The following is a 57,671-nucleotide window of genomic DNA, read 5'->3' as shown; positions in this document are numbered from 1 at the left end:
TAGATGGCCTTGCACACTTAGTGCTGCCGAGTATTGCTCTAGCATCTATCATGCTGCCTCTGTTCATTCGTCTAGTACGCTCTGAAATGCTAGAGGTTCTTAGCTCTGAATATATCAAGTTTGGTAAAGCAAAAGGCCTAGCGCTGAACAAGATTTACTACCAACACGCTTTGAAAAACACAATGCTGCCAGTACTAACGGTAGGCGGTGTTCAAATCGGTACTATGGTGGCTTACACCATTCTTACTGAAACTGTATTCCAGTGGCCGGGTACCGGCTTCCTATTCCTTGAAGCGATTAACCGAGTGGATACACCACTGATTACCGCATACGTTATCTTCGTTGGCCTGATCTTCGTAGTAACTAACACCATTGTTGACTTGCTATACGGCATCATTAACCCAACAGTGAACATCACAGGGAAAGGAGCATAATCATGGAACAAACAACAACAGCTCCATCTCGTTGGGAGCGATTCAAGCAGTCAGACATTGTGTACTACTTCTTACGTGACAAAGTGGCAATGGTGAGCTTCGCTATCTTTGCAGCTTTCCTTGTTATGGCATTAGCGGCACCTATTCTAGCGCCAACAGACCCGTATGACGTGACGTCTATCGACATCATGGATTCTGAGTTGCCACCATCTTGGATGGAAGACGGCGAAGAACGCTTCCTACTGGGTACTGATGAGCAGGGTCGTGACATCTTATCTACGATGCTTTACGGCTCGCGTCTGTCATTGACGATCGGTTTCCTAGCGGTAGGTCTTCAGCTGACTCTCGGTATCATCATTGGCTTGTCTGCAGGTTACTTCGGTGGTCGTATTGATAGCTTCCTGATGCGTTTTGCCGATGTTCAGCTTTCGTTCTCAACCATGATGGTTGCGATCATTGTCTCGGCCATCTTTAAGGCGAGTTTCGGTAGTGACTTCTACGCGCAATATGCGGTTGTTATGCTGGTGGTGATCATCGGTATTGCTGAATGGCCGCAGTATGCTCGTACGATTCGTGCATCGGTATTGGCAGAGAAGAAGAAAGAGTACGTAGAAGCGGCACGTGTGATGGGCTTTAGAGCGCCTCGCATCATGTTCCGCCATATTCTGCCTAACTGTTTATCACCGATTTTGGTTATCTCTACGGTACAGGTGGCAAATGCCATCATGTCAGAAGCGGCACTTTCTTTCCTAGGTTTAGGTCTTCCGGTAGACCAACCATCACTCGGTGCCCTGATCAGTACTGGTTTTAACTACATTTTCTCAGGAGCATGGTGGATCACAGCATTCCCAGGTGTGCTTTTGGTAACATTGGTTCTCGTTATTAACCTATTAGGCGACTGGTTACGTGACGTGTTTAACCCGAAAATTTATAAAGGGTGATAGCCCGGTTTGATTTTTAGTAAAAAAAGTCACTAAATTAAGAGCCGTAAGCAATTACGGTTCTTTTTTTGCTTAATGGATCTGGAACTTAGTATTATTGACAGTGTCAATAATAGTTAAAATGGAATTCATGTTTTATCGACATAGATTCGGTAATAATTAGCCCGTAAGGGTTTAAGTGGTGGTTATGAAATTGACAATGAATGCTGTATGTCGTGCTGTGATGAGAAATTATCGTATGGGGCTTATCGCTGCATCCCTTTTGGTCTCGAGCCAAGTGAGTGCAGAGTCGGTTCTATGTGATGCAACTCAGGCAAGCACTAACCAATTACCACAGCTAGAGCAATCATGTCCGATCGGCAAGGGTGTTTGGGGGAGTAAGGCGCCTAAACGTCATTCAGATAACGAGCTGTTTTGGGTTCAATGTGGTCTGCTGAATAAGCCTTTGTCACTGAACCGAGCAAAGCCTCTGTATGAGAAGATCTCGACCAACGTTTGGATGAAGCCGGAAGGCGGAGACTACCGTTGCTTAATCGGACCTTACTCTACCTTTTCTGATGCGAGAAAAGACCTAACTCAGGTACGTAAGGTTCCTGGTTACGGTGAAGCCTTTATTCGAATGGTTGATAAGTCGAAAACCTCATCACAGCCTATTGTGGCAAAATCAGCAGAGCCAAAAGCGGTTAAGCCCAAGGCTACTGCAAAAGTAGAAGCTAAGCCTGCCCCGAAACCTGTGGCTGCTAAGCAAGCGGCGGCGGTAACGAGTGCGGCAGCTATTCAGACGCTACCAAGCGGCAACGCGAGCTCAGACAATGATCTAGAGATCGAGATTCGCGTGAAAGCAGACGTTGCGGGTAGCCAGTATGCGATCCCTTACCTTCTAGACCATCAACAACAGTTCTACATGGAGCAAGGTAAGCCTTGGAGCCGCCTAGATTACGATAGCGCTGAATTGGTGTGTAATCAGGTCAACATGAAGCTGATGAGTGAAAAGCAATGGCAGAGCATCTTGAACTCAAAGGTTATGGAAAAACAGAACTGGCCAATGCATCTCCCTTATTGGGGCGCAGATAAGAAAGGTCTGTTTACCAACGGTAACGTCAACCAATTGAAAGGTTCTTCATTGCTTAATGTGATGTGCGTTAAGTAACGACGACCGTTACCAAACCAAATAAGCCTCAGCCATTGCTGGGGCTTTGTTGTTTATACACCCTTCTTTTTCAACATAGGTTTGACTTATAGACTCTCGTTCTTCAAGACGAATTTGATTAAAAATCGCTAAAAATTGTTCAAATAGCACGGTTGATGCGTAGAAAACCATAACTCAAGCAATAAGGTGATTGAGATTATGAGTTTAAAAAAACGATTAGAAGACGTGGCTCCACGCTTTGAAGCCGGAGGGAAGTACGAAAAGCTCTACCCAGTGTATGAGGCTTTCGCGACAATATTTTATACACCCGGCAACGTAAATCGCGGCATAACCCATGTTCGTGACAGCATTGACCTAAAGCGCATCATGATTCTGGTATGGCTGGCGACTTTCCCTGCAATGTTCTGGGGAATGTATAACGTCGGACACCAAAGCGTTCTCGCACTCACATCCAGTTATCAATTAAATGAACTTGCCTCGGTTATCGAGAGTAGCTGGCGTCTGTCGTGGGCATTTGGTGATGCGCAGTCATTGATGGCAAGTGGCTGGGCAAGTCAGATGTTGCTTGGTGCACTCTATTTCCTACCCGTTTATGCCACGGTGTTTGTGGTAGGTGGCTTCTGGGAGGTTTTATTTGCCGTTGTACGAAAACATGAGGTGAATGAAGGTTTCTTTGTTAGCTCGGTACTATTCGCACTCATTCTTCCGCCAACCATCCCGCTTTGGCAAGCCGCTTTAGGTATCACCTTTGGTATCGTTGTCGCCAAAGAGCTGTTCGGTGGTACAGGACGAAACTTCTTGAACCCAGCCCTTGCAGGCCGCGCGTTTCTCTATTTCGCCTATCCAGCCAACATGTCGGGTGGGCTTGTGTGGGTTGCCGCTGACGGCTATTCAGGCGCGACACCACTGAGTCAATGGTATGAAGGCGGCAGCACGTCACTGATCAATAACATGACTGGCGAGGCGATCACTTGGATGGATGCCTTTATCGGTAATATTCCAGGTTCGATGGGTGAGGTGTCGTCACTGCTTATCATGCTGACGGGGTTGATTCTGATAGCGATGAAGATAGCTTCTTGGCGCATTGTCGCCGGTGTGATTATTGGTCTCGTTGTGACATCTAGCTTGATGAATTGGATAGGGTCAGAAACCAACACGATGTTTTCGATGCCGTTCTACTGGCACTTTGTGTTGGGTGGTGTAGCGTTTGGTACCTTCTTCATGGCAACAGACCCTGTATCTGCCGCGTTTACCAATCAGAGTAAGTGGGCTTACGGGATCTTGATTGGTGTTATGACGGTCGGTATCCGAGTGCTCAATCCTGCTTATCCAGAGGGCATTATGCTGGCTATCTTGTTCGCCAACCTGTTCGCTCCGCTGTTCGACTTTGTAGTGAAAGAGCAGAACATTAAACGAAGACTTAAACGGACATCGCGCTAATCTAGGTGATTAAAAGTGAAAGTGACTCCCATAAGAAAGGCTTGCATTGATGCAAGCCTTTCAATTTTTATCGCGATTGATTTGAGGTTGATTTAACTCCACTTCAAATCAATCTCGAAAGGCTGTGTGCTACCACAATGCTCACCGCACATCTCGTCGTAGGCGCTGTTATGAACCAACATTGCTGATGCTACGCCTTGGTCGCTAAAGTGATCGCGTGCTTGGTTAATACTCAAAAACTTCATAGGGTGCTGGTGGTCATCTTTGATTAATTGTTTTTGCTCGCCAATAACTTGGTAAGCCAAGTAAATCCCGCCTTCAAATGATTCGATCAGTAGATTCATTACAAACTCCGTTGCTGATCTAGATAGGTGGATATTTGTGTTACGTCGAATCGAGAACCAAGGTTCAAAGCGGGCATAAAAAAAGCAGGCACAAGGCCTGCTTCTAAAGAGAGCTCAACTAAGACGTTGATTATCTCATCGTAACAAACTCTTCGCTGCCCGTTGGGTGAATCGCCACAACAGAGTCGAAGTCTGCTTTGGTTGCGCCCATCTTCATTGCAACGCCGAAGCCTTGAATCATCTCATCAACCGTGAAACCGATGCCGTGTAGGCCAACGACAGTCTCTTCTTCGCCAGCACATACTAGCTTCATCTTACAAGGTTGACGGTGCTTGGTTACTGCTGTGTACATCGCAGTGAAGCCAGATGTGTAAACCTTGATGTTGTCTTTGCCGTACTTCTCTTCAGCTTCTTGAGTCGTTAGACCAATCGTGCCGATAGGTGGGTGGCTGAATACAACAGTAGGAACTAGGTTGTAGTCCATTTTCGCGTTAGTTTGACCGTTGAATAGACGCTCAGAAAGCTGACGACCTGCTTTAACCGCTACAGGAGTTAGCTCGATACCGCCTTCCATGATGTCGCCAACACAGTAGATGCCAGGAACGTTAGTCGCTTGGAACTCGTCTACCTTGATGTAGCCACGATCGTTCGTCTCAACGCCAGTTGATGCTAGGTTGATAGCGTCAGTTGCTGGATGGCGACCGATAGCCCAGATTAGGTGGTCAACGTTTTGAGTGTTGCCGTTCTCTAGGTGTAGAGTCAGTGTGCCGTCTGCTTCTTTCACTACTTCTTTTGGAACAGAGTGTGTATGAAGTGTTGGGCCTTCCGCTTCCATTACTTCAACCAATGTCTCGATGATCATTGGGTCGAAGCTACGTAGTGGAGATTCTTTACGGCAGAACAGGTGTGTTTCTGTGCCAAGTGCGCTTAGTACGCCTGCGATCTCAACAGCAATGTAGCCCGCGCCGATAACAGCAACACGTTTAGGTTGCTCCATTAGGTCGAAGAAACCGTTTGAATCGATGCCGTATTCTGCACCTGGGATGTTTGGAATTGTTGGACGACCACCTACCGCGATCAGGATGTGATCTGCTGTGTAGTGTTCACCGTTCACTTCAACTGTCTTTTCATCAACGAACTTAGCAAAGCCTTTGATTACGTTTACTTTGTTGTTACCTAGTACGCGGTCGTAAGATTGGTGGATACGACCAATGTACGCTTGGCGGTTTTCAATCAGCTTGCTCCAGTTAAAGCTTTTTACTTCAACGTCGAAGCCGTAGTCCTCAGAGTATAGGTTGATTGCTTCAGCGACTTGAGCGCCGTGCCACATTACCTTTTTAGGAACACAACCAACGTTTACACAAGTACCACCAAGGTCTTGAGCTTCGATAAGTGCAACTTTTGCACCGTGCATAGCTGCGCGGTTAGCCGATGCGATGCCGCCTGAACCGCCACCGATACAGATGTAATCAAAATGAGTCGCCATTACTTTCTCCATTTATTGAAGGCTGTGGGTACAGTGAGCGCACTGAACACCTACGTCCTATAGATTCTTAAATTGTCTAATTATTATATTGAGGGCAGATTGGTTGAACTCAATCTCCCTGTTTAAAATTTATTCGTGTACGTCACAGTCTGCTGAGTATTCGTCAGAGCATGACGTTAAGTTCGAGATTACTCGGGTACGATCCACTCTACTTTGAAGTGACCGGTTGCCGGCGCAATTGCTTCCTTCAAGAATGGAAGAATTTCGTTCATTTGGCTTTCTAGCTTCCAAGGTGGGTTGATAACAATCATGCCTGATGCCGTCATACCACGCTCGTTGGTGTCTGGTGATACGCCAAGTTCGATTTGTAGAATTTTGTTGATGCCTAAGCCTTCAAGTCCTTCGATCATATCTTCGATATCACAGCGATTTACCACTGGGTACCAAATTGCGTAGATACCGGTTGCCCAGCGCTTATGGCTTTGAGCAATCGCAGTCACAACATCACGATACTCTTTTGCCAGCTCGTAAGGTGGGTCGATAAGAACCAAACCACGACGTTCTTTAGGTGGCAGGCTGCCTTTTAAGCGTTGGAAGCCATCTTCTTTGTAGATAGACACCTGACGATCGCGGTGGAACTCTTGCTCAAGCAGAGGGTGGTCTGCAGGGTGAAGTTCGGTTAATACCATGCGGTCTTGATCACGCAGGTGTGCACGCGCAACACGTGGTGAACCTGGATAGAAACGCAGTTTTTCGCCATTGTTGAGAATGGAAATAGACTCAAGGTAGCTTTGAATGTCTTCAGGAAGGTCTGTTTGCTCCCACACACGAGCAATACCTTGCTTGTATTCACCGGTTTTTTCAGACCATTCATGCGTTAAGTCGTAACGACCTACACCAGAGTGAGTGTCATGATAAACAAAAGGCTTATCCTTTTGTTTCAAAGAATTAAGAATAAGGCTCTGTACGATATGCTTTACTACGTCGGCATGGTTACCTGCGTGGAAGCTGTGGCGATAACTTAACAAATTAAACTCTCGTAACACTCTCGAATTAGAGTGTGGTTAGTGTAGGTGGGGTTAATCAGACTATTATAACCCTCAATGGACCATAAATTCTCGAACAATTCAGGGACAGTCGTTCGCAATATGTGGTTAGTTATTGGTTCTACTATTGAAATTTGCCTTTATGGGCACTATTTAATAACTATTCGCAGGTGATTTTTTAGGGCGAACTTTAGCCTGATGACTGTAAGACGACCTCATTACAAAAAAGACGAAAGTCTCTAAAGCCAAAGGAATGTTTATATGTCTAATCCGCTATTAACCTTCACGGACTTACCTCCGTTTTCACAGATCAAGCCAGAGCACGTAAAGCCTGCAGTTGAGCAAGTGATTGAAGCGTGTCGCAACAAGATAGAACAAGTACTTGAAGGTAATACTTCACCAAGCTGGGACAACCTAGTTGCTCCAATTGAAGAAGTGGATGATCGTTTAGGTCGCATTTGGTCACCTGTAAGCCATATGAACTCTGTCGTGAACAGTGACGAACTGCGTGAAGCGTATGAGAGCTGCTTACCTGTGCTATCTGAATACGGCACTTGGGTTGGCCAACACAAAGGCTTGTTCGAAGCGTATAAAGCGATCAAGGCGAGTGAAGCATTCTCTGCACTGAACCGAGCTCAACAAAAAACTATTACCGACGCACTGCGCGACTTTGAATTGTCGGGCATTGGCTTACCTGCAGATGAACAGCATCGTTACGGCGAGATCAGCAAGCGCCAGTCTGAGTTAGGCTCTCAATTCTCAAATAACGTGCTTGATGCAACCATGGGTTGGAGCAAGCAGATCACAGACGTAGCTGAGCTGGCAGGTATGCCTGAATCAGCACTGGCGGCAGCTCAAGCGGCGGCTGAGTCTAAAGAGCAAGAAGGCTACCTACTGACTTTAGATATCCCATCATACCTACCTGTGATGACCTACTGTGATAACCAAGAACTGCGTAAAGAGCTTTATGAAGCGTACGTAACGCGCGCTTCAGATCGCGGTCCAAACGCAGGTAAGTGGGACAACACTGAGATCATCACCGAGCAACTTAAGCTGCGCCACGAGATCGCGCGCATGCTTGGTTTCAGTACTTACAGCGAAAAATCACTGTCGACTAAGATGGCAGAAACGCCAGACCAAGTGCTTGGCTTCCTAAACGACCTAGCAGTAAAAGCCAAACCGCAAGGTGAGCGAGAAGTTGAAGAGCTACGCCAGTTTGCTGAGAAAGAATTTGGTGTCTCTGAGCTAAACCTGTGGGACATCGCTTACTACAGCGAAAAGCAGAAGCAGAAACTGTTCGAGATCTCTGATGAAGAGCTTCGTCCTTACTTCCCAGAATCTAATGTGGTTTCAGGTCTGTTTGAGGTACTGAACCGCGTGTTTGGTATGTCGGTAACAGAGCGTCAAGGCGTAGACACTTGGCATGAGTCAGTGCGTTTCTTTGATATCTTTGATGCGACTGGAACACTGCGTGGTAGCTTCTACCTAGATCTATACGCACGTGAACACAAACGTGGTGGCGCTTGGATGGATGACTGTCGTGGTCGTCGCATTACCGAATCTGGCGAGCTACAGACCCCGGTTGCTTACCTAACGTGTAACTTCAATAAGCCAGTTGGTGATAAGCCAGCACTGTTTACTCACGATGAAGTGGTGACCTTGTTCCACGAATTCGGTCACGGTATCCACCACATGCTGACGCAAGTAGAAGCGGGCGCAGTTGCGGGTATCAATGGCGTGCCTTGGGATGCGGTTGAATTACCAAGTCAGTTCCTAGAAAACTGGTGTTGGGAAGAAGAAGCGCTGTCGTTCATCTCTGGTCACTTCGAAACGGGTGAAGCGCTACCAAAAGAGATGCTAGAGAAGATGCTAGCGGCGAAGAACTTCCAATCTGCGATGTTTATCCTGCGTCAGCTAGAGCTTGGTTTGTTCGATTTCACGCTACACACAGAATACGACCCTGAAGTGGGTGCTCGCGTACTAGAAACGCTAGCGGATGTTAAGTCTAAGGTGTCGGTACTGCCAAGCCTAGATTGGAACCGTTTCTCACACAGCTTTGGTCATATCTTTGCTGGTGGTTACAGCGCGGGCTACTACAGCTACCTGTGGGCAGAAGTGCTATCGGCAGATGCGTTCTCAGCATTTGAAGAAGAGGGTATCTTCAACACTGAAACGGGTAATCGCTTCCTGAACAACATCCTTGAAATGGGTGGCAGTGAAGAGCCAATGGAGCTGTTCAAACGCTTCCGTGGTCGTGAGCCACAAATCGACGCAATGCTGCGCCACGCGGGAATCAACGCATAATCACGGTAACTATCTAGTTTATTGCGAAAAGAGCCTCTAGTTAGAGGCTCTTTTTTTTGTCTGTGCGTTATGCCAAGCAAGGCGAATCAATGTTATGGATTCACATTGCGGTTGATAGGGTTCTGCAATGAAATCAGTGTCTCTGTCGACTGAACTTCATCGATCGCTTGCAGCTTATCGATCAATACAAACTGCAGCTCTTCTATCGACTTACACATCAGCTTTACAAAGATATTGTAAGCACCAGTGGTGTAGTACGCCTCAACCACTTCGTCTAAGGCATTCAGCTTAGCGATCGCCGAGTGGTAATCTTTGGCAGCATTAAGGTTGATGCCAATAAAGCAACACACGTCGTAACCCAGTTTTTTGGTGTTTACCACAACTTCCGTTCGCTCGATAATGTCTGCCGATCTCATCTTTTCGATGCGAACGTGAATCGTCGCAGGGCTGACATCGAACTGCTTTGCCATTTCAGCGTAAGGAGTTCGTGCATCTTCCATCAAGGTTTTGAGAATGGCACGGTCTAGATCATCTAGACGAGCTGTGGTTGTGGACATGCATAATCCTTAGGTTGAATGAAAAACATACCGGCTTGAGTACACATCATAGCCAAGGGTGATAATATTAGCAGTAACTATAGGGTTAGGGTGAATTCAGTGCGATTTTCGTTATTTTTTATTGTGATGTGTTGGAGTGTTTTTGCTTCAGCTCAGGCAAAAGATGTGTTGGTTATTCACTCTTATCATCAAGGCTTTTTCTGGACAGATGATTTCCATAAAGGACTATCTGATGAGCTCGATCGCGATGGGTTATCTTACCGGGTTGTTTATCTCGATACCAAGCGAACTCAAAACGCTGAATACTTAGAGCGAATTTATCAGCTATACCGCACTAAGCTGTCGCATAAAGAGTTTGCCGCTGTAGTCGTCAGTGATAATAACGCCCTCAATCTGATGAAACGCTTAGCGCCCGAACTCAATGGCACGCCCGTTATTTTTGGTGGCATCAACAATTTTTCTCCGCAAATGATTGAAGGCTTGCACGCAACCGGTATCACTGAAGATATTGATATGGCGAGCAATATTGAGCTGATCAATCGACTTCAATCGACGGTTAAAAAAGTTTACGTGGTTACCGAACACTCGGTAACGGGTGAAGCTATTCGCGCTCAAGTGGATTTATTTCTACAAAAACGCCCTGAGTTTTCTGGGATGGTGGAGCAATATACGCCTGATTCTTATCAAGAACTGATGACGTTCGCGCAACGCGCTGATCTAACTAAAAGCTTGTTGTTCTGGGCCTACTACCGCGACATCAATGGTCGGGTCAGCAGCAAAGAAGACTGGCGTCAGCTCAACAAAAAAACTCAGATGCCATTGTATATTGTGCATGATTTAGGACTTGGGTTTGGTGCGATTGGTGGCGTGATCCACAGTGGAGAAACGCAAGGTCGAGACACGGGGCGCGTGCTGTTGAGCGTGCTGAACAATCCTAAGGCTCCATTGCCATTGGTGGTTGCTGGCGCGCCAGAAATCAAACTCGATTACCAACAGATCTCACGTTGGGATTTGGGTGCAGAGAATGAAGCCTCAGTAACCTTCCTCAATAAGCCGAAGTCATTCTTAATGCGCTATCGCGATGAAATTCGCACCATCGGTTTAATGTTCTTGAGCATGTCGTGTGTTATCGCGGTGTTGGTGTATTACCTTAACCGTCTGAAGAAGAGCGAACGTGCAAGTCGCCAAAGCCAACGACTGTTGGAGTCGATATTTGATCAGAGCCTGCAATTTATGGGCATCATTGATAAGGGTGGCGTGCTGCTGTCGAGTAACAGCAAGTTACATGAGCTGCTTTATAATCAAGGCTATAAACTGGGAACGCCGCTGCAACAACACCAACATTGGGAAAGTTCTGCGCGAGAAGTGCTAGCCGAATATTTCATCGCAAAAAGTGAGCACCCAGCCTTACGATTTGAAGCCGAGGTGTGGTGTCGAGATCGCGGTGCGATGGTGTTGGATATTTCATTGAAGCCGATGCCGGGCAGTGAAGACGAAGACATTCAGTTTCTCTTTGAGGCGCGCGACGTGACCTCACGTAAGCTTGCTGAGAATAAGCTGTTCCAACGTGAAGCAAACTTGAAGCTGTATTACGACAAACAGCCGGTGATGATGATTACGCTCGATGGCAATAATCGCATTCAACAAGTGAACCAGTTTGCCGAAGAGCTTTTGGGATACCCTCTCGATCAGTTGTTGGGCCATCGCCCTAGAGAATTCTATGTTGATGAGAACGCGATGATTCCTCGTCATATCTTGCTGCAACCTCAGCATAAGATTCGTGGTGTGTGGCGTCGTGATATCGAATATCGCCATGCCGACGGCAGCAAGAGCTGGATTCGTGAAAATATCCGCCCGTTGGTGGAGTCTGATCAGCTGTTGATTGTGGGTGAAGACATCACCGAAACGCACGAGCTTTCTGAAAAGCTAGAGTATCAGGCTCGCTATGACCTACTGACTGACACCTTTAACCGCAACCACTTTGAGCAAGAGCTGCAAAAGGCGCTGAAAGAGGTTGAGAGCCACATGCGAACTCACGCAATGTTGTTCCTAGATTTGGATCAGCTGAAAGTGCTGAACGATACCGCAGGACATGAAGCGGGTGATGCTGCGATCTTGTTTAGCGCCAAACTGCTAGAAGACGTACTGCCTTACAATGCGGTGTTAGCGCGAATGGGTGGTGATGAGTTTGCTGTGCTGATGAAAGACTGTACTGAACGAGATGCGGTGAATGTGTGTCGCAGTATTATCTCGATGATGAGTGAGAATCCATTCTTGTGGGATGATATTCGACTCAACCTGACGTGCTCTATCGGTATTCGATTGATCGACCATACAGCAGCTTCACCACAGATGGTGCACGCTCAGGCGGATGCAGCTTGTCATGCCGCTAAAGAAGAAGGTCGCAATCGCTATCATCTTTACCATCAAGATGATGAAGACCTGCGTCGTCGCCATCTTGAGATGGAGTGCGTTAACCTAGTGCATGAGGCCTTGGCTAACGATCGCTTAGAGTTGTTTGCGCAGCGAATTCTTGGCCTAGATGAAGACAGCGATAAAATGCACTTTGAAATCTTGGTCCGCATCAAGAACATCCAAGGGGAATACATCTCCCCGGGGATCTTCATGCCAGCCTCAGAGCGTTATAACATCGCGCATTTGATTGACCGCCAAGTCGTCAGTCAAACCTTGGGTTGGTTGGAGCAACGCCCTGAGGTTATTGAGGAACTGGGGATGTGTTCAATCAATCTTTCCGGTCACTCGATGGGTAACCGTGAGTTTGTCGAATTTTTGATAGATAGCCTGAGCGATTCATCGATACCGTGTCATAAGATTTGTTTAGAGATCACCGAAACAGCGGCCATGAGTAACATGAAGCAGGCGATCAAGTTCTTCACTCGAATCAAAGAGCTTGGCTGCATGATTGCATTGGATGATTTTGGCTCAGGGCTATCGTCATTTGGCTATCTGAAAAAGCTGCCTGTCGATATTGTGAAGATCGATGGCTTGTTTGTACGTGATATTGATGTGAATGAGATGGACCATGTGATGGTTCGCTCGATCAATGATCTTGCCAAGCAGATGGGCAAGCACACCGTGGCTGAGTTCGTTGAAAATACCCAGATTATCGACAAGCTTATCGAACTGGGTGTGAACTACGCGCAGGGCTACATCATAGGACGACCTAAGCCACTCGCAGAGCTTGTTGAAGAGTTAAGACAAGAGCGAGAGACAGAGCCATTGGTTTAGGTAAGCCGACTTTAGCTGGGAATACTTTTCACCGCTAATATGTATTGTTGAGGCAATCAGGTAAACTGGTTGCCTCTTTTGTTTTGAATACTACTGTCTGTTGGAGACGACCTTGCAACTACAACTGATTTGCGAAGATGCTACCCAAATCGATCATTTGAATGACTTAGCGACCCGCTGGAACTTATCTCATGATGAAAGCAGTGATTTTGCTTTGGTACTGACTAGTGAGCGACTTGAGCTACGTAAAGTCGATGAGCCTAAGCTTGGCGCTATCTTTGTTGATTTAGTGGGAGGCGCTGTTGGTCACCGACGTAAGTTTGGCGGTGGTAAAGGTCAGGCGATTGCCAAAGCAGCTGGTTTAAACAAAGGCGCAACGCCAACTATTCTTGATGGTACTGCAGGCTTAGGGCGCGATGCGTTTGTGTTGGCTTCCCTAGGTTGTAAGGTGCAAATGGTCGAGCGTCATCCAGTTGTGGCTGCACTGCTTGATGATGGCTTGCAGCGAGCGCAACAAGACCCAGACATCGGTGGTTGGGTAAGTGAGCGTATGAAGCTGATTCACGCATCCAGTCACGATGCGTTGGATAAGCTCAGCAACGATCCTGACTTCGAACAGCCAGACGTGGTGTACCTCGACCCAATGTACCCACACCCAGAGAACAAAAAGAAATCGGCTTTGGTTAAAAAAGAGATGCGCGTATTCCAATCTTTGGTGGGTGCCGATCTGGATGCTGATGGTCTATTTGAGCCGGCGATGAAATTGGCATCGAAGCGAGTTGTGGTTAAAAGACCGGATTACGCTGCTTGGTTAGACGAACAAAAACCGAGCATGGCGATTGAAACCAAAAAGAACCGTTTTGACGTCTATGTGAAAGCATCAATGACTTAATTGAAGCATCAATAACTTAGATACACGCTAAGAAAATTTCCCGTCATAAATACGATAAATTGCCATTTAACACTTGCGATAGTCGCGTTACAGATGTATATCTAACTAAGAATCATTATTATTATTAGCTGGAGTTGAAGCATGGCTAAACGCTTTTGTAAGTTAAACCGTCGAGATATCACCGAACACTTGGGCGAGATCCACAGCTTGGTGACTGAACCTAAGTTCGTGTGTCGTTCTTGCGCGCGTTCTTCGGCGGATCAAGCGAATCTATGCAAACCCACCGCAATTCCACCTCTTGGTTGTCAAAACAAACCCGTTGAAGAGAAAGTCGCATGCGGCCTGCTAGCGGAAACATTACCTGCACCAGAACTGTCGCTTGCGGAAATCAACGAGGCAATTGAACCGAGCGTACAAATGTTCGATCCAGCCGCCGCTGATATGGCCCCTGAGCTTGCCAAAAAAGAAGCCGCACAGAAAAAAGCCAAGCTGAAAAAACTGATGGCGAAGGCGAGCGGTGATGAGAAAGCTGAACTCAAACAAGCGAAGAAAGCGGCTAAGAAACAAGAGAAGTACAATAAGAAACTGGCGAAGATGATTAAGAAGCAGCAAAAGCTGTTTAAGAAAAGTCAGAAGCTGGAAAGTGAATTGGAACGAATCAACCTACAACTTGATGATGTTGCCTTCACTGAAACCAAGACTCAGGTAGTGAGCCACAATCAAATCCACTGAAGTTGATTTGAATGGTTTATTGCTACAGCGATGATTTAAAAAGAGCGACCTTAGGTCGCTCTTTTGCTTTTTGGGGTTATCCGAGCTGACTCATGTAGCTCGTTCAAATCAGCTAAGCGTTGCTTGCGGATCTTGCTACGCGCTTCTTCACCCACGTCTCATTGACGAATAAAGAGAATAAGATAACGGCGCCACCAATAGACAAGCGAACCAAATCGACATCTCTGTTCCAAATCAGGATATTCACCACCAGACCAGCAGGAACCAAGGCATTGTTCATCACTGCCAGCGCGCCAGCATTCACCATGCACGCGCCTTTATTCCACATAAAGTAACCCAGCCCCGACGCAATCAAGCCAAGGTAGATCAGGATTCCCCATTGAAGTGTGGTGGTGGGCAGTTTCTCTGGGTTGCCTAGTAGCATGAAAGCCACTGACGCGACACATAGCGCCCCTAAGTAGAAGTAACCAAATACGGTTCGCTGAGGCAACTCGGTCGATTCCTTCTCCATCACCACCTTGTAGCCCACCTGACCAATAGCAAAGCACAGGTTCGCGCCTTGCACGACGAGGAAGCCGACTAAAAAGTTTTCGTTAATACCTGCGAACTTAATGAATACCGCGCCCAATACCGCAATTGCCGCTGTCACTAGGTACCACGGAGAGAATTGCCCTTTGAGAAAGTCATAAATAAGCGTGACGTAAATTGGGGTAAAGACAGTAAAAAAAAGGACTTCAGGAACGGATAGCAGTAAGAAAGACTGATAGTAGAAGCAGTACATCAGGCCAAGCTGGATACCACCAATTGCCATCAATTTAGCGATCAGCTTACGCGATACGCCGCGAAACTTTAGGAAAGGAAGAAATACGACGCCAGCAAGGGCAACACGCATTAAAACAGAGAACCAAGAATCAACCTGACCCGCAAGGTAAACGCCGATCAGGCTAAAGGAGAAGGCCCATAGGAGGGTAACACCAGCTAAATAGCTCATAGTAAAACTTCGTTAATAAGATATGAGCTGTATGTTACCTAACCTTAAATCATTAGTCTTCTGAATCTCTTAGAGGCACGACCAGCATATCAACCGGAGAGGCGTTGATCAGTTGGCGTGTTGAAGAGAGCAGCTTGCTCCAAAAGTCTTGATGGTGACCGCAAACCACGAGATCAACATTGAACTCGTTGATGGTGTCACACAGCTCATGACTCAAATCACCACTGCCTACTAGGGTATGGGTGATCGGGTATTGGGCGTGCTCCGCAAAATTTTGCAGCTGAATACGAGACGCTTCCATCGCGTTGTGCTGGGTTTCGGCCATGTTGATATCAATCAGGCCGGTATACAGCTCTGCGTAGTTAATATCGATATGGATAAAAGAGACTTTGGCTTCCAATGGCTTAGCCAATGCTACCGCTTTATCCACAATTAATTTGCTGTCTTCTGATAAATCGACCGCGACCAAAATATGTTTGTAACTCATATCGCTACCTCCTTTATTCATTGTCTGATTTAAGATTAGCACTATGCGATGGTTTTTTTTGCTGAAGTGATCTCATATCCACTGTCTTGCGTAATGACAGCTCGAAATATTGGTTAACTAATGGCCTGCGAGATATTCATTAAATAGTGATATAGTAGAGAAAATTGAGGATGTAATTAGGAGTCTTAAATGCTGTCAAAAACTATGGTTGAGCAACTGAATGATCAAATTAACCTAGAATTTTTCTCATCCAATCTATACTTACAAATGAGTGCTTGGTGTGAAGACAAAGGATTTGAAGGTGCAGCAGAGTTTCTGCGTGTTCATGCAGTAGAAGAAATGGAACATATGCAGCGTCTTTTCACTTACGTAAGCGAAACAGGTGCAATGCCAATTCTGGGTTCGATTGAAGCACCGAAACACGAATTCGAAAGCCTTGGTGCAGTGTTCCGTGAAACTTATGAACATGAGCAGATGATTACTGAAAAGATCAACAAACTGGCTCACGTTGCTTTCAGCACACAAGACTACTCAACCTTTAACTTCCTGCAATGGTACGTTGCAGAGCAACACGAAGAAGAGAAGTTGTTTAAAGGTGTATTGGATAAGCTAGAGCTTGTTGGTGAAGACGGTAAAGCACTGTTTTTTATTGATAAAGACCTAGCGCAATTGGCAAAAGATGGTTCATCTTCAATTATGGAAGCTCCTGCCGTTTAGGTAGTACGAAAAAGACACTGATTATCTTTTTCTTTTGAGTTTTCTTATGAAGATGTAGGGAGGAAAGGATGATCAGCGGCGACACTATTCTATTTGCACTAATGGTTGTGACTTGCGTGAACTGGGCGCGTTATTTTACTGCGCTAAGAACGCTCATTTATATTATGCGAGAAGCGCATCCTCTACTTTATCAACAAGTAGACGGAGGCGGTTTTTTCACAACCCATGGCAATATGACCAAACAGGTTCGCCTGTTCAGTTACATCAAAAGCAAAGAGTATCACCATCATCATGACGAAGTTTTTACTTCGAAGTGCGATCGCGTAAGACAGTTATTCATACTCTCTTCCGCTCTGCTAGGTGTAACCTTGCTGTCTTCTTTCATCGTCTGAGTTTTTAGTACGTGTGAAGTAGAGCTTAGGTTCTGGTGTGAAGCTTCGGTTGTTGGTTCGCTAAGTTAAGTAGTGGTTTTGCTGCTGTCTGCTAATTGTACAATTGAACATCAATTGCAAAGTTTAAAATTGCCGCTAAAATAGCGAGCAATTAGTAAGGATGTGCTGTTTATGCACATCCTTTTTTATTGATGGCATTTCGAGAACAGGGTGTACTCGGGCTGCAAAAGTGAAGAAAAGCAGAACCACATGAGTGAAAAATTTGATGTAATCGTAATTGGTGCGGGCGCCGCAGGCTTAATGTGTGCTGCGGAAGCGGGTAAACGCGGCCGACGAGTGCTGGTGGTTGATCATGCAAAGAAACCAGGCAGAAAAATTTTAATCTCAGGTGGCGGTCGTTGTAACTTCACTAACTATGATGTTTCAGCCAACAACTTCCTGTGTAACAACCCTCACTTCGTGAAGTCAGCTTTATCTCAATACACCAACTGGGATTTTATCTCGATGGTGAGCAAGTACGGTATTGAGTTCGAAGAGCGTGATCACGGCCAGTTGTTCTGTGTGAATGACCACACAGCAAAAGATATCGTGAGCATGCTGCTTGACGAGTGTAAGCAGGCGAAAGTCGAACAACGCTACCGTTGTGATGTACACTCCATCGAAAAAACAGACGCTGGCTTCAAGATGCACCTCAATACCGACGAAGTTGAGTGTGACTCACTGGTTGTGGCGACAGGTGGTTTGTCGATGCCTAAGCTGGGCGCAACGCCATTTGGCTACAAGATTGCCGAGCAATTTGGTTTGTCTGTGATGCCAACTACCGCAGGCTTAGTACCATTTACTCTGCATAAAGAAGATAAAGAAGATTTCGCTGAGCTTTCAGGAATCGCGATTCCTGCTGAGATCACCGCGCAAGACGGAACCTTGTTCAAAGAAGCGTTGCTGTTTACTCACCGCGGCTTATCTGGTCCTTCGGTATTGCAAATTTCTTCGTTCTGGAAAGCGGGTCAATCGGTTTCGATTAATCTAGTACCAGAAGTGGACGTTGCTGAACTACTTGAAAACTCTCGAGAGAAACACCCAAATCAGAGCCTGAAAAACACCTTAGCGAAAGCATTACCAAAGCGTTTTGTAGAAGTACTGATTGACCGCAAAGAGCTTGAAGACAAGCCGCTCAAGCAGTTCAATGAAAAACAGCTGAATGACATTGTAGAGCATCTAGAGAACTGGAAAATTGCGCCAAACGGCACGGAAGGTTACCGAACAGCGGAAGTGACTCTAGGCGGTGTGGACACCAATCATTTATCTTCAAAAACCATGGAATGTAAGACGGTTTCTGGCCTCTACTTCATCGGTGAAGTAATGGACGTAACAGGTTGGTTAGGAGGATATAACTTCCAATGGTGCTGGAGCTCTGGCTTTGCAGCAGGCCAGTGGGTTTAAGAGTGACAGACAACAGGTTTGTCTCTTAATAGTGACAGCCACTAATTATCCCTCGAGAGTAGCTATTTTGCATTCTTACATTTAGTTTCTTTGGTGACTAAATTTCAACTTTCAAACCAAAACTCAATTTGTAATCGTCTTTATTGGGCTCTGAGTTGTTAGAGCCTAGTTTGGATAACATATATGCTTCACGGTTAATTTAACTTTCAAATCTAAACCCGCAATAATTTCCTATCTAACGCTAAACTGTTAACGCACCTCACATCTCATGGAACACTGAACAACCATAAGCATCAGTAAAGTCCAACTCCTTAGTCACTTCGCACTCTAAATTGGAAGGGCACAGAACGGTTGTAAAACTTTCTGCTTGATATGATTTTTAATGAGAAGCCACACACATTGTAGCAACCCATGACGCTGAACTGACTCTATCGCTTTGTGTGAATCTTATATTGTGAGTCTTCTTATTGATGTTTCGTAATCGATAACTTTGTGCAAAGAAAATACTTAAGGTGGTGTCAGTCTTATGGATGTGAGTTATCGACAACTTAAAGCGTTTATTACTCTTGCTGAAACTAAAAGTTTTACAGCCGCGGCTGAACAAATACACATTACGCAATCTGCATTGAGCCAAATGATGCAAAAACTTGCGGTACAAACTGCCTCAGAACTTATTGAGAAAAGAGGCCGAAAAATACTGCTAACTGAAACTGGTCGTACGTTCTATCAAGAAGCTTTGTTCATTGTTAACCGTTTGGATAAGTGGGAGTTGGAAAATAAAGCTCGTCAGCAAGGCTACCATCGAACGCTGGTTATCTCGTCTTTGTATTCAATGTGTTCTTCATTGGTTCCGAAAACCATCAGTGAGCTGAAAAGAACGCACCCATCTTTTTCGTTTCGGTTAATTGAGGAGCGAGTTAATGATATCCATAATTCAGTTCTAGAAGGACGTGCGGATATAGGTATTGGTACTCCCCCTAATAACTCGGAACTAAATTTTGAACTGCTGTTTCGTGATCACTTATGCTTTACCTGTAATAAGGCTCATCACTTGAGTGCAGAGAGTGAGGTTAACTGGAAGCAGGCTCATCAGTATGCTTCTATTGGTATCAGTCCAGGAAATAGTTTAAGAACACTTGCTGACCAGGCATTTATGCGAGCAGGTCTTACCTATGATCCTGAAATTAGTGCGTCACACACTTCAACATTGCTTGGTATGATCGATAGCGGTTTAGGTTCTGCTATTTTATCCTCAACCATCGCTTCATTACATGCTCATGAGAACTTGAGATTTATCCCAATAGTAAAACCAATTCAATATCGTTCAATTGGGCTAATTACAAGAAAAGAAACTCACCGACAGATCATCGATGAGTTTAATCTAATGCTCAGAAAGCAAGTCAGTCTCAAACTGTAGTTTACGCGGTCTACATAGGTCCAACAGGTAGACCTAGCATAGTGTAGGTCAAGAATACAGCTCCCCAGATTGTAAATAGAAAGAATGCATATGGGACCATCATAGCTAGAAATGTACCGAATTTTACGTTGGGGTTATATTTGGCTATCAACGCTAATACCATCGGCACGTAAGGGTTTGTTGGAGATATAATATTGGTTGTTGAGTCTGCGATTCGGTAAGCCATCTGAGTATATTCAGGTGATATATCCAGTAGCATGAATAGTGGAATAAAGACTGGGGCCATGATTGCCCATTGAGCCGAACCACTGAAAACAATCAGGTTCATGAACCCTGCAAGTATCATAAACATGGCTAACATTAATAGCTTTGGCACTTCAACCTGAGCGAGCATTTCAGCGCCATTCACAGCGAAAAATATAGCCAAGTTAGACCAATTAAACCAAGCAATAAATTGGGCAATAACAAAAACTAAGACGATGTAACCCCCAATACCATGCAATGACTTCGCCATCAGATCGGGCACATCACTCGCTTTCTTTATCTCTCCGGCTTTTACACCGTAAACCACGGCATTCATAATGAAAAACGCCATAATTATTGGGATTATGCCAGTAAGGAAGGGAGATGGAACTAAGCCGCCATCGGCGTTTTTCAATGGCGAATCACTTGGAAGTAGTAGCGCCACCATTCCTAGGATAAAAACAATTGATGCGTACCCAGACCATTTTAAAGCTCGTTTTTGAATGTCGGTGACACTATATTTCTCAGGGTTTTCAGTGCTCAGTGGAGACTCTTCGGCAGAGCGTTTTGTTTGCTTATCAAATCGCGGTTCTATGTATTTGTCTGTTATAAGTGTTCCAAGTATGACCAAGAGAGGTACCGAAAGAAGCATGAAGTACCAGTTAGCCGCGGGGCTAACTTCTACAGGTTCAACAATGCGGGCAGCTTCTGTTGAAATACCGGAGAGTAAAACATCCGTTCCTGCGATAAATACGTTGGCAGTAAAGCCTGCGGCCACAGCAACAAAGCCAGCAGCAATTCCTACGACAGGGTTTCGATTGGTCGCAGAGAAAATGATGCCAGCTAAAGGAGGCACTAAGATAAACGCCGCATCAGATGCTAAGTTACCGATGATCCCGGTTAGAAATATAGAGGCAGTTACGAAATTTTTGGGTGCGTTTAAAAGCGATTGTTTAATTGCTGAGTCTGCTAATCCTACTTCTTGAACAAGCCCTACCGCGAGCATCATGCAAAGTACCAAACCAAGAGGTTTAAACGCGATAAAATTTGATACAGCTGAATTTAGAATGTACACAAACCCTTCGCCACTGAGCAGGTTCTTTACTTTGATTTCATCTCCGCTCAAAGGGTGCGCTATATTCCCACCAAAAGTCGACACTATCCAAGACAAGAATATGACCGCTAAGCATAAGGTAATAAACATATAGAATGGATGGGGTATTCGGTCACCAAACTTCTCAATACGATCAATTATGCTGACTTTCTGAGGGAGTTGTTTTTGATCTAGTAAACCTGACATTTCACACTCCTGTGATTATTGAGGGTCACCGTGACCCCTGTGCTAATTTTTATGAGCTAGTTTTGTTGAAGTAGAGAGATGAAGTATGCGGCTCCGGTCGGTAACACTCGATCATTGAAATCGTAGTTCTTGTGGTGCAAGCCTATCGTTTCTCCATTGATGGTTAATCCGTTGCCGATGAACCCATAACATCCCGGTACTTGGTCTAGAAAAAAAGAAAAGTCTTCGCTGGCTAATAAAGCCTCACATGTTGCGTTAACCTGATCATTACCAACGACTGAAGAGGCGGCTTTCACTGCTGTCTCGACTTCGGGGAAGCTGTTGACGGTGGGTGGGTGAGATATTGGACCTAGGGAGAATTGTGCGGTCATGTCGAAAGCCATGGCAGTGTGAGAAACCAAAGTATCAAGTTGAGAGACCAAGCGGTCTCGCACATTTTGGGAGAGAGTTCTGAAGGTGCCACTCATTTGAGCGGTATCAGCGATAGCGTTAGTTGTCTCACCGCAATGTAACTGTGTGACTGAAACGACAAGCGGTTCAAACGGGCTATAAGTTCGACTAACTAAGCCTTGTATACCTTGATAGATATGGGTCGCAACTAATAAAGGATCTTGAGTGTTTTGTGGTAGGCCCGCATGCCCACTTTTGCCATTAATCTGAATAAAGAGACGATCGGAACTTGCCATGATCGGTCCTTCTTTGAATGCGAAATGCCCTTCTGGTATTCCTGGCATGTTATGAAGTGCGTAACATGCATCTAATGGATAGCACTCAAGTAAGCCATCCTGAAGCATTTTTTGCGCGCCACCAACGCCTTCTTCAGCGGGTTGAAAAATGAGTACGGCTTTACCATTAAATTGACGGTTTTTTGCGAGGTATTTTGCTGCATATAGCAGCATTGTGGTATGTCCATCATGCCCACATGCGTGCATTTTTCCGGCCTGACAAGAACGGTGAGAAAAGTTGTTTTCTTCGTGGATCGGCAATGCGTCCAGATCGGCTCTTAAACCTAAAGTTTTTCCGTCACCGAGTTCCCCTTGGATAACCGCAACAACGCCTGTTCCTCCAAAGCGAGAGTCTATTTGTTCAACGCCATATTCCTTGAGCTTGGCGATTACCATACTTTGTGTGTTGTGCTCTTCAAAACCCAGTTCTGGGTGTTGATGAATATTTCGTCTAATTTCTACCATTTCTGGTAGCCACTCTTCTAGTTCTTGTAATAGGGACACGTCATTTCCTTAGGTAACATTTTCATAACATATAATCATGACGGTGTCGTATTACCTAGTTGGATGCGTAATAGTCTTATTAGTAAAACTTATAGCAATCTATATCGAACTTTTTGATGTGGTGTTTTTGAATATCGGAGGTGTTGGGGTTATTCGCTGAAAATGACTTCAGTGAAATATTAGGGAACTAACATGACTCTAGAGGTAGATGCTTAATAATTAAAATAAAAATGGCGAGTCATAGGACTCGCCATTTTTGTATTCAAAGCTTGTTATCGTTGATAATTCGGGAAGTCGCGTAGTGCGATAATCCTAATCTTTCTGGGCATTAACTTTCAGGGCTGAGGTTGTTTTTCTTCTTTCCCCATTTGATCTGCTGGATAACAAGGCCGGCAATGATCAGTACCAAGCCAAACAGGGTCGCTGGGTGAATCTCTTCGCCGATAATAGTGGAAAGTAGCATCAACGAGATAAACGGCGAGGCAAAAATTAGGTTGCTGATACGTGCCGTGTTGTTGGTCAGTTTTAATGCCGAGAGCCACAAGACAAAGGTAATGCCCATCTCGAACAGGCCAACATAAGTTACGGCCATCCAACCTTTCGCTGTGATTTGCCTAAAGCTCTCGCCTTCAAAAAGGGTTAAACCGATCGCGAAAGGTAATGCCACTAAGAAACCAAGCAGTACGCCAACCACTGGGTCAGCCTTGTTTTTGGTGTTGAGAATCCAATATCCTGCCCAAAGCAGAGTAGAAAGCAGCGCCAGTGCCACACCGAGTGGGCTATCGAACTGCATGCCTAACACATCGCCTTTGGTGGCAATAACTACCACACCCGCATAGCTGAAGGTACACGCAATCCAATCTTGCTTACGAATCTTTTGCCCCAGAAAAACCGCCGCCATTAAGGTTAGCGTGATAGCCCAGCTGTAGTTGATGGCTTGAGCTTGAGAAGCGGGCAGCAGGTCGTAGGCTTTGAATAGAATCAGGTAATAAGCCAATGGGTTAACCAAGCCGAGCAGCAGGTAATACCAAGGGTTTGAAAGGAACGTTGTACTCAGCTGAGAGAGCTTACCTTGAAAGGCGCAGACTGCGATCAGCGCAATCGACGACACAATACTGGCAATGGTCAGCATTTGAATCGGTGAAAACTCAGCAAGGGTCAGCTTAAAAGCAGTAGCGACCGTTGACCACAGCAGTACTGCGGAAAGGCCAAAGCCCAAGGCACGACGTTCGTTCATGGCAACTCATTCTAATTTGATGGGACAGAATACGGAGCGCCTAGTCTATCTGTCGAATTTTAATACGGCAAACTGGACATTTATCCAGTATCAAAATACCATTTAATGAGTTATTTCAAATTAGGCTAAATCATTATCATGCAATGGATTATCGAACATCAGGCAACGCTTATTGCTGCAATTTCTGGCGCGCTCGTCAGCGGCGGTGTCGTGGGTTGGTGGATTAAACAGAAGCTCTCTTTTCAGCAGCGATTGCTCGAGCAGCAGCTAGAGTCCGATCGTTTGTTGCATGAATCTCAGCAAGCTCAGCTCAAAGCATCACTCGCAGAGGCGCAACAAGAGCTCGATGAGTTAGATGATGACCGAGACAAAGCGGCATTCGAGCTCAAGCAGGCGCACGGTAAGGTGATGGCTGCAATGGAAAAACTGCGCTACTTTGAGGCGGTAAAGCAAGAGCGCCAGCAGTACGCTGATGAGATCAATGTGCTTAAAGATCATAAGTCTGAATTAGAAGCCGAGCTGCGCGAGCAAGAAGCAAGGCATGACCAAGAAAACCTCGCCAATAGCGAAAAGCTGCAGTTGCTAGAGCAAGCTGAATCACGACTTAAGCAGCAGTTTGAATTGTTAGCGAACCAACTGTTTGAAACCAAAACCGCCAAGGTTGATCAGCAGAACAAGCAGAGCCTAGAAGGTTTGTTGTCACCTTTGAGAGAACAGCTAGAAGGTTTTAAAAAGCAGGTTAACGACAGCTTCAGCCAAGAAGCCAAAGAGCGTCATACTTTGGTGCATGAGCTTAAAAACCTGCAGCGTCTTAATGAGAGTATGACGCGTGAAGCGGTGAACCTGACTCAAGCGCTAAAGGGTGACAACAAACAACAAGGTAACTGGGGCGAGGTGGTGCTGGCTCGCGTGCTTGCTGAATCAGGACTGCGCGAAGGCCACGAATACCAAACGCAAGTGAACCTGCAAAACGATGCGGGCAAGCGTTATCAACCGGATGTGATTGTGCATCTGCCACAAGACAAGCAAGTGGTGGTCGATTCAAAAATGGCGCTGGTGGCATTTGAACGCTATTTCAATGCCGAAACCGATCAGCAACGCGATGCTGCATTGCGCGATCACTTGGTGTCACTGCGAGCGCACATCAAAGGCTTGAGCCAGAAAGATTATCATCAGCTCAAAGGCATACAGAGTCTGGATTACGTGTTGATGTTTATCCCGGTTGAACCAGCATTCCAAGTGGCGATTCAGGCGGATCCTAGCTTGGTGAAAGACGCGATGGAGCAAAATATCATCTTGGTCAGCCCAACCACTTTGCTGGTGGCACTGCGTACCATTGATAACCTGTGGCGTAACGACAGACAGAACCAGAACGCACAGGTTATCGCAGAACGTGCGAGCAAGCTTTACGACAAGCTGCGCCTGTTTGTTGATGATATGGAAGGCCTTGGCAGCTCACTTGATAGAGCAAACCAAAGTTATCAAGGGGCGATGAATAAGCTAGTCACAGGGCGAGGCAACGTGATTCGTCAGGCCGAAAGCTTCAAGCAATTGGGTGTTGAAGTGAAGAAACCGATCTCGATTGGTTTGGCCGAAATGGCGCAAAATGAGGCTTTTTCAGAAAATGCCTCCTTAGTAGAAAGACAACCCGCTGAGGATAAAGTAAACTAATCGGCCGCAGCGCCTCTAAACACGGAGCGTGCTGTCGATGAGAACTTACCATGGTAGATAACAGCATTATGGACACAAGCGTGCAGACAAATTCAGCAGTAGAGTCAGAAACCACACACTTTGGTTTCGAAACAGTCGCGAAAGACGAAAAAGTCGCGAAAGTAGCAGAGGTATTTCACTCTGTAGCCGCTAAATACGACATCATGAATGACTTAATGTCGGGTGGTGTTCACCGCTTGTGGAAGCGATTCACGATTGATTGCAGTGGCGTTCGCCCTGGTCAGCGTATCCTAGATCTTGGTGGTGGTACTGGCGACCTTACTGCGAAATTCTCGCGTATCGTTGGTGAAAAAGGCCACGTGGTTCTTGCTGATATCAACAACTCAATGCTGAATGTTGGCCGTGATAAGCTGCGTGATAGCGGCATTGTTGGCAACGTACACTACGTACAAGCGAACGCTGAAGAGTTGCCATTCCCAGATAACTACTTCGATTGCATTACCATCAGCTTCTGTCTGCGTAACGTAACCGATAAAGACCAAGCGCTGCGTTCTATGTACCGCGTACTTAAGCCGGGTGGCCGTCTGTTGGTTCTTGAGTTTTCTAAGCCAGTGCTTGAGCCACTATCAAAGGTTTACGACGCATACTCTTTCCACCTGTTGCCAAAAATGGGTGAGTTGATTGCTAACGATGCAGACAGCTACCGTTACCTTGCAGAATCTATTCGTATGCACCCAAATCAAGAGACTTTGGAAGGCATGATGCAAGAAGCGGGCTTTGAAAATACAAAATACTTCAACCTAACGGGCGGCATTGTTGCGCTGCACCGCGGTTACAAGTTCTAGTCGAGCTTGGTAGCAGGCTCGCTGAGCGTGCTAAACAATAAGAATAAAGATAGAACGGATAGGTTAAGGCTTATCCGTTTTCAAAGGTAAGGACAGTCATGCCATTTGATCCATTGGTAACCGCGGTTATTGAAACCTCTTTAAATACTTTCGTGAACGATGATCCAGCACTGGTTCGTCGTTTATCTCGTTTAAAGGGGCAGATCATTCAAGTCAATTTGAAAGAGTTGAATAAAACACTCACTTTCGTTTTCAGCCAACAGATCGATGTGTTGTCGGAATACGAAGGGCAGCCTGATTGCTACCTATCTTTGAACCTATCGGTACTGCCTGAACTGCGTGAGCAATCGAACATCACCAAGCTGATCAAGCAAGATAAGTTGATCTTAGAGGGTGATATTCAACTGGCTCAGAAATTTGCTCAACTGATGACAGACTGCAAGCCTGATTTGGAAGAGTGGTTATCGCGTGTGACGGGTGATGTGGTTGCGCATACCTTGGTGCAAGGCGTTAAAAACGTCGGTGGCTTTGTAGCAAAACAGGCGACTAAGCATCAAAACCATGTTGCTCAAGTTCTGACTGAAGAGTGGAAGATCGCACCTGCACCGTTAGAAGTTGCGCACTTTTGCGACCAAGTTGATGACGTAAAAAGCTCCGCTGCTCGTCTTGAAGCTAAGTTGAACGCTCTGTTGGAGAAAGCATGACCCCAGCAGAACTGAAACGTCTTTATCATATTATCAAGGTACAGTTGGAATACGGCCTTGATGAGTTGATGCCGGAACACCAACTGACTAAAGCTCCTTTGTTGGCGCGAAAGTCACTGTTTTGGCTTAAGAACAAGCATCAAGATAAAGAGTTGGGTCATCGCTTGCGCCTTGCGCTGCAAGAACTTGGTCCAGTGTGGATCAAGTTTGGACAGATGATGTCGACACGTCGTGATCTGTTCCCTCCTCATATCGCCGATCAGTTGGCGTTGTTGCAAGACCAAGTTGCGCCGTTTGATGGTCAACTGGCGAAGCAAGATATGGAAAAGGCGTTGGGTGGCAGTTTAGACAACTGGTTTACCGACTTTGATATCGAGCCACTGGCTTCTGCTTCTATCGCTCAGGTGCATACCGCAAAGCTTAAAGAGAGCGGTCGTGAGATTGTTCTGAAGGTCATTCGACCTGATATTCGCCCGGTGATTGACGCAGATCTAAAACTGATGCACCGAATGGCGCGTATAGTCGCTAAGTCGCTTCCTGAAGCACGTCGTTTGAAACCGGTTGAAGTGGTTCACGAGTACGAGAAAACGTTACTTGATGAACTCGACCTGCGCCGTGAGGCGGCCAATGCCATTCAACTGCGACGTAATTTTGAAGGCAGTGAAGAGCTGTATGTTCCAGAGGTTATCCCTGATCTAAGCAGCGAAACCCTGATGGTGTCAGAGCGAATCTATGGTATTCAAGTCTCCGATATTGAGACGCTAGAAGCCAACGGCACCAACATGAAATTGCTCGCGGAACGCGGTGTGACGGTATTCTTCACCCAAGTATTCCGAGATAGCTTTTTCCATGCAGACATGCACCCGGGCAACGTATTTGTTAACCCAGAGAATCCAGATAACCCTCAGTGGATTGGTTTGGATTGTGGCATTGTTGGTACGCTCAATAGCGAAGATAAGCGCTATTTAGCAGAGAACTTGTTGGCTTTCTTCAATCGAGATTACCGTAAAGTTGCTGAGCTACACGTTGATTCGGGGTGGGTGCCACACGACACTAACGTCAATGATTTTGAGTTCGCGATCCGTATGGTGTGTGAGCCAATCTTTGCAAAACCACTTGGCGAGATCTCATTTGGCCATGTGTTGCTAAACTTATTTAATACAGCAAGACGTTTCAACATGGAGGTTCAACCTCAGTTGGTGCTTCTGCAAAAGACCTTGTTGTATGTCGAAGGCCTAGGCCGTCAGCTGTATCCGCAACTTGATTTGTGGGCAACGGCGAAGCCTTTCCTTGAAACCTGGATGATGAATCAGGTGGGGCCGCAAGCTGTGATCAACGCAGTAAAAGAGCGTGCGCCATTCTGGGCAGAAAAACTGCCAGAGCTGCCAGAGCTACTTTATGACAGCTTGCGCCAAGGTAAAGCGATGAACCACAGAATGGATCAGCTTTATCAAGGTTACCGAGATAGTAAGCGTCAGCAAGCAACTGGAAAGTTTTTGTTTGGCGTTGGAGCCACTTTAGTCGTATGCTCCGCAATATTAGTTTCAAGCCCTTATGAGCAGCTATCTATGGGCTGTGGCATCGCAGGTGTCACATTTTGGTTGCTTAGTTGGCGAGCTTACCGTCGTTAGACAGTAGACTCTCTTAATATTTTTATGTGTAGACAGACCCGAGGACAATGACAATGGGTGGTATCAGTATTTGGCAACTTCTAATCATTGCTGTAATTGTAATTTTGCTATTCGGAACAAAGAAACTGCGCGGTATGGGTGGTGACTTAGGTTCAGCGGTTAAAGGCTTCAAAAAAGCGATGAGCGATGAAGACAAGCCTGCAGATAAGAAAGATGCAGACTTCGAACCAAAGAATATTGAACAGCAGAAGACAGAAGCTCACGCTGAAACAACTGCTGAAACAAAGAAAGACAAAGAGCAGGCGTAAATCGTGTTTGATATCGGTTTTTGGGAACTGGTATTAATATCTGTCGTTGGGTTAGTGGTTTTAGGACCTGAGCGTTTGCCCGTGGCGATTCGCAGTATTTCCAAGTTTGTTGGACAAGCGAAAAGCATGGCAAATAGTGTGAAAGATGAACTTTCTCATGAGCTTAAGGTGCAAGAGCTGCAAGAAAACCTACGCAAGGCGGAAAAAATGGGTATGGAAGATTTATCTCCAGACCTTAAAGCGTCAGTCGATGAACTCAAGCAGGCCGCTGCTGAGGTTCAACGTCCGTATGCTAAGCCTGAGTCTGATAAGCCAAGTGAGACTAAACCTAGTGTCACGGAAACTGTGGAATCTGAAACCATTCAGGTCAACAGCGAAGCTTCAGCACCGTCAGATAAGAAAGCCGAATAGTCTCGCAAGGAGGAGTCGCCGGATACTTGAGTCGCTAGATGTTTAAATAGATAGCTATTCAAGTAAATAACTATTCAAGTGGATACCAATTCAACTGGATAGATACACGCGCGGCTCCTTTTCGATCTTCCTGTTTAAGAGGTTTGACATGTCTTCGACTGAGCAGACACAGCCTTTAATTAGCCACCTTCTAGAACTACGTAATCGCCTACTACGTGCGATTGTCGCGGTGCTAGTGATATTTGTCGGGCTAATTTATTTTGCTAATGATATTTATGAATTCGTATCAGCACCTTTGGTAGATCGTCTACCTGAAGGGGCGACGATGATCGCAACCGATGTTGCATCGCCATTTTTCACACCGCTGAAATTAACCTTGATCGCGTCTATATTCCTCGCGGTTCCGTTTATTTTGTATCAGGTGTGGGCTTTTGTTGCTCCGGGTTTATACAAGCATGAAAAACGCTTGATAATGCCGCTATTGGCTTCAAGTTCATTGCTGTTTTACTGTGGTGTGGCGTTCGCTTACTTTATTGTATTCCCGTTGGTATTTGGCTTTTTTACGGCCATATCATTAGGGGGAGTAGAGTTCGCAACCGACATCTCAAGCTATCTTGATTTTGTACTCGCGCTGTTCTTTGCTTTTGGTATTGCCTTTGAAGTGCCTGTTGCGATTATCTTGTTGTGTTGGACGGGGGCAACAACGCCTCAATCTCTGTCTGAAAAGCGTCCTTACATTGTGGTGGGTGCTTTCATCATCGGTATGATGCTGACACCACCAGATATGATCTCGCAAACACTGTTGGCGATTCCAATGTGTATTCTGTTTGAGATTGGTCTGTTTTTCGCACGCTTTTATACGCGTAAGCCAGATGCGGATGAAGAGGAAGAAGCTGAATCTTGATTCGGAATGCTTCAGTAAAAATCACATAATAAAAAAGCGGCCTAGGGCCGCTTTTTTATTATGTCTGTTTATCGAATCTTTAACTGATAGCCACAGTTCTGACATATATAGAGCTCTTTGATGCCCAAAATTTTATGCCATAGGGTTCGATGTTGACGTTGTAAGTGTTGTGAATGGTCACACATAATCAACTACCTCCATATGCAGGTGGTTGATACTATACATGTCACTTAGCTTTCTCAAATAAATTCAGGAAAAATCCGTAATAATTACTTATTAATAGATTTGTCATAAATTAAACAATGCCTTAGCATTTTTGGTGGTTATGTTTTCGACTTCTTCAAGGGTAATTCCGCGTAATTCGGCGATGCGTTTTGCTACTAATTCTGTGTAGGCTGGTTCATTGCGTTTACCGCGATTCGGTGTTGGTGCCAAGTATGGGCAATCTGTCTCTAGAATGACGTAATCCATATCGAGATGTGGGATCACCTTGTCCATCCCAGAGTTCTTAAAGGTCGAAACGCCGCCTAAACCTAAATGAAAGCCTAGCTCGTTGATCGCTTGAGCTTCCTCTAAGCTGCTACCAAAGCAGTGGAATACCCCGCGTAAGCTGCCATCTTGTTCTTTACGAAGTAGGGCAAGTGTCTCTTCAATGGAATCACGAGTGTGGATCACCACAGGTAGATCAAGCTCTTTTGCCCACTGCAGTTGAGTCACAAACGCCATCTCTTGTTCAGCCTTGAAGGTTTTATCCCAGTACAAGTCGATACCAATCTCACCCACGGCGATAAAGTCATGCTTATCAAACCAAGCTCGAATGGTTTTGAGGGTTTGCTCGATATTCGCATCCACATAACAAGGGTGTAAGCCCATCATTGAATGGCACACATCAGGAAACTGCGCTTCCGTTGCTAACATTGGTTCGATAGATTCTAAATCGATGTTCGGCAATAGAATGGTATCAATCCCTTGAGCCAGTGCGCGCTGCACAACTTGTTCGCGGTCTTCATCGAATTCGCTAGCGTAAATATGAGCATGGGTGTCGATCATTGTTTTGTCCTGAAAGCGGTCTTTACTGAGTTGTCATGAGTATACGGCAGTGTGAGGAGAAGGTCATTTTTTGCCATTTATCCCTATTTTTGAGTGGGTTTCATATTTTACTGCTAGCGTCCTGAGCCATCAGTGATATGCTTTTGCCTGTATTTAGCACTTTTCATATCTAAGTATTTCGGTGCTTAGACTAGGCAAGGAGAATCTAGTGTCTGTTTCAATTCAAGGTCAATTCCCAGGTCGCCGTATGCGCCGTATGCGTAAGCACGACTTTAGCCGTCGCCTAATGGCAGAAAATCAATTGTCTGTGGATGATCTAATCTACCCAATGTTTATCCTGATGGGTAAAGACCGCCGCGAGCCTGTCGAGTCAATGCCAGGTGTTGAACGCTTGTCGATCGACTACATGCTTGAGGAAGCAGATTACCTGTCAAAGCTGGGTGTTCCTGCGATTGCTCTATTTCCAGTCGTGAACCAAGATGCTAAAAGTTTATGCGCAGCTGAAGCTCATAACTCAGAAGGTTTGGTGCAGCGCGCTGTACGTTTACTAAAAGAGCATGTGCCAAACATTGGCGTTATTACTGACGTAGCACTAGACCCGTTCACCACTCACGGCCAAGACGGCATCATCGATGAAGATGGTTACGTGATGAATGACGAGACGACTGAAGTCTTGATCAAGCAAGCATTATCACACGCTGAAGCGGGTGCTGACGTAGTTGCCCCATCGGATATGATGGATGGTCGCATTGGTAAGATCCGTGAAGCGTTAGAAGAAGCGGGCCATATTCATACTCAGATTATGGCGTACTCTGCAAAATATGCATCGTGCTACTACGGCCCATTCCGTGATGCAGTTGGCAGTGCTTCGAACCTGAAAGGTGGTAACAAGAAGAACTACCAGATGGATCCAGCCAACAGCGATGAAGCGATTCATGAAGTCGCGATGGATCTTAATGAAGGTGCGGACATGGTGATGGTGAAACCAGGCATGCCTTACCTTGATATTGTTCGTCGTGTTAAGCACGAACTGCAAGCGCCTACGTTTGCTTACCAAGTATCTGGTGAATACGCGATGCACAAAGCGGCGATTCAAAACGGCTGGCTGAAAGAGCGCGAAACCGTCATGGAATCACTGTTGTGCTTTAAGCGTGCTGGCGCTGATGGCATTCTTACTTACTTCGCTAAAGATGTCGCAGAGTGGCTTGCTGAAGATAACGCACAAGCTGCTGAGCATTTAAAAGAAAAGTAACCGTGTAGATCTCACTTAAGTGATCAGTAAAGGGTTGGCCATTGTGCCAGCCCTTTCGTTTATAAGGATGAATAAGATGTCAGTTGTCGTACGTGAAGGTTCTTTAGAAGAAGTGGTGTCTGTGGTCGAGCAGATCTCTGAGTTCGCTAAAAAAGAGAGTGTCGCTTCTCTGTCAGAGCGGCTGGCAGGGAAAAAGAGCCTTATCTTAGTGGCTGAAGAAGCTGGCGTGTTGCTTGGCTTTAAGATCGGCTATGAATTGGATCAAGATACTTTTTACAGCTGGTTTGGTGGCGTGTCACCGCTCGCGAGGAACAAAGGCGTTGCACAGGCGCAATTAGACGTTCAGGAACAGTGGGCGAAAGAGCAGGGCTACAGACAGTTAAAGGTTAAGTCTCGTAACCAGTTCCCTGCAATGTTGCGCCTGTTATTGAGAAACGGTTACCTAATCGAAAGATTTGAAGAAAAAGAAGACATTAATGCCCATAGAATCCATTTTTTGAAGCAAATTTGAGCACTGCTGTTAACGGTTTATAAATTAAATGAGATTTATTATCATTTAAGTGTTGACTATTAAATGAGAATCATTATTATTAACTTTGTCTTAGGGAATGAGGAAATGTTCACAAGGATGTTAAGTACTCAAGTATCTACTTGGTTACCCAACAGAATTCTCGCGAACTTGTACTAAGTTCTTTTTGACACGACATTGCTCACATTGCTTCCAGTGTAATTTATAGCTTTTAGGTAAAGCTGTGGTATTCAATTTGAATGGCTTTACCGGTTTTTGCTAGGCGACATCTTCGGGTGTCGCTTTTTTTATACCTTCATTTCAACAAGATGCATATTTAGTGGCACATATTTTTATGAATAAAACGGCATCAGTATTCTTTTCCACAACGCAAGATCGTAAAAAGATCGTTGATCATATGTTCGATCTGTAATTTTATTCTTTATTTTCATGTGCTTATTGTTGTTTTGTTGCTTGTTGTGCTTAGTTTTCAACAAGGTGGATAAATAATATAAACAGAGTTATCCACAGAACGCTTGCGTCTAAGAACAAAAAATAACAACAAATCGATTATATCGAACACAACCGAGTGAACGGATACAGATCGACAACGTGGAATCCAACCAACAGACGTGGCATTCTTAACAGATAATTTCTGTACTTACTGGATACACAAACATTATGGCTCGTATTCCTGATAATCCATTGATTCTGATCGATGGCTCTTCTTACCTATATCGCGCGTTTCATGCTTACCCTGGCACCATGAGCAATGGTGATATCCCGACTAACGCGGTTTACGGTGTAGTTAACATGCTGCGCAGCATGATGCGTCAATTTGCTTCTGATCGTATTGCGGTTATTTTTGATGCAAAAGGAAAGACGTTCCGTGATGACATGTACCCAGAGTACAAGGCTAATCGTCCACCTATGCCGGATGATCTACGTTGTCAGATCGAACCTTTGCACAACGTGATTCGCGCAATGGGTCTACCACTTATCTCGATCCCAGGCGTTGAAGCGGATGATGTGATTGGTACGCTAGCTTCTCAAGCATCTAAAGCGGGCATGCCGGTTTTGATCAGTACTGGCGATAAAGATATGGCGCAGCTGGTTGATGACAACGTTACTTTGATCAACACCATGACCAACGTGGTTATGGATCGCGAAGGCGTGATAGAGAAGTTTGGCATCCCACCTGAGCTGATTATCGACTACCTTGCACTGATGGGCGATAAAGTGGATAACATTCCTGGCGTTCCAGGTGTTGGTGACAAAACAGCAACTGCTCTACTACAAGGCATTGGTAGCATCGAAAAGCTGTATCAAAACCTGGATGATATTGCCGCTCTTGGCTTCCGTGGTTCAAAAACCATGGCTAAGAAGCTGATTGATAATAAAGACAACGCTGAGATGTCTTACGAGCTTGCAACGATCAAACTGGACGTCGAGTTAGAAGAGACACCTGAGTCGCTTGTAAAAGCACAACCAAATACGGATGAGCTGATTAAGCTATACGGTCAACTGGTCTTCAAATCTTGGTTGAACGAGCTACTTGAAGGCGGCAGCGGTGTGGTTGAGGCGGATGAGAAGTCGGGTGCAGTGCGCAGCAGCACGGCATCAACCACTTCTACCGTAGAAATGAACACCTCTGCAGTGACGATTGATCGCAGCAACTACGAAACCATCTTAGATGAAGCCTCTTTTAATGCGTGGCTAGAGAAACTGAAAGCGTCAGAGGTGTTTGCCTTTGATACTGAAACAGATAGCTTGGACTACATGGTGGCTAACCTTGTTGGTCTATCATTCGCAACCGAAGAAGGCGTTGCCGCTTACGTACCGGTTGCCCATGATTACCTAGATGCACCTCAACAACTGGATCGTGATTGGGTACTTGAACAGCTTAAGCCGATTCTTGAAGATGACGCACAGGCTAAAGTCGGTCAAAACCTGAAGTACGATATGAGCGTTTTAGCGCGCTACGGTATCGAGATGAAAGGCATCAAGCACGACACCATGCTAGCGTCTTATGTTTTTAATAGCGTTGGCGGCAAGCATGATATGGATAGCCTAGCGCTGCGTTTCCTTCAGCACAGCTGCATCTCATTTGAGCAAATCGCAGGTAAAGGTAAGAAGCAGCTTACTTTCAACCAGATTGAGCTGGGTGAGGCGTCTCCATACGCTGCAGAAGATGCGGACGTCACGCTACGTCTTCATAACCGTTTAATGGAAAACATCGAGCAAGACGAAAAGCTAAAAGCGATTTATGAAGAGATCGAAGTACCACTGATTCCAGTGATGTCTCGTATTGAACGCACAGGTGTATTCATCGACGACATGTTGCTAGGCGCTCAATCGCAAGAGATTGCGGTTCGTCTTGATGAGCTAGAGCAGAAAGCTTACGAGATTGCAGAGCAAGAGTTCAACATGAACTCACCAAAACAGCTGCAAGCGATCCTTTTTGAAAAAATGGGCTTGCCTGTTATCAAGAAAACGCCATCAGGTGCACCTTCAACCAACGAAGAAGTGCTGCAAGAGCTGGCTCTTGATTACCCGCTACCTAAGCTGATCATTGAGTATCGTGGCCTTGCGAAACTCAAGTCTACCTACACAGATAAACTGCCGAAGATGATCAACGCTGAAACGGGTCGCGTTCATACGTCTTATCACCAAGCGGTGACAGCAACGGGTCGTTTGTCTTCAACAGATCCAAACCTACAGAACATCCCAATTCGTAATGAAGAAGGTCGTCGTATCCGCCAAGCATTCGTTGCACAACATGGCTGGAAGATTCTAGCGGTCGATTACTCTCAAATTGAATTGCGTATCATGGCGCACCTTTCGGGTGATAAAGCGCTTCTGGAAGCATTCCAACAAGGCAAAGATATCCACGCGGCAACGGCTGCTGAGATCATTGGTGTTGATATTGAGAGTGTGACCACTGAACAACGTCGTCGTGCTAAAGCCGTTAACTTCGGTCTTATCTACGGTATGAGTGCCTTTGGCTTGGCTAAGCAACTGGGTATTCCTCGTGGCGAAGCACAGCACTACATGGACACTTACTTCGAGCGTTACCCTGGCGTAATGCAGTATATGGAAGACACGCGCAGTGCTGCTTCAGAGCAAGGCTTCGTTGAAACCATTTACGGTCGTCGACTGCACCTTCCTGAGATTCAATCTCGTAATGGCATGCGTCGTAAAGCTGCTGAACGCGCGGCGATCAATGCGCCAATGCAAGGCACAGCAGCGGACATCATTAAGAAAGCGATGTTGTTGGTGGATGAGTGGATTCAAGCGGAAGGCGATGGTCGTGTAAAACTGCTTATGCAGGTACACGATGAATTGGTGTTTGAAGTGGAAGAGTCATCTTTAGCCGAAATTGAAAGTAAAGTACAAGAATTGATGGAATCCGCTGCAGAGCTAGAAGTGCCGCTTGTCGCGGAAGCTGGCCACGGTGACAACTGGGATCAAGCCCACTAATCAGTTTTTGACCTTAATAAGCAAATTAGTATGAGCCAGTGCACAAACACTGGCTTTTTTTTGTCTCAAATAAAGTTAAGTCGTAATAAGAATTTAGGTGTTTTAATAAAACATTCATGAAAAAAAACTACAAAAGTTGTTTTCATTTCTGAGCAATTGTTGTACATTAAATCTCGTAGGGTACAGAGGTAAGATGTTCTATCTTTCAGACCTTTTGTTTCACGTTATTGGATTAGGCTGATTCAGCCGCCCCAGTCAGTATTTGACTGGGGCGTTTTTTCTTGTGCGAAAGAAAAATATTTCCAACCTATCATTCCCCCGTAAACCTCTCATTTTTAGTGCCTTTTATTACACTTTCTCAAGCACAGTGATAAACCCCTGATTTGCCTTAGATCTGAAATTCGATCAGCTTTTGGTAATTTAAATCCGTCTCTAAGTCGATTGTTTTATCACTTGAAATAACTTTTATTTTACAAGTTATCGATAAAGGATTGATGGATCACGCCTTATTTATCAGTGTATTGAGTCGGTGAATGCTCAATGTAATCCATGATTTTCTGTTGTTTCTCGGTGCTATATTTCAGAGCTTCGGCGGTGATCTGGATGGATTGCGCCATTGAAGAGATATTGTTGGTCGCTTTTACCAAGGTTTGCTGCATTGGTTTCAGGATAAGCAGATAGATAGCGGTCAAAGCTATAATAATGACAGCGATAACGGCCGCCAGCGCAATGATGATCTTGGTCTGAATGTCATCCAACAGCATTTGACTGGTTTGTTTAAAGGCGAGTCGAGATTGGTCTAAGGCTTGTGGCAGTTGATTGAGTGATGTCTTGGTGGAGCTCGCAAGCTTATTGATACTTTCAACGGTTTGATTGAGGGCTTGTTGCTGGTCGTCGCTTAGGTTGGGGTTGTTGACTATCGCCTGCAAAGATTGCGATATCACCTCAAGAGACTCACTCGCATCTTGGGCGTACTTTTCCATGCCATCGAGGTCTAAGGTCATATCGACATTGATCAGTGGGGCTTGTTCTTGTTCTGCTTCAGAGGCAAACCCTGTCAGTGAGACCAACATAAGTGCAATGATGGCCAATGGTGTTTTCCACATGAGTATTCCTTTCTCATTGTTCTGATTATTTAGATGTGTCTTTTAGTATGGTTCACTTCTATTGGTTTTAGTGGCTAAATCCGATTTTTAACACTAAAAACTTATGCTTAACTCACTCATTTTTGGGCAAAAAAATACCCCACCTATATAAGGAGGGGCATTGATAAGGCTAAATCACGTGTTGTAAGTGCTCTAACCTATAGCGATAAGTAGAGGAACTACTCTGAGTCGTTGTGCTCTTCGTCTGCTAACTCATCAATGATTTGATCAGCAAGCGCAGGCGCAAACCACTCATCCATCTTGGCACGCAGTTGGTCAACGCCGATGCCCTTCATTGAAGAGAAGACATCAACCGCAACATCACCACCGAAAGATTTTGCATCGTTACGGATTTTCAGTAGCTGTGCTTTACGCGCACCACTTTTCAGTTTGTCTGCTTTTGTTAACAAAACCTGTACTGGGATGCGGCTATCGATAGCCCAGTAGATCATTTGTTGGTCAAGGTCTTTCATTGGGTGACGGATATCCATCAATACCACTAAACCTTTCAGGCTTTCACGTCGTTGTAGGTATTCACCTAGCGACTTCTGCCATTTTTTCTTCATCTCAAGTGGTACTTGAGCAAAGCCATATCCAGGTAAATCGACGATATGACAACCGTCCGTTACCTTAAATAGGTTGATTAGCTGAGTTCGACCGGGTGTTTTACTGGTTTTCGCCAAGCTTTTTTGGTTTGTAACGCGATTTAGCGCGCTAGATTTACCAGCATTGGAGCGTCCTGCAAACGCAATTTCGATCCCTTCGTCTTCTGGTAAATGACGAATATCAGGTGCACTGGTAATGAAATGCGTGTTTTGATAATGAATTTTTACGCTCACTGTTAACTCCATCTCGACTTTGTGTAGTCGATTGATTACTTTTTTGTGAATTTGTGTAAAATAACCGTGCTCGGCATAAGGTCGCCTATTGTACCATGAGTGGCAACATAGAGTGGTACTGGAAGCTTGATAATTATAATGGAATGTCATGAAGAAATTAGCGCTAATTTTGAGTCTTTTAGCCAGCTGCTCAGTATGGGCTCAAGGTAGTATTGAAGCTGGTAAAGCCAAATCACAAACATGTGTTGCCTGCCACGGTGCTGACGGCAACAGCCTGATCACTCAGTACCCTAAGCTGGCTGGTCAACATGAGAAGTATCTAGAGAAGCAGTTAAAAGAGCTTAAGCTAGGTATGACAAGTGGTGGTAAGCAAGGTCGTTACGAACCTGTAATGGGTGCAATGGCGATGCCTTTATCTGAAGAAGATATGGCTGACCTAGCGGCATACTACGCCTCTCTACCTATCTCTAGTAACTCTACTCCTGAAAATGTAGTAGATGAAGGTAAGGTTCTTTACACAGCGGGTAACGCAGAACGCGGCGTAACGGCGTGTATTGCTTGTCATGGCCCTCGTGGTAATGGTACCGAACTTTCTGGTTTCCCTAAGATTTCAGGTCAGCACGCAGATTACATCAAGGCTCAACTTGAAAAATTCCGCGATGGTGACCGTAATAACGACATGAATGCGATGATGCGTGATATAGCTAAAAAGTTAACAGACGCTGATATTGATACCTTATCGAAGTACGTTGGTGGTTTACACTAATTTGTCGGTTTCTTGCTCTTAGCCAGAGTAAAGGAATGTACGTTCGAGCGAGATTGAAGAGACGCCCCGATCAGTAATGGTCGGGGCGTTTTCTTTTGTATTGGTTTTATTAATGCGTTTTGTGTTTATGTCTGATTTATCAATGTGTGATCGATTTGTGTACAAAAGTGTGAAGTCGCACTCTTGTAGTCTTTTTGTAACACGGTAAAGTAACCGCCATCAGCTAGGAGCTGACTTAGATATGGATGATCATCTAGTCTAACGGTATAGACAGAAATGGATCAGGCTAGGACAGCCCAGCAACAAGGTGTTAGAAAAGGATAGCCAAAACTCATCAGGACGATGAACAACAAACAAATTTGGCATGGAAAGCACCAATAACAAATGGAGATTTGTGTACCAAGTTGAGTATGCAAATTTTGGCCGATATAGGCAGATTTAGAGAGCGATAGGTTTTCCTATCGCTTTTTTTATTGATTTGATGAAAAAACACCCAATACCTCTCCACTATAAACTCAGTTTCTGGTATGTTTCGCATCCCTGTTTAAGGATGTGCTATGTATACTTGTCCCTTATGCCATCACCAAGGCGTGAATCACTATTTTGAAGACAAACGCAGAGCCTATCTGCAATGTCAGCAATGTGAACTGGTATTTGTTAAACCTGAACAAAGGTTAGAAGCAAAAGAAGAGAAAGCACACTATGATCTCCATGAGAACGATCCTAGTGATGCAGGCTATCGCCGTTTTCTATCTCGCATCGCGGATCCACTAACAGACAAAATTTCATCTAACTCACACGGGTTGGATTTTGGTTGTGGCCCAGGCCCTACGCTATCTATTATGTTAGAAGAAGCCGGACACACCATGGAGTTGTACGATATCTATTACCACCCAGAAGCTTCTGTGTTGGAAAAAACGTATGACTTTATGACTGCCACGGAGGTGATAGAGCATCTTTATCACCCAGACAAAGTGTGGCAGCAATGGTTGAATTTAGTTAAACCCAAGGGCTGGATTGGTCTTATGACTAAACTAGTAATAGACGTAGACGCGTTTGCTGGTTGGCACTACAAGAATGACCCGACACATGTCGTCTTCTTTAGTCGTCAAACATTCCAGTTTTTGGCAGAGCGGGATAAGCTCGAACTAGAATTTTTTGGAAATGATGTAATTTTACTGAGGAAAGTGCAGTAATGGGTCGTAGTAAGAAATCAAGAAAACCGGGAGCACTTGGCGCTCCGGAACCTATGGTTACTCGTAACCGTAGTGAATCTGATGTTGAAGGTCGTGAACGTAAGCGTGTTAAAAAGCGTAAAGGCCTTAAGTCTGGCAGCCGTCACTCAGATGGTAGCGAAGCAAAACAGCGTAAAGCTGCACAAGCTCGTGATCCACGTTTAGGCAGCAAGAAAAAAATTCCGCTGATCGTTGAACCAGCGAAGAAGCCGACTAAACAAGAGCGCAAGCTATCTAACGAACAAGAGTTAGAGATGCTTGAGAATGACGCTCAACTGAACACACTCCTAGATCGTATCGAAAATGGTGAAAACCTAGGTGCTGGTCTACAGAAGTTTGTTGATGAGAAACTTGATCGTATCGAACACCTAATGGGCCGCTTAGGTCTGCTAGAACCAGAAGACGATGAAGAAGAGATCTTCGAAGAAGCACCGGTTGCATCTAAGAAGAAAGCAAGCTCTGACGAAGACTTGCTATCTCAATTCGAAGATTTCGACTTAGACAGCTTTAAAGGTTAATAGCCAATGAACGTAACCTTATTAGCAATTGCTGGTGGAATTATCATTCTCGGCTTGGGCTCTTACGCAGGTTACCTTCTACTTCAAGTGAAGAAGCAGACGGAGTTGCAAAAGCAGCATCAAGCACTTGCCATTGAAAAACGTAACGCGACGATTTACGACAACGTAAATACTTTGTGCTTAGCGGGTATTCAAGGCCAGTGTGACTTACCTGAGATCAGTATCCGAGTGTGTATCATTATGGATAACGTTCAGGGTGATGAGCGTGTCGATTTTGATTCTGAGTATCCTGCTCTTTCTGAGCTGTACCATATCGTAAAAGATATGGCTCGCGGAGACGGAAGGCAGGAACTGACGAAGAAAGAGCGCATGCAGCAGAATCTCACACGCCATAAGGCGGAGACTCGCTTGAATGATGCGGTCATTGAAGATTTGAAAAGGTTGCAGGAGAAGGTTAAGCCTCTCAATAACCAAATCAACATTCAGATGATCTAGTCACTAAGACTTTTAAATATAGAGGCTTGTTTAACATTCCGTTTTTAGACGCGCTGCTTTTAATACCTATGCATTTAAGACTTTTCATCTTAAATGCATCTTGTTTTTAAGTCGCCTTATCTTTTAATAGACAATGTTAAATGAGCCTTCTTACCTTTTGCGTCTCGTTAATCCCGACGCTTTGTTAGTGATCAAGCTAGCAGTTCTGAGTTTTTGTCTAAAAAATTGATTTTGTCTTGGAACGACCTTACAGGTCGTGTGGCAAAATAACCCGTCTATATTTTAATGTATGTAAAATGATTTGAGAGACCTTAGGTTCTCGCGGATCTAAATTGGAAATACCGCTATGTCGAGCAAGCCAGTAACAACGAATCAGCAAATCGTTTGGGATCAAGAGATCTTAAACAAGTACAACTATTCGGGACCTCGTTACACCTCATACCCAACTGCGTTGGAGTTTCATGAAGCGTTTACCGTCGCTGATTACGACATGGCGTGTACTCAATATCCTGAGCGTCCACTCTCTCTTTACGTGCATATCCCGTTCTGCCACAAGCTTTGTTACTACTGTGGTTGTAATAAAGTCATTACTCGTCACTCGCATAAAGCGGATGAGTACCTTGATGTGATTGAACATGAAATCCGCCAACGCGCCTCTTTATTGAATGGCCGTGAAGTGACGCAATTGCACTTCGGTGGTGGTACGCCAACGTTCTTGACCAAAACACAAATCACTCGTTTGATGAGTATTTTGCGTGAAGAGTTTAACTTCACCGCTGACGCTGAAATCAGTATTGAAGTTGACCCGCGTGAGATTGAGCTAGACGTACTTGACCACCTGCGTAACGAAGGCTTCAACCGCCTGAGCATTGGCGTGCAAGACTTCAATAAAGAAGTGCAGAAACTGGTTAACCGTGAGCAAGATGAAGAGTTCATCATTGCGATGGTTAAACGAGCGAAAGAGCTAGGCTTCCGTTCAACTAACCTGGATTTGATCTACGGCCTACCAAAGCAGACTCAAGCTTTGTTCGCTGAAACATTGAAGCAAGTGTTAGAAATGAAGCCGGGCCGTTTATCGGTATTTAACTACGCACACATGCCTCAGCTGTTTGCGGCGCAGCGTAAGATTAAAGACGAAGATCTACCTGAAGCGAAAGAGAAAATGGCTATCTTGCAAGATACCATCGAGACGCTAACGGGAGCGGGTTACCAGTTCATTGGTATGGATCACTTCGCACTACCTGAAGATGAGCTAGCCGTAGCACAGCGTGAAGGTATTCTGCATCGTAACTTCCAAGGCTACACCACCCAAGGTGAAGCTGACTTAATTGGTTTCGGTGTTTCTGCGATTTCTATGGTTGGTGATGCTTACGCTCAAAACCAGAAAGAGCTGAAGAAGTACTACGCTCAAGTGAATGACCTGCGCCACGCGCTTTGGAAAGGTGTTGCTCTAGACAGTGACGACCTTCTACGTCGTGAAGTGATCAAACAGCTTATCTGTAACTTTAAGCTTGATAAAAACATGATCGAATCTGAGTTCTCGGTTAACTTTAATCGTTACTTCAAAGAAGATTTAGGGCTACTGCAAACCTTTATCAACGATGAGTTGGTTGAAGTTGACGACAAAGAAATCCGCGTGACTTTGCGTGGCCGTTTGTTGATTCGTAACATCTGTATGTGTTTCGATAAATACCTACGTGCTAAGGCTCGTCAACAGCAGTTCTCTCGTGTGATTTAATCGCTCGATTGAGAATAGAAACATAAAAAATGCCAGCATTATGCTGGCATTTTTGTATCTGTGTCTTGCTAACGGAAGACTTTCTACCTGACTAGGTGACACCCTTTTTGGTGCTTTGTTTGGTGTTAGTCAGGTCGGTTGGCCACTGATCAAACGGAACTGGACGACTGTATAAGAACCCTTGAGCCAGTGGGCATTTTAGTTGCTTGAGGAGTTCTGCCTGTTGCTGTGTTTCAACGCCTTCTGCCACTAAGCTCACTTTGAAACCTTTGGTGATGTTAACGATGGCCGCGACGATCGAGCTGTCTAGGTTCTCTTTTTCGAGCTTGCTGACGAAGCTGCGATCGATCTTCAGGCAATCAAATGGCAGTTTGTGTAAATAAGCCAGTGACGAATAGCCGGTACCAAAGTCATCAATTGCAATCGAGATGCCTAATGCTTTTAGCGTCAGCATGTTATCGATGATGGCTGGGTCATTGTCGACGATGCGTGACTCAGTGATCTCAAGTGTTAGGTTGCTTGCTGGTAGCTTGGTGTCACGTAGCGTGCCTTTTACTTGTTCAACAAAGCCACTTTCACTCAGTTGATCGACCGACAGGTTGACGTGAATAGAGAAGTCCTTGCTCCATTTTCCTGACTCAATCGCGATGGCAGTATCTCGACACGACTTATGTAGAATTTGCTTGCCGATATCGTAAATCAGCCCGCTCTCTTCAGCGAGAGGAATGAATTCAAGTGGTGAAATTACGCCTTCATCGGCTATCCAGCGTGCTAGAGCTTCAGCCCCAATGGTCGAGCCAGATTCCAGATCAATAATAGGTTGATAAAACGGTTCGAACTGTTGAAGTTCAATCGCTCGGTTCATCCGCGCCAGCATCTTAGTGCGATGTCTTGATGCTTTACCCATCTCAGGGCTGTAAATGCTGACACTAGCTTTGTCTTGTTTTGCGTTGCTCAAAGCAATGCTACTACTACGCAGCAATAGCGCAATGTCGTGGACGTTAGATACACCGACGACGCCCATCGATACCTTAATAACGACACTTTCTGATTCCATTGAAAATGGGGAAGCAAAGGTTTGAAGCAGGCGATTCGTCAGTAGTTGAGCTTCCTCGCTTTGGATGACGTTCGGGGCGTAAATGGCGAATTCATCACCGCCAGTGCGAGCTAATAGGTACTCGGATGGCAATGTGCCTCTTAAACGAGCGGCCGCAATGATAAGCAATTGGTCACCATTGTAATGACCAAGGCTGTCATTGATGTCTCGGAAGCGATCAATACCCACTAAATAAAGTGTGCCTTTTTCGTTTGCTGGGTTTTTCTTGGCAGCGTCGATAAAGCCTTCGCGGCTGTATAGTTTGGTTAATGAGTCATAGGTAAGCTGAGACTGTAATGCTTGAAAGGAAGCCTTTAAGTTGTTGGCCATTTCATTGAATGACTCCACCAACATGCTGGTTTCATAGATATGCCCTGTCTTTGGCATACTTGTGTCCCAATCGCCTTTAGCAAGACGCTTTGCCGCATCCGCTGTTGAGGTGATGGGTTGGGTTACGCGATTAAAGGCAATTAACCCAGCAATGACACCAATGCAACTCAGCGCTAGCCCGAGCAACCAACTGTTTCTTTGGTTTTCAGGTAGTTCACCGAGTAGGTTGCTTTCAGGGATCGACATACCAATAAACCAAGTGATGCCGTGCTCATCTTCATAAGGGGTGATCTGGTTGAAGTATCGTTCGTTGTCTAGGCGAAAGCTAAAGCGCTGCACGCCCAAATTATCGATTAGGTGAAATTGGTCTACGTAGCTCGCACTTTCACGTATTACCGGGTTAGCACTCTCTGATGCCAGTAAGCGTTGGCCCTTATTGGTTTTCCCTGTTCCCCAAGAGACCACGCTACCTCCGCCCGAGTGAGCGACCAAGCGTTGCTGCTTATCAATGATATAAACAGAGGCATCCGTTTTATCTTTGAGTTCTTTGAGAAACGCATTGAAGGTATTGATCTTAATGTCGCTAACGACGACGGCTTTGAATTCGTTGTCATCATAGATAGGGGCGAGGGCAGATAAGGTGATCTCTTGGCGTTCATCTGCATTGGCATAAATTGGCGACCATACAGCCTTTTTTTGCGTCGCAACGGGTGTGTACCAAGGGCGGACTCTCGGGTCGTAACTTGAAATCACAGATCGAATGTCTTCGCTGATCTTGCTGCCACGGTAAATGACCAGCTGATCGCTAGTACGCTCGTCTTGTACCATCAAGGTATAGCCGTTGTTAGCTTCTTTACGAAAACCGACATAGTTACCATCTTCAGAACCAAAGCCGATCACATCGAGTTGAGGTATAGCAGTGAAATGGTCTGAAAACGTATAAAGAATGTAGTCTTGGACCTTGCTAAGGTTTCCCGCTTGGTAAAGGTGGTGGTAGCCGATGTTATGGCTGAGCGAGAGGTTCGCGTGAAATGGCTTTTCTAAAAAGTTGGACAGGCTTTGATGAACATGGTCAGTCAGTGATGTCAGCTGGCGTGCACTAACATCACTCACCATCTCTTTGTAGCTTTGCTTTTGAGTGAAAACCATTACGCTCATAGTGAACAGAAAAATCATCACGAATGGCAGAACCACAGCAGTTCTCAAGGTAATTTGTGTTTTCAAAGACATCTTTAGCTACAACTTTAGTGGATGGCATACTTTAATTGTACCGACACTATTCAAACCAAGCGACCTTTTTTGGTTAAAAAAGTAGCTGCATCGAGAGTCATATAAGGTCTAGTACAGTTCTTTTAGTTTACGAGTTAGGGTGTTTCTTCCCCAACCTAAAACCTTGGCTGCATCCTGTTTATGACCATTGGTATGGTTGAGTGCAGCCTCTAGCAGTATACGTTCAAACTCTGGCAGCGCATAAGTTAGTAGCTCTTTTTCTCCTGAATCAAGCGCACATTTTGCCCAATTAGCCAGCAGTTGTTGCCAGTTGTCTCCTGTCCCTGAGGTCGTCACCACTTTTTCTTCCAACAGTTCTGGAGGCAAGTCTGAAGGGAGTATTTCACTGCCGCTCGCCATGACTGTGAGCCAACGACAGATGTTCTCAAGCTGACGTACGTTACCCGGCCAATTTAGCTGATTGAGCTTCATGATGGTCTCTGAGTGCAGTGTCTTCACTTCTACACCAAGCTCTTCAGCGGCGGATGCTAGGAAGTGGTGAGTCAGCTTTTCAATGTCCTGTTTACGTTCGCGCAGTGCCGGAATATGGATTCGGATAACGTTCAGTCGATGGAAAAGGTCTTCACGGAAACCACCGTCATGCACCAAGCGCTCAAGATCTTGGTGGGTTGCTGCAACGATACGAACATCAACCTTAACCGCAGAATGTCCACCGACGCGATAAAATTGGCCATCAGAAAGCACGCGCAGTAGTCGAGTCTGAATATCGAGTGGCATATCGCCTATTTCATCAAGAAACAGAGTACCGCCGTTGGCTTGTTCGAATCGTCCTTGGCGAACACTGTTAGCGCCAGTAAAGGCGCCTTTCTCGTGGCCAAACAGCTCTGATTCGATCAAGTCTTTAGGGATTGCCGCCATGTTTAACGCAATGAAGGGCTTTTTAGCTCTTGGGCTGTGACGATGCAGCGCGTGCGCGACTAATTCTTTACCAGTCCCCGATTCACCATTAATAAGAACCGAAATGGATGAACGAGACAAACGGCCAATAGCTCGGAAAACTTCCTGCATTGCCGGTGCTTCACCGATGATTTCTGGTGCGTTGGTGTCTTCGGCTACTTCGCTGGCTTGTTCTCGTTTTTGCTCTTGGCTATGTGCGATGGCTCGCTCTACTAGAGTCAGTGTCTCATCAATATCAAACGGCTTAGGCAGATACTCAAAAGCCCCTTTTTGATAAGCGTTCACCGCTGCATCGAGGTCTGAGTGCGCGGTCATAATGATCACTGGCAGGTCGGGAGAGCGCTGGTGAACTTGGTGTAACAGCTCAATCCCGTCAATGCCAGGCATGCGAATGTCGGACACCAAAACGTCTGGTGTCTCGCGCTCAAGAGCAAGCAATACGCTCTCAGCATCAGCAAATGTTTCACACTTTATATCCGCAGATGACAGTGTTTTCTCTACGACCCAGCGTATAGAACTGTCGTCATCGACGACCCAAACGTATCCCTTACTCATAATTCAATTCCTTTGCAGCCAAATCTATTGTGATAATCATTGTTGTTTTTATGATGTCTTTAATTTTTGTGTTACCGAGTTAAGCCTTTCGTCTCGCTGTCGAATCGCGAGGTTCTGTTGACCTAAATGGGTAGGTAAATCGTGAATGTGGTGTTACCCGGCCAGCTTTCAACATCAATTTTCCCATTGTGTTGATCGATCAGGTTTTGAGAAATCGATAGCCCCAGCCCTGTTCCACCTTCTCGTCCGCTGACCATTGGGTAAAACAGCGTGTCTTTTAAATCATCGGGGATGCCCGGACCGTTATCGCTGATCTCAATACGAGCTGCGAGTTTGTGTCGCTGCCCGTGAATATTTGCTTGATGCACCGTTCTGGTGCGAATGGTGATTTTGCCAGAATCTTGAGTCTTTAGAATCTGCGCTGCATTGCTCACGATATTGAGCATCGCTTGTTCAACCTGTGCCGAATCCATCAAGATGTCCGGTAGGCTCGGGTCGTAATCCCTTTCGATGGCGAGCGTTGAACCCGATTCGAGCTCTACGAGCTGCCTGACTTTCTCAAGTATCTGGTGAAGGTTCTCTTCTGATTTAGTCCCCGGCTTCTGTGGGCCAAGCAGACGGTCGACTAATGCTCTTAAGCGGTCGGCTTGCTCAATAATGATCTGCGTATATTCATTAAGAGACTGATCAGGAAGCATTTTCCCAAGTAACTGCGCCGCACCTCTTAAGCCACCGAGTGGATTTTTGATCTCATGTGCTAACCCGCGTACCAGCAACTTAGCCGCTTGTTGTTGTGCATGTTGGTTGAGCTCTTGGCTAAGGCGTCTTTGCTGGTCTATCTTGCGCATCTCAACCAATAACAGCGTCTCTCGCTGCCAAGATATTGGGCTAACCGTGACTTCAAGCATCAGTGGGCGGTTATCAACAACGAAGGTAACGTCACTGTCGGTAATGCTCTGGCCACTTTGTAGCGGTTGCGTCAGAAGCGCCAAATCAAGTGAAGCGTGTTGGATAAGTTGGCTCAGTGGATGATCAACGATGCGTCGTGCGCTCTGTGAAAAGAGCTGCTCAGCCGCCGGATTTGCGTATCGGACATACAATTGCTCATCGAGCATTAATGTCGAAGTCACCATATTGTCGAGAATGGCGCTGGAAAGATGGTGTGTATCTATGCTGTCGCTTTTGGCTGATCGATTCACTATTTCGTCCTTGAACTGGTGTTTTTCTCACTGCACCAAATTGGTGCGTAGCTAAGTTCAAGTATGGCGCATATCAACCAGAAGCTAAAGATAATTCATTAGAGTCGCTGAAAGCTGCTTCGATTAGGTGAAAAGTAGAGGTTATTTGGCCTCTTTTAACACATTGGCCTACTTGAGCGTCGCTCGATGTAAATACACGGTGACTGGACTAGTAGATGCAATAAGCTTGCCGCTTCTATGTGCTTGAATTGCAATGGTGTGAGTACCTCGATCGATACCTTTTAATTCCCAAATAGGCTGGGTCTGTGGGGCGCCATATCGACGGCCATCAAGCATCAATTGTAATTGCTCACCTATACCAAGCTTTCGGTTGAGTTCTATCTGAATCGGGATTAAGCCGCGATTACTACGAATGGTTTGATCATGAACTGGAGTCAACATGGTGAGGGCTAATTGAGTAGGAACCTCGCGCTTTGTGGTTTCGGTTTCTGCCTGAGTTTTGGCTGGCGTTGCCGTTTTAGTTGTAGAGGAAGCAGCAGCGTCAACCGGAGTTGAGGCCTCAAATTTAGGGGCGGGTGCTGAAGCTTGCACATCTGGCAGGCGAAGAGCCTCGGCATCTTGAGCGCTAGGGTTATCACTAAAGTGGAGCACGCCATCTTCATCTATCCAGGTATACACCGTTTGAGCAGAGCACGAGAGCGCGACTGTTAACCCGATTAGGAACAGTATGTTTTTCATATCTTTAGCCTCTTTTCACCGCTAGGTGATTTCACGTTTGGCGTTGGTTTTATTGTATTTAGCGCGACAGCCTCTGAGGGCTTTTGTTAAATGCCAATCACAGTAAGTTAATGCTCAGAAATAGCGCAGGAAAAAGGCTTGAGAACGAGGCAGCCCTGCTCGGCAAAAATAGTTTCGATAAGTAGTTATTCTACAATCAAAAAACCTAACGATGTTATCGAGTGTTTTAACAAGCTAGGCTGAGTAGTTATTTACTACGATTGGTATCTAGTATGGTACGAGGAAGCGGGGGGAGGGAGAATATAAAAAAGGCCCGCCTGCGAGGCGAGCCTAATATTTAGTCAGCGATTCTTACAAGGTTGCAGTAAGAAATGGCTTATCTCTACAGGAGATTAAACTGAGTAGTACAGTTCAAACTCAAGTGGGTGTGTAGCCATGTTCACGCGTTGTACGTCGTCAGATTTCAGAGTGATGTAAGAATCGATGAAATCGTCAGAGAATACGCCGCCAGCTGTTAGGAACTCACGGTCTTCGCTAAGCGCTGCTAGAGCTTCTTGTAGAGATTCTGCAACTGTTGGGATTTCAGCTGCTTCTTCTGCAGGAAGGTCGTATAGATCTTTATCCATAGCTTCGCCTGGGTGAATCTTGTTCTTGATGCCGTCAAGGCCAGCCATAAGCATTGCTGAGTAGCATAGGTATGGGTTAGCTGCTGGGTCACCAAAACGTAGCTCGATACGACGTGCTTTAGGGCTTGGTACTACTGGGATACGGATAGAAGCAGAACGGTTACGTGCTGAGTAAGCAAGCATTACAGGTGCTTCGAAACCAGGTACAAGACGCTTGTACGAGTTAGTTGATGGGTTAGCAAACGCGTTGATTGCACGAGCGTGCTTGATTACACCACCGATGTAGTAAAGAGCCATTTCAGATAGGCCGCCGTACTTATCACCAGCAAACAGGTTAACGCCGTCTTTTGCTAGAGATTGGTGAACGTGCATACCAGAACCGTTGTCACCAACTAGTGGCTTAGGCATGAATGTCGCTGTTTTACCAAATGCGTGAGCAACGTTGTGTACAACGTACTTGTAGATTTGAGTTTCATCAGCTTTCGCTGTTAGCGTGTTGAAGCGAGTAGCGATTTCGTTTTGACCCGCAGTTGCTACTTCATGGTGGTGAGCTTCAACAACTAGGCCCATCTCTTCCATTACTAGACACATTGCTGAACGGATGTCTTGAGATGAATCTACTGGAGCTACTGGGAAGTAACCGCCTTTAACGCCAGGACGGTGACCTTTGTTACCGCCTTCGATGTCAGAACCTGTGTTCCAAGCTGCTTCTACGTCATCGATCTTGAAGAAAGAACCAGACATGTCGTTTGAGAACTTAACGTCATCAAATAGGAAGAATTCTGGCTCTGGACCAACTAGAACTGTGTCTGCGATACCTGTAGAACGTAGGTACTCTTCAGAACGTTTAGCGATAGAGCGTGGGTCACGGTCGTAGCCTTGCATTGTTGCAGGCTCAAGGATGTCACAACGGATGTTTAGCGTTGCGTCTTCTGTGAATGGGTCCAGTACAGCAGATGCTGCGTCTGGCATCATTACCATGTCAGATTCGTTAATGCCTTTCCAACCAGCTACTGAAGAGCCGTCAAACATTTTGCCTTCTTCGAAGAAGTCTGCATCAACTTGGTGAGAAGGAATAGAGATATGCTGCTCTTTACCTTTTGTATCAGTAAAACGTAAGTCGATAAATTTAACTTCGTTCTCTTGGATCAGGGATAGTACATTTTCTACTGACATCTTGGATAACCTCCAGTGTTATTAATTCGGTATTAGCTCGATTCGGTTGAAACTAGCATTGATTAATGTCTATAAGTGCATTAATCGATGCTGATTTATCTATAGCCAAAAACGTGCCAAAAAAATTATTCCATTAATTTCAATGTTTTACTTGTTTTGCGGTTTTGCTTAATCTACTTTTTGCACCAAAATGATCTCTGTTTGCACTTTATTGGTGCAACCGTTTGTCTGTGCACCAATATGAGACAATAAGCGAACACCATTCAGCAATGAATTGCCTAAGTTGTCAATCCACTTTTGTCATTTTGCCGGAGATTTGGCTTGTGACTCGCGCGTGATGCTTTTTTAGAATCCTACGAATCGGGCTACCCAACACTGTACTGAATCAAAGTTAAGAGGATATGAATCGCTAACTAAGAAAAAAGCCTTGGTTCAGATCACATATTTCTGGGTTTTTGTCTAGAATCTGGTATATTATTGACCGTTTTTTAAATCAAGCTAGCGGTTATTATCCAAACTTTTGAGATAAGTGACGGCTACTTTTATGAGTGAATCGAGAATCCATGTCTACTCCACAGATTGATAAGTTAAGAAATATCGCGATCATCGCGCACGTTGACCACGGTAAAACGACTTTGGTTGATAAACTGCTACAACAGTCAGGCACTCTTGAGTCTCGTGGTGAAGCTGAAGAGCGTGTCATGGATTCGAATGACATCGAAAAAGAGCGTGGCATTACCATTCTTGCTAAGAACACAGCAATCAACTGGAATGATTACCGCATCAACATCGTAGATACTCCGGGACACGCGGACTTCGGTGGTGAAGTTGAGCGTATCATGTCTATGGTTGACTCTGTTCTGCTTATCGTTGACGCAGTTGATGGCCCAATGCCTCAAACTCGTTTCGTAACGCAAAAAGCATTCGCACACGGTCTTAAGCCAATCGTTGTAATCAACAAGATTGACCGCCCAGGCGCTCGTCCTGATTGGGTTATGGATCAAGTATTCGACCTTTTCGACAACCTAGGTGCTACTGATGAGCAACTAGACTTCACAGTTGTTTACGCTTCAGCTCTAAACGGCTGGGCAACAATGACTGAAGGCGAAACTGGCGAGAACATGGAACCATTGTTCCAAGCTGTTGTTGATACAGTAGACGCGCCTGCAGTTGACCTTGACGGTCCACTACAAATGCAAATTTCGCAACTTGATTACAGCTCTTACGTAGGTGTTATCGGTGTTGCTCGTGTTACTCGTGGTTCTGTTAAACCAAACCAACAAGTAACTATCGTCAATGCAGAAGGCAAAAAACGTAACGGTAAAGTAGGTACAGTTCTTGGTTACCTAGGTCTTGACCGTCACGAAGTTGAGCAAGCTAACGCTGGCGACATCATTGCAATCACTGGTCTTGGTGAGCTGAAAATTTCAGACACTATCTGTGACGTAAACAATGTTGAAGCAATGACTCCGCTTTCTGTTGATGAACCAACAGTAACAATGACGTTCCAAGTAAACACTTCTCCGTTCGCGGGTAAAGAAGGTAAGTTCGTTACTTCACGTAACATCCTTGAGCGTCTAGAGAAAGAACTAGTACACAACGTTGCACTACGTGTTGAAGAAACTGATAACCCAGATCGTTTCCGTGTTTCAGGTCGTGGTGAACTTCACCTATCTATCCTGATCGAAAACATGCGTCGTGAAGGTTTCGAGCTAGCTGTATCTCGTCCAGAAGTTATCATCAAGAAAGACGAAGATGGCAACCTAACTGAACCGTTTGAAACTGTGACTATCGACGTGCTTGAAGAGCACCAAGGTGGCATCATGGAAAACATCGGTCTACGTAAAGGTGAGCTAACTGATATGTCTCCAGATGGCAAAGGCCGTGTTCGCATGGACTTCATGATGCCTTCTCGTGGTCTTATCGGTTTCCAAACTGAGTTCCTAACTCTAACGTCTGGTTCTGGTCTTCTTTACCACTCATTTGATCACTACGGTCCTCACAAAGGCGGCGTAATCGGTCAACGTAACAACGGTGTTCTAATCTCGAACGCAACTGGTAAAGCTCTGACTTACGCACTATTCAACCTACAAGAACGTGGTCGTCTATTTGCTGAGCACGCGGATGAAGTATACGAAGGTCAAATCATCGGTATTCACAACCGTTCAAACGACCTAACAGTAAACTGTCTGAAAGGTAAGCAGCTAACGAACGTTCGTGCATCTGGTACTGATGAAGCACAGGTTCTTTCGCCACCTATCCGTCACACTCTAGAGCAAGCTCTTGAGTTCATCGACGAAGACGAACTAGTAGAAGTAACGCCAGTAAGCATTCGTATCCGTAAGAAGCTTCTTACTGAAAACGAACGTAAGCGTGCAGCACGTCCAGCTAAGGCTTAATTGCCAGCTGACTAGCTTCTAGCTAACAAGCAATACGTTTTAGAATAAGTAAGAAAGCCCCGAGTAGCCTAGCTGCTCGGGGCTTTTGTTTTTTAGTTTGTTTAGATACGGTTAAACGAGATTTCGTCATCCTCAAGAGGGAGGAACGACCGAGTTGGGGATCTAGCTTTTGATACCTAAGTAACGCTCAACGAATTGAAGCCGTTCTTCGACTGGCATAAACGGCACTTCAACCACCTCATAGCCAAGTTCTTGGTAGACTCTTTCTAAAGCGTGGTGAATCTCTAGCGCTTCCTCAAACGGATAAGGTCTCACATCATCTTGTACATAAATTGAAGCCTCAGGGCGACAGAACAACACTTGGGGGTGATAACCTTGGCTCGCTTCTCGGTAGGTTGTGTTTATCTCTAGTTTCGCCTGAGCCAAATAGCCACAAATGTCTGGAATAGCGCGATCGAGAAAGGCAATCGGATGTTGATTGGCTTGGTCTTTTTGCTCGCTCATCACACCTAAACAAAGCTCAGCAAAGCCGGGAAGGTCTACCCAAGGCAAGATACCGTTTTCAAGCTGACTTTGCTGTTCTATTAACTGGCGAGAGGACTCTGCGAAGGTGGGGTAACTCGCACCAGCCAACGCATTTATCAGTATGGTTTTTCCGGCACCAGGGCCGCCAGTTATAATGATTGGGTTCATACGGGCTTATCTTTATTTGTGCCTACGGGCGTTATTTCTGGTTTAGTTGAGCAAGGAACTTATCCGATTCGGCGATCGCAGCATTCATCTGTTCTATTGCGTAGGCGATGTCTTTTTCTAAGCTCATAAACTCACCTTGCAGCGAGTCGACAGCGCTCGCATTGAGGTTGTGCTTCAAGTAAAGCGTGTTGTCGCGAAGGGTATTGAGCACTGGGTCCATTTTCTTCTCGGCGCGCTTCATTGCTGACAGCATCGTTTGGTAAGACAATTTAGTTTCACGAAGCTTTTGCTCGCTCGAGCGGCGCAGTGAATCACTGGTGTAGAGATCTAACTCACTCTGCCACTCTTCAAACAGCGCATCCGACACATCTTCAATCGCAGCAATGCGGTCACTGACATTTTGCGCGGCTTTCTCGCTGTCTTGGTATTTATCGTTGATTTGGTTGTACATGTCTTCAAGGTCGCCGCCACTGAAATTAGTCAGGCTACTCAAGGCTTCAAGTGCGCTGGTAAACTCTTCCTGAGCATCCTGCTGTGACTCTTTAGCGTCTTCCACTCTATCAACCATAATGTCACGCTTGTGATAGCCCACTTGCTCCATTGCGGAGTAATAAGCTGATTGGCATCCAGTAAGAGTAAAAATAGAGAGGACTATAACTATTAAATAAGGCATCCTAGTTTCCTATAGTTAAGTAACGGAATATTAATTAGGACTATGAACGAGTTACAAGGGAGTTACAAGTTGAAGATAAAAAAGGTCGCCACACTCAGTATTCAGTTTTCTCGCTATCTTTTGGCGCGAATGACGCACGATAGAGTCAACGTGAATGCGGGCTACTTGGCGTACATTACTTTGCTCTCGATCGTACCGATGTTGACGGTTCTGCTCTCTATCTTGTCATCATTTTCCATCTTTGCTGATGTTGGTATCGTGATTCAAAACTTCGTTATTATCAACTTTGTTCCAGCGTCAGGAGATGCGGTGCACGGTGCCTTGCTCGAGTTTGTTGCCAACACGGGTAAGATGACGGCGGTCGGTAGTGTGTTCTTGTTCATTGCGGCACTGATGTTGATCTCGAATATCGATAAGAACCTAAACTACATCTGGCGTGTTAATGAGAAGCGACGTGCGGTATTGTCGTTCTCAATGTACTGGATGGTGCTAACACTTGGGCCGATCTTGGTTGGGGCGAGTATTGCTGCCACTTCGTATGTGACATCGCTCAGTCTGCTACAAAATGAAGTCGTATCTGGCGCCTTTAATACCGTAATTCGCAAACTGCCTTTGATTCTCTCTTTCTTTGCGTTTTTCGGTCTGTACCTGTTGGTTCCCAACAAAAAGATACACTTTTCTCATGCGGCTGCAGGTTCTCTAGTGGCGGCTCTGTTGTTCGAACTCAGTAAGAAAGGCTTCGCGGCCTACATTACTCAATTCCCTTCTTACCAGTTGATTTATGGCGCATTGGCGGCAATACCAATTCTTTTTGTCTGGGTTTATTTGTGCTGGTTGATTGTGCTGGTGGGTGCTGAGGTGACCGCTGCATTGGGTGAGCAGGAACAGTGGAGTGACTCGAAAGAAATGGTACACTCGTCGGATAAAGACAAAATCACAGAGCAAGGAAACAACAGTGATAGCACTGATCCAGAGAGTAAGTGAAGCTGCCGTCCGTGTTGATGGCGAAGTAGTTGGTGAGATTGAACAAGGCTTATTAGTTTTGTTAGGCGTAGAAAAAGGTGACGACGAAGCCAAAGCCAAACGTTTGATGGAACGAGTGACCACTTATCGTGTCTTTGGAGACGAAGACGATAAAATGAACCTCAACGTGAAGCAAGTAGAAGGTAAGGTATTAGTGGTGTCTCAATTCACTCTGCCGGCCGATACCAAGAAAGGGACTCGAGCAGGGTTCTCTCGTGGTGCTCACCCAGAAGATGCTGAGCGTCTTTATAACTATTTCTCTGACCAGTGTGAATCAGTGTTACCAACGGAACGTGGCCGATTCGCAGCCGACATGAAAGTGTCTTTGGTTAATGATGGCCCAGTGACATTCTGGCTGCAGGTTTAGGCTTAAAGGAATAAGCATGTTTAAACTCATAACACCAACCACCGAAAATCAGCTAAACAAGTATTACCATTTTCGTTGGCAGATGCTCCGTGAACCTTGGCGAATGCCGGTAGGTTCTGAGCGCGATGAATATGACCCAATGAGTCACCATCGCATGATTGTTGATGGTCGTGGTCGCCCGATGGCGATTGGTCGTCTGTATATCACCCCAGATCTGGAAGGTCAGATCCGCTATATGGCGGTGAAGAAATCTCGCCAAAGTAAAGGCATGGGTTCGTTGATTCTAGTCGCACTTGAGTCATTGGCTCGCCAAGAGGGTGCTAAGCGCTTGGTGTGTAATGCACGTGAAGATGCGATCTCATTCTATGAGAAGAATGAATTTGAACGTCGCGGTGAGATTAACGATCAACGTGGCCCTGTGCGTCACCAACAGATGGTTAAGCATCTTGACCCAATGGCAGACGTTCTACGCAAGCCTGAGTGGTGTAATGAGCTTCAGCAGCGCTGGGAACATCAGATCCCGATCAGTGACAAGATGGGCATCAAGATCAACCAATACACGGGTTACCAATTTGAGTGTAGTGCTCAGCTGAATCCTAACTTGAACCCTCATAACACCATGTTTGCAGGATCTGCCTTTACCTTAGCGACCTTAACTGGTTGGGGGATGACTTGGCTATTGATGAAAGAACGCGGGCTGACCGGTGATATCGTGCTGGCAGACAGTAATATTCGTTATCGTCACCCAGTTGAGCAAAACCCTGTTGCCTCTACTTCATTGGATGGGATCAGTGGCGACTTGGACCGCCTCGCGTCAGGAAGAAAGGCACGTATCATCATTCACGTGACCATTCATAGCGGCGATGTGGAAGCGGTAGAGTTTACGGGAACCTATATGCTGATCCCTGATTATAAGAAAATACTATCGACGGATAGCAAGGCGAGTGAATAACTTCACGCTCGCTTGATGATAGATAGAATTATTGATTGAAAGCGCTACTCCTGAGGAGTGGCGCTTTTTTGTGGTTCATCGCGGCTTTCCGGGGAAAGCCGCTTTTATCTTCAAGAAGAAGTAGTC

General features: G+C 45.4%; 50 protein-coding genes (1 of these 50 running past the window's edge). 31 read left to right on the top strand and 19 right to left on the bottom strand.

From position 1 onward, the window contains the following. The 4 genes from AB6E51_RS18110 to AB6E51_RS18095 all read left to right on the top strand — a co-directional run. Window positions 1-434: the final stretch of an ABC transporter permease gene (locus AB6E51_RS18110; protein WP_008218600.1), read on the top strand. Its footprint begins 544 nt before the window's first position; 434 of the gene's 978 nt are visible here — the last part of the coding sequence; its start codon lies off the left edge, out of view; the stop codon is at window positions 432-434. Between the two features lie 2 nt (window positions 435-436). Further along, complete coding sequence (locus AB6E51_RS18105; protein WP_372058884.1) at window positions 437-1,375, top strand: ABC transporter permease; 939 nt, start codon at window positions 437-439, stop codon at window positions 1,373-1,375. A 187-nt stretch (window positions 1,376-1,562) separates the two neighbouring features. After that, the gene (locus AB6E51_RS18100; RefSeq protein ID WP_372058883.1) at window positions 1,563-2,525 is read left to right on the top strand and encodes an SPOR domain-containing protein; all 963 of its coding nucleotides are present in this window, start codon (window positions 1,563-1,565) and stop codon (window positions 2,523-2,525) included. Window positions 2,526-2,723: 198 nt separating this feature from the next. Then, window positions 2,724-3,965: an NADH:ubiquinone reductase (Na(+)-transporting) subunit B gene (locus AB6E51_RS18095; protein ID WP_372058882.1), complete on the top strand. Its 1,242-nt coding sequence runs from the start codon at window positions 2,724-2,726 to the stop codon at window positions 3,963-3,965. A 92-nt stretch (window positions 3,966-4,057) separates the two neighbouring features. Here the strand turns inward: AB6E51_RS18095 and AB6E51_RS18090 are convergent, their stop codons facing one another. From AB6E51_RS18090 to AB6E51_RS18080, 3 genes are all read right to left on the bottom strand, one after another. Continuing rightward, the gene (locus AB6E51_RS18090) at window positions 4,058-4,309 is read right to left on the bottom strand and encodes a DUF6482 family protein (protein ID WP_017070091.1); all 252 of its coding nucleotides are present in this window, start codon (window positions 4,307-4,309) and stop codon (window positions 4,058-4,060) included. A 130-nt stretch (window positions 4,310-4,439) separates the two neighbouring features. Beyond that, window positions 4,440-5,795 (bottom strand): glutathione-disulfide reductase, encoded by a 1,356-nt coding sequence (gene gorA / locus AB6E51_RS18085; protein ID WP_017070093.1) that lies wholly within the window; start codon window positions 5,793-5,795, stop codon window positions 4,440-4,442. A 188-nt stretch (window positions 5,796-5,983) separates the two neighbouring features. Then, the gene (locus tag AB6E51_RS18080; protein WP_372058881.1) at window positions 5,984-6,823 is read right to left on the bottom strand and encodes a 23S rRNA (adenine(2030)-N(6))-methyltransferase RlmJ; all 840 of its coding nucleotides are present in this window, start codon (window positions 6,821-6,823) and stop codon (window positions 5,984-5,986) included. Between the two features lie 279 nt (window positions 6,824-7,102). Here AB6E51_RS18080 and prlC point away from each other — a divergent pair, with 279 nt between their 5' ends. Continuing rightward, window positions 7,103-9,145: an oligopeptidase A gene (gene prlC, locus AB6E51_RS18075; protein WP_017071475.1), complete on the top strand. Its 2,043-nt coding sequence runs from the start codon at window positions 7,103-7,105 to the stop codon at window positions 9,143-9,145. A 92-nt stretch (window positions 9,146-9,237) separates the two neighbouring features. Here the strand turns inward: prlC and asnC are convergent, their stop codons facing one another. Then, entirely contained in the window at window positions 9,238-9,702 is a 465-nt protein-coding gene (asnC, locus tag AB6E51_RS18070) for a transcriptional regulator AsnC (protein WP_008218581.1), read from the bottom strand. Window positions 9,703-9,828: 126 nt separating this feature from the next. Here asnC and AB6E51_RS18065 point away from each other — a divergent pair, with 126 nt between their 5' ends. From AB6E51_RS18065 to AB6E51_RS18055, 3 genes are all read left to right on the top strand, one after another. After that, the gene (locus AB6E51_RS18065) at window positions 9,829-12,951 is read left to right on the top strand and encodes an EAL domain-containing protein (RefSeq protein WP_372058887.1); all 3,123 of its coding nucleotides are present in this window, start codon (window positions 9,829-9,831) and stop codon (window positions 12,949-12,951) included. Window positions 12,952-13,063: 112 nt separating this feature from the next. After that, on the top strand, window positions 13,064-13,843 hold the full coding sequence (locus AB6E51_RS18060; protein WP_017060146.1) for a class I SAM-dependent methyltransferase: 780 nt from the start codon (window positions 13,064-13,066) through the stop codon (window positions 13,841-13,843). Window positions 13,844-13,984: 141 nt separating this feature from the next. Continuing rightward, window positions 13,985-14,575 (top strand): hypothetical protein, encoded by a 591-nt coding sequence (locus tag AB6E51_RS18055; RefSeq protein ID WP_017060147.1) that lies wholly within the window; start codon window positions 13,985-13,987, stop codon window positions 14,573-14,575. Between the two features lie 112 nt (window positions 14,576-14,687). Here AB6E51_RS18055 and AB6E51_RS18050 read toward each other — a convergent pair whose 3' ends face one another. Together AB6E51_RS18050 and uspA are read right to left on the bottom strand one after the other, a co-directional pair. Next, window positions 14,688-15,566, bottom strand: coding sequence for a carboxylate/amino acid/amine transporter (locus tag AB6E51_RS18050; protein ID WP_372058879.1), 879 nt, complete (start codon window positions 15,564-15,566; stop codon window positions 14,688-14,690). 52 nt (window positions 15,567-15,618) lie between these two features. Next, entirely contained in the window at window positions 15,619-16,053 is a 435-nt protein-coding gene (uspA, locus tag AB6E51_RS18045) for a universal stress protein UspA (RefSeq protein WP_017060149.1), read from the bottom strand. Between the two features lie 189 nt (window positions 16,054-16,242). Between uspA and ftnA the strand changes: the two genes are divergently transcribed. From ftnA to AB6E51_RS18025, 4 genes are all read left to right on the top strand, one after another. Further along, window positions 16,243-16,770, top strand: coding sequence for a non-heme ferritin (gene ftnA / locus AB6E51_RS18040; protein ID WP_017070096.1), 528 nt, complete (start codon window positions 16,243-16,245; stop codon window positions 16,768-16,770). 68 nt (window positions 16,771-16,838) lie between these two features. Further along, window positions 16,839-17,162 carry a universal stress protein UspB gene (gene uspB, locus AB6E51_RS18035; RefSeq protein WP_009848060.1) on the top strand — a complete coding sequence of 108 codons (324 nt, stop codon included), beginning with the start codon at window positions 16,839-16,841 and terminating at the stop codon, window positions 17,160-17,162. A 249-nt stretch (window positions 17,163-17,411) separates the two neighbouring features. Next, entirely contained in the window at window positions 17,412-18,605 is a 1,194-nt protein-coding gene (locus AB6E51_RS18030; RefSeq protein WP_372058877.1) for an NAD(P)/FAD-dependent oxidoreductase, read from the top strand. A gap of 526 nt (window positions 18,606-19,131) precedes the next feature. After that, complete coding sequence (locus AB6E51_RS18025; RefSeq protein ID WP_017079352.1) at window positions 19,132-20,022, top strand: LysR family transcriptional regulator; 891 nt, start codon at window positions 19,132-19,134, stop codon at window positions 20,020-20,022. Window positions 20,023-20,032: 10 nt separating this feature from the next. Here the strand turns inward: AB6E51_RS18025 and AB6E51_RS18020 are convergent, their stop codons facing one another. The 3 genes from AB6E51_RS18020 to AB6E51_RS18010 all read right to left on the bottom strand — a co-directional run bounded on the left by AB6E51_RS18020 (window position 20,033) and on the right by AB6E51_RS18010 (window position 24,031). Next, window positions 20,033-21,565, bottom strand: coding sequence for an AbgT family transporter (locus AB6E51_RS18020; protein ID WP_102332585.1), 1,533 nt, complete (start codon window positions 21,563-21,565; stop codon window positions 20,033-20,035). 56 nt (window positions 21,566-21,621) lie between these two features. Next, window positions 21,622-22,794, bottom strand: coding sequence for an amidohydrolase (locus AB6E51_RS18015; RefSeq protein ID WP_017079350.1), 1,173 nt, complete (start codon window positions 22,792-22,794; stop codon window positions 21,622-21,624). A 328-nt stretch (window positions 22,795-23,122) separates the two neighbouring features. After that, window positions 23,123-24,031 carry a DMT family transporter gene (locus AB6E51_RS18010; RefSeq protein ID WP_372058876.1) on the bottom strand — a complete coding sequence of 303 codons (909 nt, stop codon included), beginning with the start codon at window positions 24,029-24,031 and terminating at the stop codon, window positions 23,123-23,125. A 138-nt stretch (window positions 24,032-24,169) separates the two neighbouring features. Between AB6E51_RS18010 and rmuC the strand changes: the two genes are divergently transcribed. The 7 genes from rmuC to tatC all read left to right on the top strand — a co-directional run bounded on the left by rmuC (window position 24,170) and on the right by tatC (window position 30,505). Then, window positions 24,170-25,702, top strand: a complete 1,533-nt coding sequence (gene rmuC / locus AB6E51_RS18005) for a DNA recombination protein RmuC (protein WP_017063049.1) — start codon at window positions 24,170-24,172, stop codon at window positions 25,700-25,702. Window positions 25,703-25,767: 65 nt separating this feature from the next. Beyond that, a complete protein-coding gene (gene ubiE / locus AB6E51_RS18000) occupies window positions 25,768-26,547 on the top strand; it encodes a bifunctional demethylmenaquinone methyltransferase/2-methoxy-6-polyprenyl-1,4-benzoquinol methylase UbiE (protein ID WP_026012235.1) in 780 nt (259 codons plus the stop codon). A 98-nt stretch (window positions 26,548-26,645) separates the two neighbouring features. Continuing rightward, on the top strand, window positions 26,646-27,251 hold the full coding sequence (locus tag AB6E51_RS17995; protein ID WP_017063051.1) for an SCP2 domain-containing protein: 606 nt from the start codon (window positions 26,646-26,648) through the stop codon (window positions 27,249-27,251). After that, a complete protein-coding gene (gene ubiB, locus AB6E51_RS17990) occupies window positions 27,248-28,882 on the top strand; it encodes a ubiquinone biosynthesis regulatory protein kinase UbiB (RefSeq protein WP_017065813.1) in 1,635 nt (544 codons plus the stop codon). The genes AB6E51_RS17995 and ubiB overlap by 4 nt, the downstream gene beginning before the upstream one ends. A gap of 53 nt (window positions 28,883-28,935) precedes the next feature. Beyond that, window positions 28,936-29,190: a Sec-independent protein translocase subunit TatA gene (gene tatA, locus AB6E51_RS17985; protein ID WP_017060154.1), complete on the top strand. Its 255-nt coding sequence runs from the start codon at window positions 28,936-28,938 to the stop codon at window positions 29,188-29,190. Window positions 29,191-29,193: 3 nt separating this feature from the next. Further along, window positions 29,194-29,601 carry a Sec-independent protein translocase protein TatB gene (gene tatB, locus AB6E51_RS17980; protein WP_048612432.1) on the top strand — a complete coding sequence of 136 codons (408 nt, stop codon included), beginning with the start codon at window positions 29,194-29,196 and terminating at the stop codon, window positions 29,599-29,601. 148 nt (window positions 29,602-29,749) lie between these two features. Then, a complete protein-coding gene (gene tatC / locus AB6E51_RS17975; RefSeq protein ID WP_017060156.1) occupies window positions 29,750-30,505 on the top strand; it encodes a twin-arginine translocase subunit TatC in 756 nt (251 codons plus the stop codon). 288 nt (window positions 30,506-30,793) lie between these two features. Here tatC and AB6E51_RS17970 read toward each other — a convergent pair whose 3' ends face one another. Next, the gene (locus AB6E51_RS17970; protein WP_372058874.1) at window positions 30,794-31,555 is read right to left on the bottom strand and encodes a TatD family hydrolase; all 762 of its coding nucleotides are present in this window, start codon (window positions 31,553-31,555) and stop codon (window positions 30,794-30,796) included. Between the two features lie 208 nt (window positions 31,556-31,763). Here AB6E51_RS17970 and hemB point away from each other — a divergent pair, with 208 nt between their 5' ends. The 3 genes from hemB to polA all read left to right on the top strand — a co-directional run bounded on the left by hemB (window position 31,764) and on the right by polA (window position 36,795). Then, window positions 31,764-32,807 (top strand): porphobilinogen synthase, encoded by a 1,044-nt coding sequence (gene hemB, locus AB6E51_RS17965; RefSeq protein ID WP_017060158.1) that lies wholly within the window; start codon window positions 31,764-31,766, stop codon window positions 32,805-32,807. A 76-nt stretch (window positions 32,808-32,883) separates the two neighbouring features. Next, window positions 32,884-33,318 (top strand): GNAT family N-acetyltransferase, encoded by a 435-nt coding sequence (locus AB6E51_RS17960; protein ID WP_372058872.1) that lies wholly within the window; start codon window positions 32,884-32,886, stop codon window positions 33,316-33,318. A 678-nt stretch (window positions 33,319-33,996) separates the two neighbouring features. After that, on the top strand, window positions 33,997-36,795 hold the full coding sequence (gene polA, locus AB6E51_RS17955) for a DNA polymerase I (RefSeq protein WP_017063055.1): 2,799 nt from the start codon (window positions 33,997-33,999) through the stop codon (window positions 36,793-36,795). A 506-nt stretch (window positions 36,796-37,301) separates the two neighbouring features. Here the strand turns inward: polA and AB6E51_RS17950 are convergent. Together AB6E51_RS17950 and yihA are read right to left on the bottom strand one after the other, a co-directional pair. Then, the gene (locus AB6E51_RS17950; protein ID WP_017060161.1) at window positions 37,302-37,901 is read right to left on the bottom strand and encodes a GTP-binding protein; all 600 of its coding nucleotides are present in this window, start codon (window positions 37,899-37,901) and stop codon (window positions 37,302-37,304) included. A 218-nt stretch (window positions 37,902-38,119) separates the two neighbouring features. Continuing rightward, a complete protein-coding gene (gene yihA, locus AB6E51_RS17945; RefSeq protein ID WP_017060162.1) occupies window positions 38,120-38,779 on the bottom strand; it encodes a ribosome biogenesis GTP-binding protein YihA/YsxC in 660 nt (219 codons plus the stop codon). Between the two features lie 148 nt (window positions 38,780-38,927). On the opposite strand from yihA, the gene AB6E51_RS17940 reads away from it, so the two are divergent. From AB6E51_RS17940 to hemN, 5 genes are all read left to right on the top strand, one after another. Then, on the top strand, window positions 38,928-39,545 hold the full coding sequence (locus AB6E51_RS17940) for a cytochrome c (protein ID WP_372058870.1): 618 nt from the start codon (window positions 38,928-38,930) through the stop codon (window positions 39,543-39,545). 557 nt (window positions 39,546-40,102) lie between these two features. Next, window positions 40,103-40,741, top strand: a complete 639-nt coding sequence (locus tag AB6E51_RS17935) for a class I SAM-dependent methyltransferase (RefSeq protein ID WP_004735576.1) — start codon at window positions 40,103-40,105, stop codon at window positions 40,739-40,741. Continuing rightward, window positions 40,741-41,298: a Der GTPase-activating protein YihI gene (gene yihI, locus AB6E51_RS17930; protein ID WP_017060163.1), complete on the top strand. Its 558-nt coding sequence runs from the start codon at window positions 40,741-40,743 to the stop codon at window positions 41,296-41,298. The genes AB6E51_RS17935 and yihI overlap by 1 nt, the downstream gene beginning before the upstream one ends. Before the next feature lie 6 nt (window positions 41,299-41,304). Further along, window positions 41,305-41,793 (top strand): DUF2489 domain-containing protein, encoded by a 489-nt coding sequence (locus AB6E51_RS17925; protein ID WP_004735578.1) that lies wholly within the window; start codon window positions 41,305-41,307, stop codon window positions 41,791-41,793. A gap of 346 nt (window positions 41,794-42,139) precedes the next feature. Continuing rightward, window positions 42,140-43,531 carry an oxygen-independent coproporphyrinogen III oxidase gene (hemN, locus tag AB6E51_RS17920; RefSeq protein ID WP_017063057.1) on the top strand — a complete coding sequence of 464 codons (1,392 nt, stop codon included), beginning with the start codon at window positions 42,140-42,142 and terminating at the stop codon, window positions 43,529-43,531. 91 nt (window positions 43,532-43,622) lie between these two features. On the opposite strand, the gene AB6E51_RS17915 is transcribed toward hemN, so the two are convergent. The 5 genes from AB6E51_RS17915 to glnA form a co-directional block, all read right to left on the bottom strand. Beyond that, entirely contained in the window at window positions 43,623-46,187 is a 2,565-nt protein-coding gene (locus AB6E51_RS17915) for an EAL domain-containing protein (protein ID WP_229648026.1), read from the bottom strand. Between the two features lie 108 nt (window positions 46,188-46,295). Next, complete coding sequence (gene glnG / locus AB6E51_RS17910) at window positions 46,296-47,699, bottom strand: nitrogen regulation protein NR(I) (protein ID WP_004735581.1); 1,404 nt, start codon at window positions 47,697-47,699, stop codon at window positions 46,296-46,298. A gap of 122 nt (window positions 47,700-47,821) precedes the next feature. Further along, the gene (gene glnL / locus AB6E51_RS17905; protein ID WP_019826501.1) at window positions 47,822-48,898 is read right to left on the bottom strand and encodes a nitrogen regulation protein NR(II); all 1,077 of its coding nucleotides are present in this window, start codon (window positions 48,896-48,898) and stop codon (window positions 47,822-47,824) included. Window positions 48,899-49,066: 168 nt separating this feature from the next. After that, window positions 49,067-49,636, bottom strand: coding sequence for a DUF4124 domain-containing protein (locus AB6E51_RS17900; RefSeq protein ID WP_017059222.1), 570 nt, complete (start codon window positions 49,634-49,636; stop codon window positions 49,067-49,069). 392 nt (window positions 49,637-50,028) lie between these two features. After that, complete coding sequence (glnA, locus tag AB6E51_RS17895) at window positions 50,029-51,438, bottom strand: glutamate--ammonia ligase (RefSeq protein ID WP_019826498.1); 1,410 nt, start codon at window positions 51,436-51,438, stop codon at window positions 50,029-50,031. A gap of 563 nt (window positions 51,439-52,001) precedes the next feature. Between glnA and typA the strand changes: the two genes are divergently transcribed. Further along, window positions 52,002-53,837 carry a translational GTPase TypA gene (gene typA, locus AB6E51_RS17890; RefSeq protein WP_017059220.1) on the top strand — a complete coding sequence of 612 codons (1,836 nt, stop codon included), beginning with the start codon at window positions 52,002-52,004 and terminating at the stop codon, window positions 53,835-53,837. A 162-nt stretch (window positions 53,838-53,999) separates the two neighbouring features. On the opposite strand, the gene AB6E51_RS17885 is transcribed toward typA, so the two are convergent. Together AB6E51_RS17885 and AB6E51_RS17880 are read right to left on the bottom strand one after the other, a co-directional pair. Beyond that, window positions 54,000-54,530: an AAA family ATPase gene (locus tag AB6E51_RS17885; protein WP_372058869.1), complete on the bottom strand. Its 531-nt coding sequence runs from the start codon at window positions 54,528-54,530 to the stop codon at window positions 54,000-54,002. A gap of 31 nt (window positions 54,531-54,561) precedes the next feature. Beyond that, window positions 54,562-55,203 (bottom strand): DUF2959 domain-containing protein, encoded by a 642-nt coding sequence (locus tag AB6E51_RS17880; protein WP_372058868.1) that lies wholly within the window; start codon window positions 55,201-55,203, stop codon window positions 54,562-54,564. Window positions 55,204-55,245: 42 nt separating this feature from the next. Between AB6E51_RS17880 and AB6E51_RS17875 the strand changes: the two genes are divergently transcribed. The 3 genes from AB6E51_RS17875 to AB6E51_RS17865 are packed head-to-tail and all read left to right on the top strand — an operon-like array spanning window position 55,246 to window position 57,545. Next, the gene (locus tag AB6E51_RS17875; protein ID WP_032546762.1) at window positions 55,246-56,187 is read left to right on the top strand and encodes a virulence factor BrkB family protein; all 942 of its coding nucleotides are present in this window, start codon (window positions 55,246-55,248) and stop codon (window positions 56,185-56,187) included. Then, window positions 56,159-56,593 (top strand): D-aminoacyl-tRNA deacylase, encoded by a 435-nt coding sequence (dtd, locus tag AB6E51_RS17870; RefSeq protein WP_004735590.1) that lies wholly within the window; start codon window positions 56,159-56,161, stop codon window positions 56,591-56,593. Before AB6E51_RS17875 ends, dtd begins: the two co-directional genes overlap by 29 nt. A 16-nt stretch (window positions 56,594-56,609) precedes the next feature. Then, on the top strand, window positions 56,610-57,545 hold the full coding sequence (locus tag AB6E51_RS17865) for a bifunctional GNAT family N-acetyltransferase/hotdog fold thioesterase (RefSeq protein ID WP_102332597.1): 936 nt from the start codon (window positions 56,610-56,612) through the stop codon (window positions 57,543-57,545). The last annotated feature ends 126 nt before the right edge of the window (window positions 57,546-57,671 follow it).

Origin of the sequence: Vibrio sp. 10N.247.311.47 (assembly GCF_041467535.1) — a bacterium.
GTDB classification, from domain to species: Bacteria; Pseudomonadota; Gammaproteobacteria; order Enterobacterales; family Vibrionaceae; genus Vibrio; species Vibrio crassostreae_C.
Note: the sequence above shows the minus strand (reverse complement) of the source record. Positions and strands in the feature narration are given on the sequence as shown.

Excerpts from the sequence above, each read along its gene's own strand:
- AB6E51_RS18105 (WP_372058884.1), top strand. The coding sequence starts at position 437 with ATGGAACAAACAACAACAGCTCCATCTCGTTGGGAGCGATTCAAGCAG.
- AB6E51_RS18100 (WP_372058883.1), top strand. The coding sequence starts at position 1,563 with ATGAAATTGACAATGAATGCTGTATGTCGTGCTGTGATGAGAAATTAT.
- AB6E51_RS18095 (WP_372058882.1), top strand. The coding sequence starts at position 2,724 with ATGAGTTTAAAAAAACGATTAGAAGACGTGGCTCCACGCTTTGAAGCC.
- AB6E51_RS18090 (WP_017070091.1), bottom strand. The coding sequence starts at position 4,309 with ATGAATCTACTGATCGAATCATTTGAAGGCGGGATTTACTTGGCTTAC.
- gorA (WP_017070093.1), bottom strand. The coding sequence starts at position 5,795 with ATGGCGACTCATTTTGATTACATCTGTATCGGTGGCGGTTCAGGCGGC.
- prlC (WP_017071475.1), top strand. The coding sequence starts at position 7,103 with ATGTCTAATCCGCTATTAACCTTCACGGACTTACCTCCGTTTTCACAG.
- asnC (WP_008218581.1), bottom strand. The coding sequence starts at position 9,702 with ATGTCCACAACCACAGCTCGTCTAGATGATCTAGACCGTGCCATTCTC.
- AB6E51_RS18065 (WP_372058887.1), top strand. The coding sequence starts at position 9,829 with ATGTGTTGGAGTGTTTTTGCTTCAGCTCAGGCAAAAGATGTGTTGGTT.
- AB6E51_RS18055 (WP_017060147.1), top strand. The coding sequence starts at position 13,985 with ATGGCTAAACGCTTTTGTAAGTTAAACCGTCGAGATATCACCGAACAC.
- AB6E51_RS18050 (WP_372058879.1), bottom strand. The coding sequence starts at position 15,566 with ATGAGCTATTTAGCTGGTGTTACCCTCCTATGGGCCTTCTCCTTTAGC.
- uspA (WP_017060149.1), bottom strand. The coding sequence starts at position 16,053 with ATGAGTTACAAACATATTTTGGTCGCGGTCGATTTATCAGAAGACAGC.
- ftnA (WP_017070096.1), top strand. The coding sequence starts at position 16,243 with ATGCTGTCAAAAACTATGGTTGAGCAACTGAATGATCAAATTAACCTA.
- uspB (WP_009848060.1), top strand. The coding sequence starts at position 16,839 with ATGATCAGCGGCGACACTATTCTATTTGCACTAATGGTTGTGACTTGC.
- AB6E51_RS18030 (WP_372058877.1), top strand. The coding sequence starts at position 17,412 with ATGAGTGAAAAATTTGATGTAATCGTAATTGGTGCGGGCGCCGCAGGC.
- AB6E51_RS18025 (WP_017079352.1), top strand. The coding sequence starts at position 19,132 with ATGGATGTGAGTTATCGACAACTTAAAGCGTTTATTACTCTTGCTGAA.
- AB6E51_RS18020 (WP_102332585.1), bottom strand. The coding sequence starts at position 21,565 with ATGTCAGGTTTACTAGATCAAAAACAACTCCCTCAGAAAGTCAGCATA.
- AB6E51_RS18010 (WP_372058876.1), bottom strand. The coding sequence starts at position 24,031 with ATGAACGAACGTCGTGCCTTGGGCTTTGGCCTTTCCGCAGTACTGCTG.
- rmuC (WP_017063049.1), top strand. The coding sequence starts at position 24,170 with ATGCAATGGATTATCGAACATCAGGCAACGCTTATTGCTGCAATTTCT.
- AB6E51_RS17995 (WP_017063051.1), top strand. The coding sequence starts at position 26,646 with ATGCCATTTGATCCATTGGTAACCGCGGTTATTGAAACCTCTTTAAAT.
- ubiB (WP_017065813.1), top strand. The coding sequence starts at position 27,248 with ATGACCCCAGCAGAACTGAAACGTCTTTATCATATTATCAAGGTACAG.
- tatA (WP_017060154.1), top strand. The coding sequence starts at position 28,936 with ATGGGTGGTATCAGTATTTGGCAACTTCTAATCATTGCTGTAATTGTA.
- tatC (WP_017060156.1), top strand. The coding sequence starts at position 29,750 with ATGTCTTCGACTGAGCAGACACAGCCTTTAATTAGCCACCTTCTAGAA.
- AB6E51_RS17970 (WP_372058874.1), bottom strand. The coding sequence starts at position 31,555 with ATGATCGACACCCATGCTCATATTTACGCTAGCGAATTCGATGAAGAC.
- AB6E51_RS17960 (WP_372058872.1), top strand. The coding sequence starts at position 32,884 with ATGTCAGTTGTCGTACGTGAAGGTTCTTTAGAAGAAGTGGTGTCTGTG.
- polA (WP_017063055.1), top strand. The coding sequence starts at position 33,997 with ATGGCTCGTATTCCTGATAATCCATTGATTCTGATCGATGGCTCTTCT.
- AB6E51_RS17950 (WP_017060161.1), bottom strand. The coding sequence starts at position 37,901 with ATGTGGAAAACACCATTGGCCATCATTGCACTTATGTTGGTCTCACTG.
- AB6E51_RS17940 (WP_372058870.1), top strand. The coding sequence starts at position 38,928 with ATGAAGAAATTAGCGCTAATTTTGAGTCTTTTAGCCAGCTGCTCAGTA.
- AB6E51_RS17935 (WP_004735576.1), top strand. The coding sequence starts at position 40,103 with ATGTATACTTGTCCCTTATGCCATCACCAAGGCGTGAATCACTATTTT.
- yihI (WP_017060163.1), top strand. The coding sequence starts at position 40,741 with ATGGGTCGTAGTAAGAAATCAAGAAAACCGGGAGCACTTGGCGCTCCG.
- AB6E51_RS17925 (WP_004735578.1), top strand. The coding sequence starts at position 41,305 with ATGAACGTAACCTTATTAGCAATTGCTGGTGGAATTATCATTCTCGGC.
- hemN (WP_017063057.1), top strand. The coding sequence starts at position 42,140 with ATGTCGAGCAAGCCAGTAACAACGAATCAGCAAATCGTTTGGGATCAA.
- AB6E51_RS17915 (WP_229648026.1), bottom strand. The coding sequence starts at position 46,187 with ATGTCTTTGAAAACACAAATTACCTTGAGAACTGCTGTGGTTCTGCCA.
- glnG (WP_004735581.1), bottom strand. The coding sequence starts at position 47,699 with ATGAGTAAGGGATACGTTTGGGTCGTCGATGACGACAGTTCTATACGC.
- AB6E51_RS17900 (WP_017059222.1), bottom strand. The coding sequence starts at position 49,636 with ATGAAAAACATACTGTTCCTAATCGGGTTAACAGTCGCGCTCTCGTGC.
- glnA (WP_019826498.1), bottom strand. The coding sequence starts at position 51,438 with ATGTCAGTAGAAAATGTACTATCCCTGATCCAAGAGAACGAAGTTAAA.
- typA (WP_017059220.1), top strand. The coding sequence starts at position 52,002 with ATGTCTACTCCACAGATTGATAAGTTAAGAAATATCGCGATCATCGCG.
- AB6E51_RS17885 (WP_372058869.1), bottom strand. The coding sequence starts at position 54,530 with ATGAACCCAATCATTATAACTGGCGGCCCTGGTGCCGGAAAAACCATA.
- AB6E51_RS17880 (WP_372058868.1), bottom strand. The coding sequence starts at position 55,203 with ATGCCTTATTTAATAGTTATAGTCCTCTCTATTTTTACTCTTACTGGA.
- AB6E51_RS17875 (WP_032546762.1), top strand. The coding sequence starts at position 55,246 with ATGAACGAGTTACAAGGGAGTTACAAGTTGAAGATAAAAAAGGTCGCC.
- AB6E51_RS17865 (WP_102332597.1), top strand. The coding sequence starts at position 56,610 with ATGTTTAAACTCATAACACCAACCACCGAAAATCAGCTAAACAAGTAT.